The organism is Cellulomonas sp. GTC20042, assembly GCF_055389595.1.
Genome location: NZ_AP043678.1, coordinates 3,980,113 through 4,037,783 on the forward strand (window position 1 = coordinate 3,980,113; position 57,671 = coordinate 4,037,783).

At 74.3% G+C, this 57,671-nt stretch carries 48 protein-coding genes (1 of these 48 running past the window's edge); 15 read left to right on the forward strand and 33 right to left on the reverse strand.

Going from position 1 to position 57,671, the window contains the following annotated elements; genetic code table 11:
• Nucleotides 1–666 precede the first annotated feature (666 nt).
• The 4 genes from ACZ5HG_RS18410 to ACZ5HG_RS18425 form a co-directional block, all read right to left on the reverse strand.
• Complete coding sequence (locus tag ACZ5HG_RS18410) at nt 667–1,149, reverse strand: DinB family protein (protein WP_464182215.1); 483 nt, start codon at nt 1,147–1,149, stop codon at nt 667–669.
• Nucleotides 1,150–1,521: 372 nt separating this feature from the next.
• Nucleotides 1,522–2,031 carry a DUF779 domain-containing protein gene (locus ACZ5HG_RS18415; RefSeq protein WP_464179056.1) on the reverse strand — a complete coding sequence of 170 codons (510 nt, stop codon included), beginning with the start codon at nt 2,029–2,031 and terminating at the stop codon, nt 1,522–1,524.
• A gap of 538 nt (nt 2,032–2,569) precedes the next feature.
• Complete coding sequence (exaC, locus tag ACZ5HG_RS18420; RefSeq protein WP_464179058.1) at nt 2,570–4,093, reverse strand: acetaldehyde dehydrogenase ExaC; 1,524 nt, start codon at nt 4,091–4,093, stop codon at nt 2,570–2,572.
• Between the two features lie 201 nt (nt 4,094–4,294).
• Entirely contained in the window at nt 4,295–5,773 is a 1,479-nt protein-coding gene (locus tag ACZ5HG_RS18425; protein WP_464179060.1) for a GAF domain-containing protein, read from the reverse strand.
• 171 nt (nt 5,774–5,944) lie between these two features.
• Between ACZ5HG_RS18425 and ACZ5HG_RS18430 the strand changes: the two genes are divergently transcribed.
• From ACZ5HG_RS18430 to ACZ5HG_RS18440, 3 genes are all read left to right on the forward strand, one after another.
• Nucleotides 5,945–6,607, forward strand: coding sequence for a biliverdin-producing heme oxygenase (locus ACZ5HG_RS18430; RefSeq protein ID WP_464179062.1), 663 nt, complete (start codon nt 5,945–5,947; stop codon nt 6,605–6,607).
• 58 nt (nt 6,608–6,665) lie between these two features.
• Nucleotides 6,666–7,304, forward strand: a complete 639-nt coding sequence (locus ACZ5HG_RS18435; protein WP_464179065.1) for a TetR/AcrR family transcriptional regulator — start codon at nt 6,666–6,668, stop codon at nt 7,302–7,304.
• A 118-nt stretch (nt 7,305–7,422) separates the two neighbouring features.
• Entirely contained in the window at nt 7,423–8,784 is a 1,362-nt protein-coding gene (locus tag ACZ5HG_RS18440) for a sensor domain-containing diguanylate cyclase (protein WP_464179068.1), read from the forward strand.
• A gap of 37 nt (nt 8,785–8,821) precedes the next feature.
• Here ACZ5HG_RS18440 and ACZ5HG_RS18445 read toward each other — a convergent pair whose 3' ends face one another.
• Nucleotides 8,822–10,885 carry an NHL domain-containing thioredoxin family protein gene (locus ACZ5HG_RS18445; protein ID WP_464179070.1) on the reverse strand — a complete coding sequence of 688 codons (2,064 nt, stop codon included), beginning with the start codon at nt 10,883–10,885 and terminating at the stop codon, nt 8,822–8,824.
• Between the two features lie 215 nt (nt 10,886–11,100).
• Between ACZ5HG_RS18445 and ACZ5HG_RS18450 the strand changes: the two genes are divergently transcribed.
• A complete protein-coding gene (locus ACZ5HG_RS18450) occupies nt 11,101–13,899 on the forward strand; it encodes a hypothetical protein (protein WP_464179073.1) in 2,799 nt (932 codons plus the stop codon).
• 89 nt (nt 13,900–13,988) lie between these two features.
• Here the strand turns inward: ACZ5HG_RS18450 and ACZ5HG_RS18455 are convergent, their stop codons facing one another.
• The 3 genes from ACZ5HG_RS18455 to ACZ5HG_RS18465 all read right to left on the reverse strand — a co-directional run bounded on the left by ACZ5HG_RS18455 (nt 13,989) and on the right by ACZ5HG_RS18465 (nt 19,166).
• Nucleotides 13,989–16,109: a S9 family peptidase gene (locus tag ACZ5HG_RS18455; RefSeq protein ID WP_464179075.1), complete on the reverse strand. Its 2,121-nt coding sequence runs from the start codon at nt 16,107–16,109 to the stop codon at nt 13,989–13,991.
• A 238-nt stretch (nt 16,110–16,347) separates the two neighbouring features.
• Nucleotides 16,348–18,414: a bifunctional copper resistance protein CopD/cytochrome c oxidase assembly protein gene (locus ACZ5HG_RS18460; RefSeq protein WP_464179077.1), complete on the reverse strand. Its 2,067-nt coding sequence runs from the start codon at nt 18,412–18,414 to the stop codon at nt 16,348–16,350.
• Entirely contained in the window at nt 18,414–19,166 is a 753-nt protein-coding gene (locus ACZ5HG_RS18465; protein ID WP_464179079.1) for a copper resistance CopC family protein, read from the reverse strand. Before ACZ5HG_RS18465 ends, ACZ5HG_RS18460 begins: the two co-directional genes overlap by 1 nt.
• A 178-nt stretch (nt 19,167–19,344) precedes the next feature.
• On the opposite strand from ACZ5HG_RS18465, the gene ACZ5HG_RS18470 reads away from it, so the two are divergent.
• From ACZ5HG_RS18470 to ACZ5HG_RS18490, 5 genes are all read left to right on the forward strand, one after another.
• Nucleotides 19,345–20,127, forward strand: a complete 783-nt coding sequence (locus tag ACZ5HG_RS18470; RefSeq protein WP_464179081.1) for a JAB domain-containing protein — start codon at nt 19,345–19,347, stop codon at nt 20,125–20,127.
• On the forward strand, nt 20,124–20,537 hold the full coding sequence (locus ACZ5HG_RS18475) for an NUDIX hydrolase (RefSeq protein ID WP_464179083.1): 414 nt from the start codon (nt 20,124–20,126) through the stop codon (nt 20,535–20,537). Before ACZ5HG_RS18470 ends, ACZ5HG_RS18475 begins: the two co-directional genes overlap by 4 nt.
• 58 nt (nt 20,538–20,595) lie before the next feature.
• Nucleotides 20,596–21,501 carry a DUF2207 domain-containing protein gene (locus ACZ5HG_RS18480; RefSeq protein ID WP_464179085.1) on the forward strand — a complete coding sequence of 302 codons (906 nt, stop codon included), beginning with the start codon at nt 20,596–20,598 and terminating at the stop codon, nt 21,499–21,501.
• A gap of 126 nt (nt 21,502–21,627) precedes the next feature.
• Nucleotides 21,628–22,596, forward strand: coding sequence for a S41 family peptidase (locus ACZ5HG_RS18485; RefSeq protein ID WP_464179087.1), 969 nt, complete (start codon nt 21,628–21,630; stop codon nt 22,594–22,596).
• A 37-nt stretch (nt 22,597–22,633) separates the two neighbouring features.
• The gene (locus tag ACZ5HG_RS18490) at nt 22,634–23,110 is read left to right on the forward strand and encodes a PPOX class F420-dependent oxidoreductase (RefSeq protein WP_464179089.1); all 477 of its coding nucleotides are present in this window, start codon (nt 22,634–22,636) and stop codon (nt 23,108–23,110) included.
• 15 nt (nt 23,111–23,125) lie between these two features.
• Here the strand turns inward: ACZ5HG_RS18490 and ACZ5HG_RS18495 are convergent, their stop codons facing one another.
• The 11 genes from ACZ5HG_RS18495 to pdhA all read right to left on the reverse strand — a co-directional run bounded on the left by ACZ5HG_RS18495 (nt 23,126) and on the right by pdhA (nt 31,219).
• Nucleotides 23,126–23,560 (reverse strand): hypothetical protein, encoded by a 435-nt coding sequence (locus ACZ5HG_RS18495; protein WP_464179091.1) that lies wholly within the window; start codon nt 23,558–23,560, stop codon nt 23,126–23,128.
• A gap of 84 nt (nt 23,561–23,644) precedes the next feature.
• Entirely contained in the window at nt 23,645–24,151 is a 507-nt protein-coding gene (locus tag ACZ5HG_RS18500; RefSeq protein WP_464179093.1) for a hypothetical protein, read from the reverse strand.
• Nucleotides 24,148–24,441, reverse strand: a complete 294-nt coding sequence (locus tag ACZ5HG_RS18505) for a hypothetical protein (protein ID WP_464179095.1) — start codon at nt 24,439–24,441, stop codon at nt 24,148–24,150. Before ACZ5HG_RS18505 ends, ACZ5HG_RS18500 begins: the two co-directional genes overlap by 4 nt.
• Nucleotides 24,442–24,622: 181 nt before the next feature.
• Nucleotides 24,623–24,994, reverse strand: coding sequence for an SseB family protein (locus ACZ5HG_RS18510; protein ID WP_464179098.1), 372 nt, complete (start codon nt 24,992–24,994; stop codon nt 24,623–24,625).
• Nucleotides 24,991–25,563 (reverse strand): hypothetical protein, encoded by a 573-nt coding sequence (locus ACZ5HG_RS18515; protein ID WP_464179100.1) that lies wholly within the window; start codon nt 25,561–25,563, stop codon nt 24,991–24,993. Before ACZ5HG_RS18515 ends, ACZ5HG_RS18510 begins: the two co-directional genes overlap by 4 nt.
• Entirely contained in the window at nt 25,560–26,867 is a 1,308-nt protein-coding gene (locus tag ACZ5HG_RS18520; RefSeq protein WP_464179102.1) for a WXG100 family type VII secretion target, read from the reverse strand. Before ACZ5HG_RS18520 ends, ACZ5HG_RS18515 begins: the two co-directional genes overlap by 4 nt.
• Nucleotides 26,864–27,190: a type VII secretion target gene (locus ACZ5HG_RS18525; protein ID WP_464179104.1), complete on the reverse strand. Its 327-nt coding sequence runs from the start codon at nt 27,188–27,190 to the stop codon at nt 26,864–26,866. Before ACZ5HG_RS18525 ends, ACZ5HG_RS18520 begins: the two co-directional genes overlap by 4 nt.
• Nucleotides 27,190–27,561, reverse strand: coding sequence for a YbaB/EbfC family nucleoid-associated protein (locus ACZ5HG_RS18530; RefSeq protein WP_464179106.1), 372 nt, complete (start codon nt 27,559–27,561; stop codon nt 27,190–27,192). Before ACZ5HG_RS18530 ends, ACZ5HG_RS18525 begins: the two co-directional genes overlap by 1 nt.
• Before the next feature lie 61 nt (nt 27,562–27,622).
• Nucleotides 27,623–29,065 (reverse strand): dihydrolipoamide acetyltransferase family protein, encoded by a 1,443-nt coding sequence (locus ACZ5HG_RS18535; protein WP_464179108.1) that lies wholly within the window; start codon nt 29,063–29,065, stop codon nt 27,623–27,625.
• 40 nt (nt 29,066–29,105) lie between these two features.
• Entirely contained in the window at nt 29,106–30,095 is a 990-nt protein-coding gene (locus ACZ5HG_RS18540; RefSeq protein ID WP_464179110.1) for an alpha-ketoacid dehydrogenase subunit beta, read from the reverse strand.
• Entirely contained in the window at nt 30,095–31,219 is a 1,125-nt protein-coding gene (gene pdhA, locus ACZ5HG_RS18545) for a pyruvate dehydrogenase (acetyl-transferring) E1 component subunit alpha (RefSeq protein WP_464179112.1), read from the reverse strand. Before pdhA ends, ACZ5HG_RS18540 begins: the two co-directional genes overlap by 1 nt.
• 272 nt (nt 31,220–31,491) lie before the next feature.
• On the opposite strand from pdhA, the gene ACZ5HG_RS18550 reads away from it, so the two are divergent.
• Together ACZ5HG_RS18550 and ACZ5HG_RS18555 are read left to right on the forward strand one after the other, a co-directional pair.
• The gene (locus ACZ5HG_RS18550; RefSeq protein WP_464179114.1) at nt 31,492–33,540 is read left to right on the forward strand and encodes a beta-galactosidase; all 2,049 of its coding nucleotides are present in this window, start codon (nt 31,492–31,494) and stop codon (nt 33,538–33,540) included.
• Between the two features lie 157 nt (nt 33,541–33,697).
• Complete coding sequence (locus ACZ5HG_RS18555) at nt 33,698–34,345, forward strand: TetR/AcrR family transcriptional regulator (RefSeq protein ID WP_464179116.1); 648 nt, start codon at nt 33,698–33,700, stop codon at nt 34,343–34,345.
• Between the two features lie 10 nt (nt 34,346–34,355).
• Here ACZ5HG_RS18555 and ACZ5HG_RS18560 read toward each other — a convergent pair whose 3' ends face one another.
• From ACZ5HG_RS18560 to hisC, 5 genes are all read right to left on the reverse strand, one after another.
• Nucleotides 34,356–35,483 carry an AAA family ATPase gene (locus tag ACZ5HG_RS18560; RefSeq protein WP_464179119.1) on the reverse strand — a complete coding sequence of 376 codons (1,128 nt, stop codon included), beginning with the start codon at nt 35,481–35,483 and terminating at the stop codon, nt 34,356–34,358.
• Between the two features lie 106 nt (nt 35,484–35,589).
• Nucleotides 35,590–36,030, reverse strand: coding sequence for a response regulator (locus ACZ5HG_RS18565; RefSeq protein WP_464179121.1), 441 nt, complete (start codon nt 36,028–36,030; stop codon nt 35,590–35,592).
• Nucleotides 36,031–36,032: 2 nt separating this feature from the next.
• Nucleotides 36,033–37,640 carry a sensor histidine kinase gene (locus tag ACZ5HG_RS18570; protein ID WP_464179123.1) on the reverse strand — a complete coding sequence of 536 codons (1,608 nt, stop codon included), beginning with the start codon at nt 37,638–37,640 and terminating at the stop codon, nt 36,033–36,035.
• Entirely contained in the window at nt 37,637–38,887 is a 1,251-nt protein-coding gene (locus tag ACZ5HG_RS18575; RefSeq protein ID WP_464179125.1) for a PP2C family protein-serine/threonine phosphatase, read from the reverse strand. The genes ACZ5HG_RS18570 and ACZ5HG_RS18575 overlap by 4 nt, the downstream gene beginning before the upstream one ends.
• 46 nt (nt 38,888–38,933) lie before the next feature.
• Nucleotides 38,934–39,992 carry a histidinol-phosphate transaminase gene (gene hisC / locus ACZ5HG_RS18580; RefSeq protein WP_464179127.1) on the reverse strand — a complete coding sequence of 353 codons (1,059 nt, stop codon included), beginning with the start codon at nt 39,990–39,992 and terminating at the stop codon, nt 38,934–38,936.
• A 125-nt stretch (nt 39,993–40,117) separates the two neighbouring features.
• On the opposite strand from hisC, the gene ACZ5HG_RS18585 reads away from it, so the two are divergent.
• The 3 genes from ACZ5HG_RS18585 (at nt 40,118) to ACZ5HG_RS18595 (ending at nt 43,929) form a co-directional block, all read left to right on the forward strand.
• Complete coding sequence (locus ACZ5HG_RS18585) at nt 40,118–40,498, forward strand: phage holin family protein (protein WP_464179129.1); 381 nt, start codon at nt 40,118–40,120, stop codon at nt 40,496–40,498.
• Between the two features lie 195 nt (nt 40,499–40,693).
• A complete protein-coding gene (locus ACZ5HG_RS18590; protein ID WP_464179131.1) occupies nt 40,694–41,992 on the forward strand; it encodes a hypothetical protein in 1,299 nt (432 codons plus the stop codon).
• A gap of 95 nt (nt 41,993–42,087) precedes the next feature.
• Nucleotides 42,088–43,929: a chaplin family protein gene (locus tag ACZ5HG_RS18595; RefSeq protein WP_464179133.1), complete on the forward strand. Its 1,842-nt coding sequence runs from the start codon at nt 42,088–42,090 to the stop codon at nt 43,927–43,929.
• A gap of 100 nt (nt 43,930–44,029) precedes the next feature.
• On the opposite strand, the gene ACZ5HG_RS18600 is transcribed toward ACZ5HG_RS18595, so the two are convergent.
• The 8 genes from ACZ5HG_RS18600 to ACZ5HG_RS18635 form a co-directional block, all read right to left on the reverse strand.
• A complete protein-coding gene (locus tag ACZ5HG_RS18600; protein ID WP_464179135.1) occupies nt 44,030–45,589 on the reverse strand; it encodes a GAF domain-containing protein in 1,560 nt (519 codons plus the stop codon).
• Between the two features lie 144 nt (nt 45,590–45,733).
• On the reverse strand, nt 45,734–46,177 hold the full coding sequence (locus ACZ5HG_RS18605) for a hypothetical protein (RefSeq protein WP_464179137.1): 444 nt from the start codon (nt 46,175–46,177) through the stop codon (nt 45,734–45,736).
• Nucleotides 46,174–46,401, reverse strand: coding sequence for a hypothetical protein (locus ACZ5HG_RS18610; RefSeq protein WP_464179139.1), 228 nt, complete (start codon nt 46,399–46,401; stop codon nt 46,174–46,176). Before ACZ5HG_RS18610 ends, ACZ5HG_RS18605 begins: the two co-directional genes overlap by 4 nt.
• Nucleotides 46,398–46,853, reverse strand: coding sequence for a hypothetical protein (locus ACZ5HG_RS18615; protein ID WP_464179141.1), 456 nt, complete (start codon nt 46,851–46,853; stop codon nt 46,398–46,400). Before ACZ5HG_RS18615 ends, ACZ5HG_RS18610 begins: the two co-directional genes overlap by 4 nt.
• Nucleotides 46,850–47,377, reverse strand: a complete 528-nt coding sequence (locus ACZ5HG_RS18620) for a hypothetical protein (RefSeq protein ID WP_464179143.1) — start codon at nt 47,375–47,377, stop codon at nt 46,850–46,852. Before ACZ5HG_RS18620 ends, ACZ5HG_RS18615 begins: the two co-directional genes overlap by 4 nt.
• A complete protein-coding gene (locus tag ACZ5HG_RS18625) occupies nt 47,368–47,835 on the reverse strand; it encodes a hypothetical protein (RefSeq protein WP_464179145.1) in 468 nt (155 codons plus the stop codon). The genes ACZ5HG_RS18620 and ACZ5HG_RS18625 overlap by 10 nt, the downstream gene beginning before the upstream one ends.
• An 83-nt stretch (nt 47,836–47,918) precedes the next feature.
• Nucleotides 47,919–54,419, reverse strand: coding sequence for an RHS repeat-associated core domain-containing protein (locus ACZ5HG_RS18630; protein ID WP_464179147.1), 6,501 nt, complete (start codon nt 54,417–54,419; stop codon nt 47,919–47,921).
• Nucleotides 54,416–55,066, reverse strand: a complete 651-nt coding sequence (locus ACZ5HG_RS18635) for a hypothetical protein (protein WP_464179149.1) — start codon at nt 55,064–55,066, stop codon at nt 54,416–54,418. The genes ACZ5HG_RS18630 and ACZ5HG_RS18635 overlap by 4 nt, the downstream gene beginning before the upstream one ends.
• Before the next feature lie 249 nt (nt 55,067–55,315).
• On the opposite strand from ACZ5HG_RS18635, the gene purB reads away from it, so the two are divergent.
• On the forward strand, nt 55,316–56,767 hold the full coding sequence (gene purB / locus ACZ5HG_RS18640; RefSeq protein ID WP_464179151.1) for an adenylosuccinate lyase: 1,452 nt from the start codon (nt 55,316–55,318) through the stop codon (nt 56,765–56,767).
• 111 nt (nt 56,768–56,878) lie between these two features.
• Here the strand turns inward: purB and ACZ5HG_RS18645 are convergent, their stop codons facing one another.
• On the reverse strand, nt 56,879–57,671 hold the 3' portion of the coding sequence (locus ACZ5HG_RS18645) for a glutamyl-tRNA reductase (protein ID WP_464179153.1). The gene runs 434 nt beyond the window's last position; 793 of the gene's 1,227 nt are visible here — the last part of the coding sequence; its start codon lies beyond the right edge, outside the window; the stop codon is at nt 56,879–56,881.

The following is a 57,671-nucleotide window of genomic DNA, read 5'->3' on the forward strand; positions in this document are numbered from 1 at the left end:
GGCACCGTCCGACACCCGGCTCTCCCCGAGGGGCGCGCCGTGGGCGGGCGGTCACGATCTGGTCGTCCGGTCCGGTGCGGACCGCCGCGTCGTCATCCGCGGCCCGTCGGGTCGCCCCGCCGAGATGGTCCGTCCTGCTCCGTCCGACCACGTCCCCGTCCCGCCGTCCTGGCCCTCCGTGGACGCCCGACGAGCGGGTTTTCCTGCGGTGGACCGGGTGACCGGTCGAGGTCGTAGGGAAGTTCTAGTCCCCTGGTCAGACCCACCACAAGGGGGTTCGCCGACGGATTTTCGTCCACCGCGGCATGCACAAGTTGTCCACAAGTTCACCTGCGCGGGAGGGCGCCCTCCACAGGCCTGTGGACAAAATCTGTGGAGGACGAGCCGACATGCGGACCGTTGTGACCGCGCCGTGTCGGCGCGCCTGCGCGGCGCGGTCATCGGACCGGCCTAGGGTCGTCCACGGATCGAGGCCCCTCGGAGTAAGCGTCCGAGGGGCCTCGCCGTGTCTTCGCCGGGGCGCCCGTGGCACCGGTCGACGCGACCGGGTCCGGACAGGTCGCCGGGTCCACGCAGACCGGCCTGGTCCACGCAGACCGGCCTGGTCCACGCACAGCGCCCGGTCCACGCACAGCGCCCGGGTCGGTGCAGGCCGACCGGGTCCGGTCAGGCGTGCACGTCGTGCAGGTGGTGCACCACGTCGTGCAGGAAGTACTGCGCCAGCGTGGTCACGGTGAACTCGGAGCCGTTGGATCGGCGGCCGGTCCGCCCCCACTGCTCGGGGCCGACAGCGGCGAACTTCTCCGCGAGCGCCGCGGCGGCGTCGGCCAGCTCGTCGGCCACCCGCCCCGGGTCCTGGAGGTCGTAGCGCTCCGCGAGCGCCGTCGCGTCCTGGTCCCAGTTGGCGAACTGCGGGTCGTCCTGCGTGAGCATCAGGTCGAGCCGCTGCACGAAGACGCGGTGCACGTCGCGCACGTGGGCGCCGTACTCCAGCGCGGACCACACCGTCGAGGCCGGGCGCTCCCGGGCGTCGAGGCGGTTGAGCGCGGCACGCCACCGCGGGACGAGGTCGTGGATCGTGCCGGCCACGTCCCGGGCGTCGACGTCGGTGCCGGCGAACCCGCACTCGGGGCAGCGCTCGCGCAGCACCCAGGTCCAGTCCTTGTCGTCCGGCTGACCGGGGACGTAGGCGTCGGCGTGGGTCGGGTCGGGTTCCGCGGGGTCGGCGTCGGCGGAGCCCGTGGGCTCGGCGGTGCCGCTGTCGTCAGGGTTCACCCGAGCACGCTAACCCGCGCGCCCGGCGTCCGGGGCGTGCCCGGCCTGTGCGTCCGCCGAGAGCGCAGATCTGCTCGCCGCCCACGCCTCGCACGCAGCACGGCGTGCACGCCGTTCGACGCGCCGCACATCCAGGGCCGCGCCGACCTCGCGACCAGGGCACGGCCTGCGCGACGCCCGGTCGCGGCACGCGCCATCGGATGCACCGCCCGCACGGGAGTCGGCCGGGCGCAGAGTCCGCGCGCTTCAGGCGACCGGGGTCAGCGCCGCCCACTCCGCGTCGGTGAACAGACGCGAGCGGATGAGGAACCGCACACCCTCGGGGGCCTCCAACGAGAAGCCCGCGCCTCGTCCCGGCACGACGTCGATCGTCAGGTGCGTGTGCTGCCAGTACGCGAACTGGCTCCGGCTCATCCACACCGGCACGGTGAACCGCGCGTCGTCCCCACCGTCACCCTGAGGACGACCCTCGTCCTGAGAGTCGGCGGGGCCTTCGCCCCCAGGGTGATGAGTGATCGGGTCCCTCGGGGGATCGGCACTCGCGTCCCCAGGGCGAGCAGCGCTCGCGTCCACGGGCGCGCCGGGAACGTGCAGGTCGCCGAGGTGGACGTCGGCGTCACCGGTGAGGAAGTCCCCCAGCGGGTAGCACATGGGCGAGGAGCCGTCGCAGCACCCTCCGGACTGGTGGAACATCAGGTCGCCGTGCTGGTCGCGCAGCCGCCGCAGCAGATCGGCGGCCGCCGGGGTGACGTCCACCCGTGCCGGCGACGCGGCTCCGGACGTCCCGCCGTCCCCAGGAGCAACAACCGCGCCGCCGTCCCCAGGTGCGGCAGACGCTCCGCCGTCCCCAGGAGCGGCAGACGCTCCGCCGTCCCCAGGTGGGGCGGGTGCGGGGATGGGGACGACGCGCGTCCCCACGGTCGAGGCCGCCCACGCAGCGACCTCCGAGTCGTCACGCTGCGTGCGATCGTCCATCGGTCAGCCCTCCTGTCGCTTCTCCACGTGCCCACCGTCGGCCGCGGGCCTGCGCCCGTCGCCCCGCTCGATCACCCTGCTCGATCACCACGCACGCGGCCCACGTTCCCCCGGGTCGCACGGCACCCGTCCGCTCGCCGACGTCCGCAGGTCACTCGCCGCCGGTCGCCGACGCCCGCAGGTCACTCGCCGCCGCTCGCCGACGCCCGCACGCCACGTTCCGCCCGACGGTTCTCCCGCCGACCCCGCCCCGGCCGACCGGCCCGCCCGCGAGGGCGACCACGGCCGGCCGGGGTCGAGCACCGGCGTGCGACACCGATCAGAAGAACCCGAGCTTCTGCCCGGAGTACGACACCAGCAGGTTCTTCGTCTGCTGGTAGTGGTCGAGCATCATCTTGTGGTTCTCGCGCCCGACGCCGGAGCCCTTGTACCCGCCGAACGCCGCCGCCGCGGGGTAGGCGTGGTAGCAGTTCGTCCACACCCGGCCGGCCTCGATGTCGCGCCCGGCCCGGTAGGCGGTGGCCGCCTCACGGGACCAGACGCCGGCGCCGAGCCCGTACAGAGTGTCGTTGGCGGTGTGGATGGCGTCGGAGTAGTCGGAGAACGAGGTCACCGCGACGACCGGCCCGAAGATCTCCTCCTGGAAGATCCGCATGGAGTTCTTGCCCTCGAAGATCGTCGGCGTGACGTAGTACCCGCCCGCGAGGTCGCCGTCGAGGTGCGCGCGCTCGCCACCGGTGAGCACCTTGGCGCCCTCGGCCTTGCCGATCTCGATGTAGGACAGGATCTTCTCGAGCTGGTCGTTGGAGGCCTGCGCGCCGATCATCGTGTCGGTGTCGAGCGGGTTGCCCTGCTTGACCGCCTCAGTGCGGGCGATGGCGTCGGCGAGGAAGCCGTCGTAGATCGACTCCTGGATCAGCGCCCGGGAGGGACAGGTGCAGACCTCCCCCTGGTTGAGCGCGAACATGGTGAAGCCCTCGAGGGCCTTGTCGTAGTAGTCGTCCTTGGCCCGGGCGACGTCCTCGAAGAAGATGTTGGGGCTCTTGCCGCCGAGCTCCAGGGTGACCGGGATGATGTTCTGGCTGGCGTACTGCATGATCAGCCGGCCGGTGGTGGTCTCGCCGGTGAACGCGATCTTGCGGATCCGTGGGCTGGACGCGAGCGGCTTCCCGGCCTCGACGCCGAAGCCGTTGACCACGTTGACGACGCCCGGCGGGAGCAGGTCCGCGATCAGCTCCATGAGCACGAGGATCGACGTGGGGGTCTGCTCGGCGGGCTTGATCACGACGGTGTTGCCGGCGGCGAGCGCCGGGGCGAGCTTCCAGACGGCCATGAGGATCGGGAAGTTCCACGGGATGATCTGGCCGACCACCCCCAGCGGCTCGTGGAAGTGGTACGCGATGGTGTCCTGGTCGATCTCGGAGATGGACCCCTCCTGCGCGCGGACGGCACCGGCGAAGTAGCGGAAGTGGTCGACGGCGAGCGGCATGTCGGCGGCCAGGCACTCGCGGATCGGCTTGCCGTTCTCCCAGGTCTCCGCGACCGCGAGCATCTCGAGGTTCTGCTCCATGCGGTCGGCGATCTTGTTGAGGATCACCGCGCGCTCGGTGGCGGTGGTCTTGCCCCAGGTGCGGGCGGCGCCGTGGGCGGCGTCCAGGGCGCGGTCGATGTCGGCGGCGTCACCGCGCGCGACCTCGGTGAAGGTCCGGCCGGTCACCGGGGACGGGTTCTCGAAGTAGCGTCCGGCCGCGGGGGCCACGTACTCCCCGCCGATCCAGTGGTCGTAGCGCTCCCGGTAGGTGGCCGGGCTGCCGGGCGTCCCCGGGGCTGCGTAGACGGTCATGTCGTCACCCTCCGTGCAGGTGTGCCGGCCGCGCCGGTTCCGGCGGCGACGACCGGGGGCTCCGCGTCGTTGCGGGGCACCGTGCTGGCGACGGTAGGTCGCGGACGGTTGCATCGGGGTTGCACCGCAGGTCGCCGGGCCGGGCGCCGAGGCACGGGGCGAGCCGGATCCACGATCCATGCCCGCAGCCGCGCCCCGCGATCACGCCCAGGGGTGCGTCGCCGGCCCCGCGCCGAGCCGGCGCACGAGCAGGTCGAGCCGGGACCGCGCCCGCGCGGCGGTGGCCGACCCGGGCACGCTGAGCTGCACGAGCCGGTCCCACGCCTGCCAGTCGTCGGCGCCGTCGGGGCGGTCCACCCAGGTCTCGATCACCAGCAGGTCGCGGCTGGCGAGCACCCCGGCGCGCAGGTCGGCGACCAGCGCGTCCCGCACCTGCTCGACACCGGGCGCCCGGGAGCGCGGCAGCACCGGACCCGGGTAGGCGAGCAGCGCGCCGAGCACGTCGCCGACGGCGAGGCGGTCGCGGACCCGTTCGGCGTCGGTGCCCAGCGGCGCGGTGAGCCGGTACGGCCGGGACGCGTCGAGCAGCGGTCCGGCGACCCGGCGCAGGCGGGACATCTCGGCACGGACGGTGACGTCGCTCAGGCCGGCGGGGTGCAGCAGCGCTCCGAGCTCGTCGGCGTGCAGCCCGGCGGGGTGGGCGTGCAGGAGCAGCAGCAGCTCGGCGTGCCGCAGCGGGAGCGTGCGCGGGGGTGCGCCGTCGGCGGGGTGCAGCTCGGGGTCGCCGGGGCCGAGCACCCGCAGCCGGGATCGGGCTCCCGGATCAGCGGCGCGCGATCCGGGCGCCGCCGGGTCCACGGGGGGCGGCGGATCGATCGGCGCAGCGGCACCTGCCAGGCCGCGTCGCTCCGCGATCCCCGCGCCCGGGTGCAGTCCGCGCGACGCCACGGCACTCCGCCCCGCAGGCCGTCCGTGCCCGGGCAGGTCGAGCCCGGCGGTCCGTCCGTACCCGTCGGCGGCGCGGGCGCGCAGGTCGAGCTCGACGGCGGTGGCGGTGGCGCGCACCAGGGAGAGCATCAACGGGGAGGCCGCCGCGTCGTCGCCGGTCACGTCGAGCGCACCGAGCACCCGGCCGACGGGATCGCGCAGCAGCACGGCCGAGCACGACCACGGCTGGACGGTCCGGGTGAAGTGCTCGGCGGCGTAGACCTGCACGTCGTGACCGGTGGCGAGGGCGGTGCCGGGGGCGTTGGTGCCGGCGGCCGCCTCGCCCCAGCCGGCGCCCTCGACGAAGCCGACCCGGTCCACCGCGCGCCGCACCCGGGCGTCGCCGCCGATCCACAGCAGCAGGCCGTCGGCATCGGTGATCGCCACCAGGAAGCCCTCGGCCACCGCGTCGTCCAGCAGCAGCGTGCGGACCACCGGCAGCGCGGTCCACAGCGGGTGCTCGCGCCGGTAGGAGCGCAGGTCGGCGTCGGTGACGTGCACCTGAGGGCGCGGGCGCTCCGGGTCGACGCCCAGGCCGACGCTGCGCCGCCACGACTCGGCGACCACCCCGCGCACGGCCGCGGTCATGACGCCGGTGGTGAGGAAGCGTTCGTGCGCGGCGCGCGTGCGGGCCAGCAGGGTCCCGGGATCGCTCCCCCGGGGCCATGCCACAGCGGTCTCGTCCGTCGGCATCGCGCACCTCGACCTCGTCGTCGTGCGGTCAGTGTAGGAACGACGGCGCGGATCGCGCAGGGTGAAGATCCCGGGCGGCGAGATCTTCGATCCAAAGGATAGGCAATCCTAAGTTCGTCGGGTACTTTCTGACACGACGTCACCTCATCACGACGACCGCCAGGAGCCCCGATGACCGCGCACACCGCCCCGAGCACCGTCGCTCCCGCCCCGCTCTCCGTCCTGCTGCGCACCGGCACCCGCGACGAGCACGAGGCCGCCGAGGGATCGACCTTCGTGGAGGACCTGCTCGCCGGGCGCCTCACCGTGCAGGCCTACGCCGATCTCGCCGCGCAGCTCCGCACCGTCTACGCCGCGCTGGAGGAGGTCGGCGAGCAGGTGCGCCGGACCCCGGACGGCGCCAGCGTCGTCTTCGACGAGCTGCTGCGCGGACCCGCCCTCGACGCTGACCTGACGCACCTGCTCGGTCCGTCGGCCGCGATCAGCCCGCTGCCCGCCACGCTCGCCTACGCCGAGCGCATCCGCTCCGGTGGCACCGACACCGGCCGCTACGTCGCCCACGCGTACACCCGCTACCTCGGCGACCTGTCCGGCGGGCAGGTGATCGGGCGGATGGTGCAGCGCCACTACGGCGTGCCGGACGAGGGCGTCGGCTTCTACGCGTTCCCGGCGATCCCCAAGCCCAAGCCGTTCAAGGACCTGTACCGCGAGCGGATCGACGCGCTCCCGCTGGACGACGCCGCCCGCGAGCGCGTGGTCGAGGAGGCCCGCGCCGCGTTCCGCCACAACAGGGCGCTGTTCGCCGCGCTCGCGGAGCGCCACCCCGCCGCCTGATCCGGCCACCTCGGGCAGGGACTGCCGGGGTGATGACACAACGTGCGAGAATGTCAGCATGCCGAAGATCATCGGCGGATCCCTGCACGAGCACCGCGAGCAGACCCGCCTCAAGCTGTTCACCGCGCTGTCCACGCTGATGGCCGAGCGCGGGTTCGACGCGATCACGCTGGCGGACATCGCCTCGCAGGCCGGTGTCGGCCGCACGGCGGTCTACAACCACTTCGCCGACAAGGAGTCGATGCTCCTCGGCTTCATGATGCACGAGACCGCGCAGTACGTGGCCGCCTTGCAGACCGAGCTCGCCGACGTGCAGGACCCGACCGAGCAGCTCAGCGCGTACATCCGCGCGCAGTGCCGGCTCAAGCGGGACTACCACCTGGCCTCCGGCCCCGACCTGCGCTCGGTGCTCTCGCGCGGGACGCAGCAGCGGGTGCGCGAGCACGCGGTCATGGTGGAGAACCTGCTGCGGCAGATCCTCGCGGCGGGCATCGAGTCCGGGGCGTTCCCGGAGCAGGACATCGCGACCACGGTGTCGCTGGTCAACGCGTGCCTGAGCAACCGCAACCTGCCGGAGGCGGGCCCGGACCGGGACCGTGCGATCGAGTCGACGGTGGTGTTCGTGCTGCGCGCGGTCGGCACCGGCGACCGGATCACCACCGAGCGCGCCGAGGAGGCCGAGCCCGCGCTCGCCTGATCCGTCGACGACCCGCGCGAGGATTCACCCGCACCGGGTTCACCCGCGTGGGCGAGCCGCCCGCCCGTCCGGACCCATACCGCGTGTGACGGGGCCTGCCGTGACCGATGATGAGCGGATGACCGACGTCCCACGGCCGCCGGCCCGCTCGAGCGAGACCCGCTCCGGCGGCGACGACGCCCGCCACCTCGCGCTGCTGGCCCACCGGCTCGGCGCCTGCACCACCCTCCCCGAGGTGTACGAGACCGGGGTGGTCGCCGCGCGCGACGTGCTGGGCTCCGCCGTCGGGGGCCTGGTCCAGGTGGAGCAGGACGAGTGGCACCCGGTGGCCGCGGACCCCGCCGAGGAGGAGGCTGCCGCCGGGGCCGTGCTGGCCGACGGCGACGTGCTGCGCGGGCTGCTCCGGCACCGCGAGACGTGGCGGTCCGGCCCGGTCACCCCGGACGACCCGCACCCGCGGCTGGCCGCCCCGGTGCTCGTCAACGGTGCGCTGTGGGGCGTGCTGGTCGCGGTGCGCGACGAGGGGACCGAGCCGTTCCGTGCCGACGACGCCGCCCGCGCCGAGGTGCTGGGTGCGCTGGTCGGCGCGCACATCGCCCGGCTGGACCTGGCCGAGCAGGTGCGGCACCTCGTCTCCGACGACCCGCTGACCGGGCTGAGCACCCGCCGGGTGGCCGACGAGGCCGCGCAGGCCGCGATCGACTCCGGCGACGAGACCTGCATCGTCATGTGCGACGTCGACGGCCTCAAGCGGGTGAACGACGACCTGGGCCACGACGCCGGCGACGACCTGCTGCGCGCGGTGGCCGGGGTGCTGCGCCGCGCGTCCTCCGGGCTCCCGGGATCGACGGCGGCCCGGATCGGCGGCGACGAGTTCTGCATCGTCACCAGCGGCATCCCGCGATCGACGGTGGTGCAGGTGATGGAGTCGACCGTCGGTGACCAGCCGCTGCCGCACGGCGCCTCGCTGTCCTACGGCATCGCGTCCTCCGCGCGCGGGTCGCTGGGCGCCGTGACGACGCCCCGCTCGCTGTTCCGCCGGGCGGACGCCGCGCAGTACCACGCCAAGCGCAGCCACGCGGCGGCCCGTGCCCGGCAGTACCGTGCCGACGACCCCGGGGCCGTGCTCGGCCGCACCGTCGGCGCCGCGGTGACCGCGTTGTCCGGCACCGGCCCGGGCGTGCTGAGCCGGCTGTGCGCGGTGGCCTCGGCCACCACGGAGGCCATGGGCGGGTCGGGCTGGACGGTCGCCCGCGACGTGCCGGCCGGCGATCCGGGGGCAGGCGGCGACGTCGGGACCTCGACCGCGGTGGTCGCCCGGGGCGGCACCCCCTCGCTGCACGTCAGCGGCATCCGGCCGGTGCTGCTGCACCGCGCGCCCTGGTTCGTCACGCTGGAGACGACGCTGCCGGCGGACGACCGCACGGTGGAGACCACGCTGGACACGCTGCTCGCGCTCGCGGTCACCGGCGCGGACTGACCGCGGCGCCGGCCGCGCGGCCCGCGCGCCGCTGGGCTCAGCCGTGCAGCGGCAGGGTGAGCGTCGTCGGCGCCTCGGCGACCACCCGCACCGGCACGCCCCAGTCCTGCGAGTTCAGGTGGCAGGCTGGGTACTCGATCGCCGGGTCCGCGTCGCAGCTGGCCGCGCGGGCGGTCACGTGCAGCACGCCCTCGGCGACCTCCGGGTTGATCCGCAGCACGCGGGTCAGCGGCACGTCGTCGCCCGCGCCGTCGAGCAGCAGCTCGGCCGGGGTCGCGGACACCCGCAGCATCGTGGACGGGCCGAAGCGGTCGTCGTACTTCTGCCCCGCGGCGGGGGTGAAGACGACGTCGAGGGTGAGGTCGCCGGATGCGATCTCGGTGACCGGCCGCTGGGTGCGGTGCGCGCCGGAGTCCAGGAGCTCCCCTGCGAGGGTCGCCGGCAGCGCGATCCGGGTCAGCCGGTGCGCGGCCGACTCCACGACCAGCAGCGTCACGCCCTCGCCCTCGGTCAGCACGACGATCCCGCTCGGCTCCGCGAGCCCGGTGGCTAGCGTGCTCACCTCGCCCGGACCGTCGGTGCCGGGCACGCCGGGCGACCAGCGGCGGACCGCACCGTTGTAGGTGTCGGCGACGACCACCGATCCGTCCGGCAGCACCGCCACGCCGAGCGGGTGCTGGAGCAGCGCCTGGTCGGCGGCGCCGTCGCGGTGGCCGAAGTCGAACAGCCCCGCCCCGACGGCGGTGCCGACGCCCGTGCCGCGCCCGAAGGCGTCGGCCGGTCCGGAGGGGCGCGCGGCGACGGCCTCGGCCACGGCCTCGACGGGGGCGGCGACCATCAGCCCGGGCAGCGCGGTCAGCCCCGGCAGCGCGACCGTCGGGGTCGCCGCGCCCGCCTCCGGCACGTCGAGATACCGCAGCGCCGAGACCTCGGAGTCGGCCAGCCAGATCCGTCCGTCGGCGGCGACCGCCAGCCCGGAGGTCTGCGCGAACCACGCCTCCGCCGGGTCGCCGTCCACCAGGCCCTCGTTCATCGTGCCGGCCACGGGCTCGATCGCGCCGCGCACCGGGTCGAACGCCCAGATCTGGTGGTCGCCGGCCATCGCGACCACGGCGGTGCCGGTGCGCTCCGACCAGACGACGTCCCACGGGGAGGACAGCGGCACCTCGCGCGCCGGGCGCGGCGCCCCGTCGACCCGCCACAGGTCCGGGCGGCCGGGCAGCGGCGCCGGGACGGTCGGGTCGCCCACCAGGTACTGCTCGCCGGTGCCTGCCACCGTGGTCACCGTGCCGTCGGCGAGACGGACCCCGCGCAGCGCGTGGTTCACGGTGTCCGCCACGAGCACGTCGTAGCCGACCCGCTCGGCGATCTCGGCCGGCAGCAGGGTCAGCCCGTTGGGCTCGCTGAACCGGGCCTGCTCCGGACCGCCGTCGACCAGCCCGCGCTCGCCGCTGCCGATCCGCCGGACCAGCGTCTCGCCGTCCGCCGCCAGCACCGCGAGCCCGTGGTGCCCGGCGTCCGCGACCAGCACGGTGCCGTCGGGCAGGGCGACCGCCTTGGCCGGGAAGCGCAGCGTGCCCGCCACCGGCTCCGGCGGCACGTAGGGACCGTCGCCGCGGTGCAGCGTACCCTTCGCCTCGTGCTCGGCGACCAGCTCGCGCACCAGCGTCTCGACGTTGCTCCGGTGCCCCTCGCCCGCCATCTGCGCGACCACGTAGCCCTCGGGGTCGATCACCACCAGCGTCGGCCAGGCGCGTGCGGCGTACGCCGACCAGGTGACGAGCTCCGGGTCGTCCAGCACCGGGTGGTGCACCTCGTACCGTTCCACGGCGGCGGCCAGCGCGACCGGGTCCGCCTCGTGCACGAACTTCGGCGAGTGCACGCCGACCACGACCAGCACGTCGCGGTGCTGCGCCTCGATCTCGCGCAGCTCGTCCAGCACGTGCAGGCAGTTGATGCAGCAGAACGTCCAGAAGTCGAGCAGGACGACCTTGCCGCGCAGGTCGGCCAGGGTCACCTCGCGGCCACCGGTGTTGAGCCAGCCGCGGCCGATCAGCTCGGAGGCGCGGACCTTGGGGAGTCGGGTGCTGCTCGCGGTCACGGGGACAGTCAACACGACGCCGGGCGCGACGCCCTCCGCGCGCCGTGGGACGTCACCCGTCAGGGGTGGATCATCCTGAACGTCCGCTGGGAACTGCGATACGGTCCGCCCGGGGCAGGGCTGACGACGCCGGTCCCGACGCCGTGATCCTGGAGGAGCAGACCATGCCCGCGCCCGACCCCTCTCCGCAGCCGGGGGACCCGACGCCCCCGCCCGTGACGCCACCGCAGGGCGGGGCCGCCGTCCCCGCCGCCGCGGACGACAGCACGCCGGTGCGCGGGGTGCCTGCGGTGCCCGCGCCGGAGGGCGCGCAGCCGCCGGTCGCACCCGTCCCGCCGGCCACGTCGCCGGTCGCTCCGTCCGCCCCGCCGGTCGCCGCACCGCCGGTCGCCGCCCCGCCGGTGACGTACCCGGCACCGGGTCAGCCCGCGGGCTACCCGCAGCCGATCCCGCCCGGTCAGCCGGTCCCGCCGATCGCTCCCGGCCAGGCGGCCCAGCCGACTCAGCCCGTGCAGCCGGGTCAGCCCGTGCAGCCGGCAGGGGGCTACCCCGCCCCGGTCCAGGTGTCCGCGCAGCCCCCCGCCGCGCCCGCCTACCCCGCACCGACCTACCCCGCGCCCGGCCAGACCGCTCCGGGCCAGCCCGTCGGCCCCGCGCCCGTCCAGTACGGCCCCGCGCCCGGTCAGCCCGGGCAGCCCGCGTGGGCCGGCGCCGCCCCCGTCCCCGCCGCGCCCAAGATGCCCGTCCCGTTCCCGGCGCTGCTCGCCTCCGCCGCCCGCCGCGCCGGCGCCGGCTACCTGGCCGCGCTGGTGCTCGCGTTCGTGCAGACCGTGCTGCTGATCGGCTTCACCGACGAGATGCCGCTCGGCGCCGTGGTGTCCCTGCCGGTGCTGCTGGTCTCGATGAGCCTGCTCGGTTCCGCCTCGGTCAGCTACACCGAGTCGTCGATGTTCGTCGACTCGTCCTTCGACGCGTCACTGCACGTGGTCCCGCTGACGCTGCTGCTCGCGCTGCTGGCCGGCGTGGTCGTGGTGGCCACCCTGGAGCGGAAGGCCAATCGCCTGCCGGCCGCCGAGGGCACGCTGCCGCGTGACCGGTGGATCACCGCCGCGCTCACCGGTGGTGTGCTGACGGTCGGCGGGTCGATCCTCGCGGCGGTGCTGCGCGTGTCGGTGCCCGATCAGGAGATCCGACTCGGCGCCTTCGGCTTCGCCCTGGTGCTCGGGGCGTTCCTGGTCGGCGGCGTCGCGTCGGTGCTCGGCGACCTGCTCGGCCGTCGCGGGTCGGTGCACCCGCACCGGTTCGGCCTGCGGGTCCGTCCCACCGGCGAGATCCGTGCCGCGCTGGCCTCGGTGTCGACGCTGCTCGGCCTGCCGGCTGTGGTGCTGCTGGTGGTCGGCCTGGTGTGGATCGCCGTCGAGTCCGCCGACGTGCTGCTCGGCGTCCCCGCGCTGGTGCTCAACGTGCTGGTGTGGGCGGTCGCGATCGTGATGGGTGGCGGGATCTCCGCCGCCGGCGGCAGCTCCTTCGGCGACTCGAGCTCCGAGGTGCAGACGCTGTTCGGCTCCGGGGTGCCGGGGTGGGCGATCGCCCTGCTGCTCTTGCTGGCGCTGGTCGCCACGCTGGCGTCCGGCCTGGTGCTCGCGATCCGTCGCCCCGGCGCGGGGTGGGGACGCGCGTGGATCACGCCGCTGGTGTTCGCGGTGGTCGCCGGTCTGCTGACGCTGTTCAGCGGTGTGGTCGTCTCCGGCGGGATCAGCCTGGGCGGCGTCGGCGGCTCGACGAGCGGCTGGATCGGCATCGCGCCGTGGTGGTTCCTCAGCCTGGCCGTGTGGGCGGTCGGCGTCGAGGCCGTCGCGCGCTACGTCGTGCCCTTCCTGATCCGGCTGCTCCCGGAGGCGCGCCAGCAGGCGCTGTACCGGAGCGCTGCTGCTCCCGCCGCTGCGGGGGTGCCCGGCGCGCCCACGACCGACGGGTCGGCCCCGGCGCAGCCCGGGATCCCGGTGGCCGCGCCGCTCAGCCCGACGGCGCGCCGCTGGGTGCTGGTCGGCGGGATCGGGGTCGCCGCGCTGGTGGTGCTCGGTGTCGGCGGCGCCATCGCCGTGTCGCAGATCAACCAGCGCGTGTTCGGTCCCGAGCAGGTCGCGCAGGACTACCTGGACGCCCTGGAGGCGGGTGACGCCTCCACCGCGCTCGAGATCGGCTCGGTCGACACGCTCGAGATGGACGAGGCGCTGCTCACCGACGAGATCTACGCGGCGGCGACGGATCGCCCGACCGACGGCCGGGTGGTGGACGTCGAGCGCTCCGGCGACTCGGCGGTGCTGACCGTGGAGTACCAGCAGCGGGGCGCGACGGTCACCGAGACGCTGTTCGCGCGTCGCACCGGATCGACCGCCGTGCTGTTCGACGAGTGGCAGCTGCGGGGCAACTCGATCGGCACGATCACCCTGTCGGACAGCGCCGGTGGCGACACACTGACCGTGAACGGGGTCGACGTGGTGCTCGCGGACGGCTGGACGCTGGCCGCCCTGCCCGGCACCTACACGCTCACCGGTGCCGAGTCGCGCTGGCTGGACTCGAGCGAGACCTCGGTGACCGTGCGCGGCACGGGCTGGGCCGAGGCGGAGACCCCCGCGGCGACCCCGAGCGACGAGCTCGAGACCGAGGTCGACCGCCTGGTGTCCGAGTACCTCGCCACCTGCATCGCCTCGACCGAGACGGAGCCGGCGGACTGCCCGAACGAGTCCTGGGTCTACTACGACCTGGCGGGCGTGGCCTGGACCCTCGACTCCGCACCGGTGGTCGAGCTGAACCTGGACTACTCGTGGGAGGAGGGCGAGTACGTCCTCGACACGGTGACGCCGGGGTCGGCCACGCTCACCGGCACCTACGCCGAGGAGACGTGGTCGCACGCGGTCGGCGAGCCGTACTCGGAGACCGTGGACATCGAGATGTACGGGACGATCATCGTGGACGGCGACGACGTGCGGTACGAGTACTCGCGATACTGACCGCACCCGCAACGCGAGCGTTGCACAACCGAGGGGCTGATCAACCGTTGGGTTGATCAGCCCCTCCTGGCGTCAGCGGGCGGTCGGCGTCAGCCGAGCACCTCCGGCAGCGCGGGACGCTCGCCCTCCGGCAGCCCGAGCACGTGCTCGGCCAGGAACCCCTCGACCACCTGGTACCAGACCTTCGCGTGCTGCGGCGTCAGCACCCAGTGGTTCTCATCGGGGAAGTAGAGGAACCGGTGCGGGGTGCGGCCCTGCTCGTCCGCCGGCAGGCCGGAGCGGGACAGCAGCTCATACCAGAGCCGCAGGCCCTCGCCGATCGGCACCCGGTAGTCCTTGTCGCCGTGCACGACCAGCATCGGGGTCACGATCTTCTCCACCGACAGGTGCGGGGAGTTGGCCAGCGCCATCTCGGCCGTCATCTCCCGCTCCCAGTAGAAGGAGTCGTCGGTGGTCGGCCCGAACTGGTCCAGCGCCCACAGGCTCGCGTGCGTGACGATCGCCCGGAACCGGTCGGTGTGCCCGGCCACCCAGTTCGCCATGTAGCCGCCGAAGGATCCGCCCATCGCACCCGTGCGCGTCGCGTCGATGTCGTCCCGGGCGATCGTGGCATCGGTCGCCGCCATCAGGTCCGTGTACGGCGCCGCACCCCACGCACCCCAGCCCCGCTGGACGAAGTCCTGCCCGTAGCCGGTGGACAGGGCCGGGTCCGGCAGCAGCACCGCGTAGCCGCGCGCCGCGAGGATCCACGGGTTCCACCGCCACGACCAGGCGTTCCACGAGCCGAGCGGCCCGCCGTGGATCCACAGCAGCAGCGGTGCCGGCGCGTCGGCCGAGGCGCCCTCGGGCAGCACCAGCCAGGACCGCACCGCCGAGCCGTCCTCGCCGGTGGTGTGCACCTCGGTCAGCGTGCCGGGCAGCGTCGGCAGCGGCACCGGGGAGAGCAGCGCCTGCGCGGCGACCGGCTCGCCGGAGGCCAGCGCCGTCGCCAGGTCGAACCGCACCGGGTGCGCCGGGGCGGCGTAGGAGGTGGCGAGCGCGTAGAGCGTGGCCCCGTCCGGGCTGACGTTCAGGTCGCTGATCACGGCGTCGTCCGCGGTGACCCGGGTGACCGCGTCCGTGCCGAGGTCGACGTGGAAGACCGGACCCCGGCCGAGGTCGTCCGCCGCCACCAGCAGGCCGGTGCCGTCCCGCGTCCAGACCACCTCGTGCGGCCAACGGTCCCACGCCTCCGCCACCCGGCGGGCGGCCGATCCGTCGATCCCCACCACCCACAGCTCCTCGCGCGGAGCCTGCGTCGGGGTGCTCAGCGTCTCGCGCACGTAGGCGACCTGGCGGCCGTCCGGCGAGACCACCGGCGAGTAGACGTCGGCGCCCGGGTCGTCCACCAGCACCGTACGCGCACCCGAGGCGACGTCGATCGCGACCAGCGTGTTCCGCAGCGATCCGCGCGCACCCGGCAGCGTCCAGGCGACGACCACCGTGCTGCCGTCCGGCGTGACGGCCGGGTCCTGCTCGCGCAGGGCGCCGCCGGGGGCCGGGGTCAGGTCGCGCAGGTCCAGCGCCGGGGCCTTCTCCCCCGCGGCCGGGGTGGTCGCCACCGCGGCCAGATCAGCGGCGAACAGGTGCGGCACCGCCGGCCCGAGGTCGTGGTCCCAGAACCGCACCGGGTACGCGTCGTGCAGGATCGCCGCGACCTTCGCGTCCGCGCGCACCCCGATCAGCCGCTCGTCCTCCGCGTCGTCCGTGGCGCGCGGCAGCACGTCCGAGGTCAGCACCGCGACCGGCGCCTCGGCAGCCACCGCGGCACCGTCGATCCCAGCCTTGCGGCGGGCGACCACCCGGGCCTCCGCACCGTCGGCCGGCAGCAGCCACAGCGCCGCGGGGGTGTCGTCGTCGGAGCCGCTCGCGTCCGGGTCGAGGCGCGCCGAGACGAACAGCAGGTCGCCGGCCGAGGTGAAGCGCGCGCCGCGCTCCCCCTTCGTCGAGCGGGTCAGGCGCCGGGCGGGGGCGGCACCGGTCGGGTCCACCTCCCAGAGCGCCGAGACGTAACGGGTGCGCTTCTCGTCCAGGGTCGCGACGGAGGTCACCAGGCGGGTGCCGTCGGGCGAGAGGGTCAGCCCCGACAGCCGCGGCAGCGCGACGTAGGCGTCGAGGTCGTGGAACGGGGTCGCGGGGGCCGGCTCGGCCGGCGTCGGCTCAGAGGTCACCCTGCCGTCCTATCACGCGCGGCTCGTGCAGGTCCCGCGCGTTTCCGCACGCGCCCCGCGCCGTCCCACGCTCGACCCGCGTGATCCCTCGCCTGACCCGCGTGATCCCTCGCCTGACCCGCGTGATCCCTCGCCGAGTTGTCATCTTGTGTCGCTTCAGAGCCCCCCGAAGCGACAAGTTCTGACAACTCGGCGGACGGAGACGCGCGCCCGGGCGAGCGCAGGCCGCGCGTGGGTCTCAGTCGCGCGGGGCGGAGCCGTCGCGGGCGGCCAGGCGGGCGAGCATCTCGTTGTACTCGTCCATCTCCAGATCGCCCTCACGGGCCACGCGGCGGTCGCGCCGGCGTGCGGTCCGCTCGTCGTCGCGCGCCCAGGAGAACGCCACCGCGATCGCCAGCGCCAGCGTCGGCAGCTCGCCGATCCCCCAGGCGACGCCCCCGCCGCGCTGCTGGTCCACGATCGCCGACGGTCCCCACTCGCGACCGAGCAGCCCGAACCAGTCCGGCACCAGCAGCACCTCGCCGGTGACCAGCGCGATCCCGAAGAACGCGTGGAACGCCATGGTCGCGAACAGCAGCAGCAGCCGCTGCGGGTAGGGCAGCCGGGTCGGCCCGGGGTCGATCCCCACCAGCCCGTTGACGAACAGGTACCCGGCCAGCGAGAAGTGCACGACCATCACGACGTGGCCGAAGCCCGAGGTCAGCGCCCACGAGAACACGTCGGTCCAGTAGAAGACGATCATCGACCCGGCGAAGTTCACCGCCGCCACCACCGGGTGCGCGAAGAACCGCCCCCACCGGCTGTGCACCAGCGCGAGCAGCCACTCCCGGGGCCCGCGCGACAGGTCGGCGTCCGCCCCGCCCCGCGCCCCGGCCGACGAGCGGGCGGGCAGCGCGCGCAGGGCCAGGGTCACCGGCGCGGACAGCGCGAGGAAGATCGGCGCCACCATCGCCAGCAGCATGTGCTGCACCATGTGCGCGCTGAACAGCACGTGCCCGTACATCGCGGCGCCGCCGGAGGTCGTCCAGAAGAACAGCACCATCCCGGCGGTCCAGGACGCGGTGCGCGCCCAGGGCCAGGTGTCGCCGCGCCGACGCAGCCGCAGCACCCAGCGCAGGTACACGATCAGCCCCGCGACGGCGGCGCACGCCCACAGCACGTCCCACCGCCACTCGGTGATCCAACGCAGTGCGGTCGGCTCCGGCGGCAGCGCGTGACCGGTGACGATCTCGGCCGGCGTCGGATCGGTGATCGGGTCGTCCGGCACCGGCGGCGCGGAGGACCCCAGCGCCACCGCCACCCCGGACACCGCGCCCATCACCGCGAGCTCCACCGCGACCAGCCGCCAGAACAGCCCGGTCGCGCGCGCCCGCGTGGTCCCCGCGCCGAGCCGTCGAACCACGCCGCGCCGGTGCGCCAGACCCAGCAGGCCGAGCACCCCGAACAGGGCGATCTTCACCAGCAGCAGCACCCCGTAGCGGGTGCCGAGGTCGGACCAGGTGCCGATCCGGATGATCGAGTTGACCGCCCCGGACACCGCGACCAGCGCGAAGCACCAGCCCGCCACCACCGAGAACCGTGCCACCGCCGGTGCCAGGTCCGCACCGAGCCGGTGCGCCAGCGGCGACAGCGCGACCAGCGTGCCGATCCACACCGCCGCGCCCACGAGGTGCAGGAACATCGAGATCGACGCCAGATCATGGCTCGCGGCACCGGCGGCGTGGCCGGTCTGCGCGTTCTGCCACAGCGCGACGACCACCAGCAGCGAGGTCCACGCCGCGGCGAGCGGACCGTTCACCAGCAGCGCCACCGCCGTGACCACCGCCGCCGCGATCACCTGGACCAGCAGCACCCTGCCGAGCTCGAACCGGGTGACGAACTGCCCGAGCTCACCGCCGAACGCCGGGTCCGACAGCGACAGACCCGCCACGTTCGCGTAGGTCAGCACCAGCTCGGCGACCGCGGACAGCGTCCACACCGCCGACGCCAGCGCGGTCACGCCCGACGCCGCCCGGATCACGCCCGCACGGTCGGGGCTGCGCCGCACCAGGATCCCCGCGAGCAGCAGCAGACCGCCGAGGGTCGCGGAGGCGGCGATCTCGGAGGCGGTCGACGCGATCGGCAGACCCCAGCGGACCAGGGCCCCCGGATCGCGCAGCACCTCGGCGTCGGACGCACCGGTGAACGACACCCCGGCCAGCACCGCCGCGAGCGCGAGCAGCGCCAGCGCGCCGATCCGCACCACGCCGGCGGTCGCGCCGGTCGCGCCGACCGGCTCCGTCGCCGTCGGGGTGCCTGCCGCCATCAGTCCTCCGTCCGGTCCCCCGCACGTCGGCGCTCACGCACCACGAACACCGCGACGGCACCGGCGGCCAGCACCGCGACCACGATCGCGACGATCGCGCCCGCCGCCAGCCCGGAGTCCTCGTCCTGCGCGGTCTCCTCGGCGACGGTGCTCGGGCTCGCCTCCGGGCTCGCCGGCGACAGGGTGGTGACCTCGGGGGTCACGGTCGGCTCGGGCTCCTCGGTGGCCATGCCGGCGTCCGGGGTCGCCGGGGCGCCCGGGTTCGCCTGGCCGATCGTGATGTCGGCCGAGGCGGTGAAGGTGAAGGTGCCGGAGATCGGGTGGCCGTCCACGGAGGTGACGCGCCACTGCACCGTGTAGGTGCCGGCGGGCAGCGTGCCGGCGAGCGCCTGGCTCACGGTCACGTCGCCGAGCTCGGCGGCGCCGTCGCTGACCGTCGAGCCGTCCGGGGCCAGCACCACGATCTCGGTGCCGAGGGCCTGCGCCGCCTCGTCGAAGGTGAGCGTCACCCGCTCCGGCGCGGTCGCGACGGTGGAGCCGTCCGCCGGGTCGGTGCCCTGGAGGCTGTTGTGCGCGGAGGCGTGCGGCGCTGTGAGGACGATCGCCGCGAGCGCCAGCAGCGCCGCCGCCAGCACCGCGAGCAGTCGGGCGGCGGGGGCCGCGGACCGCGGGGCGACGGCGACGCGGGCACCGGCCCGGGCGCTCGGGCGGGTGGCGGACGGACGGCGGTCGGGCGTGGGCTGCGAGATCACCGGCCCATCATCACCCGCACCACCCCCGCCCCGCGCGCGAGGTGGCGAGGATCACCCGGATCCCGTCGGCCGGCGGTGCCGCTCCACGAGCGGGCGTCGAGCCGTCCACAGGCCCATCGTCGAGATCCGGCCTGTGGACGACGGTCGAGCGGGTGCTCGCCGTGCCTACCGTCGACCCGTGACCACCCTGCTCGCGGACCTCGACCCCGCCGACCGGCCGCGCGAACGGCTGCTCCGCCTGGGCCCCGACGCGCTCTCCGACGCCGAGCTCGTCGCCCTGCTGCTCGGCTCCGGACGCCGCGGCCGTGGGGCGGTCGACCTCGCGCGCGACCTGCTCGACGCGCACGGCGGGCTGCCCGGTCTGTCCCACGCGCTGCCGGACGACCTGCGCGACACCGTCGGGGTGGGCGACGCCAAGGCCACCCGGGTCGTCGCCGCGCTCGCCCTCGCCCGCCGGTTCGGCACCTCCACCGACCGGCGCGAGACCGTGCGCACCCCGGCCGACGTCGCCCGGATCGCGGGGCCGCTGCTCGGTCCGGACGACCACCGGGTCGCCGTGGTGATCGGTGATCGCGCCTGCCGACTGGTGGACGCCCTCGTGCTGCCGGTCGGTGCGCACGACCGGCCGCCGCCGGTGCGCCCGGTGCTCGCCGAGGTGCTGCGACGCGGCGGGGTGACCGTGGCGCTGGCGCACCGGCACGCGGTCGCGGCCGGACGCGAGGGCGAACCGGCGGGCGCCCCGGTGGTGATGCACGACCTGGACGCCGACGACGTCACCGTCCACCCGGCCGACCACGCCCTCGGGCGCGCGCTCGACGCCGCCGGAGCGCTGTGCGGCGTCCGCCTGCTCGAGCACCTGGTGCTCCACGGCGACGGGTGGGTCCGCGTCACCGATCCCCCGGCGCGCACGGCGAGCGGCCGCCGCGGGGTGTCGGAGCGAGGAGGCAGGATGATCGCGTGACCGACCCCGCCGCCCCGCCCGTCATCCGTGTCTCCGCCGCCCTCATCACCGACCCGGACGGACGGCACCTGCTGGTGCGCAAGCGCGGGACCACGGCGTTCATGCAGGCCGGCGGCAAGATCGAGCCCGGTGAGCACCCGCGCGACGCGGTCATCCGGGAGATCGGCGAGGAGCTCGGCGTCACCGTGCACGCCGAGCAGGTGCGCGACCTCGGCCACCACGAGACCGTCGCCGCCAACGAGCCCGGCCACCTGCTGCACGCCGAGGTGTTCGCCGTCGACGGGGTCACCGACGTGGCCGCCACCGCCGAGATCGCCGAGGCCGTGTGGGTCGACCTCGACCAGGCCGCGCTGCTCTCGCTGGCCCCGCTCACCGCGACGCTGCTCGGGGTGACGCCCACGGCGCGCTGACGCGGGGCGGCCGCCGCGCGTCACCCGGCGTTCACCCGCGCATGATCCGCTGGCGTCGATGAGCCCGACCGACCACCCGGACCTGCTCCCGCTCGCGCTGCTGCTCCTCGCGCTCGGCGTCGCCACCACGATCGGCCTGATGGTGCTCACCGCCCCGCCCGCCGACCCGCGCACCCCGGTGCGGCCGACCCGGAGGCTCGACCCGCCGACGGAGACCCTGCTGGTCGCCGCGGAGGTGGCCGGATGGCGGCAGCGCAGCGGCACCGCACAGCTCGCCGCGCTGGTGCACCGCGGGGTGCTGCGCCTGGATCCGTCGGCTCCGGGCACGATCGAGGTGGCGGACGCGACCCGGCTCGACGCGCTGGAGCGCGACTTCCTGTTCGCCCTGCTGAACGGCGAGCCGCGCACCGGGTCACGCACCCGGCTCGACCCGCAGGACCGGGGAACCGCCGCCCGGGTGCGCCGGGTGCACGCCGCCGTCGCCGAGGTCGCCACCGACCGGGGCTGGCGGTACCGGCCCTCCCCACGGCGGGGCGTCTGGGCGCTCCGCCTCGCGATCGTCGCCCTGCTCGCCGCGTCGATCCCGCTGGCCGTCCAGGACGAGCGCACCCGGTTCGTGGCGCTCGCGCTCGGCGTCGTCGCGCTCACCGTCGCGTTGCCCGCCGCCGGCCGGCGCCGCACCACCGCACGTCCGCTCACCGATCGGGGGGCTGCCCTGCGCGACCACGTGCTCGGCGTCCAGGACCACCTCCGGTTCGACGAACGGCGCGGCGACGGCACCGCCCTGCACCCCTACGCCGTCGCCCTCGGCCTGCTGCCCCGCTGGCGCCGCCGGTACGGCGAGGAGGACCCGACGCTGCGCGCGCTCATCGCGTCGCTCGGCGGGGACCAGGAGGAGAACGGCTACCAGGACCTGCAGCCCGACGACGCCTGGGCGCCGCCCAAGCCCCCGCCGTCCGACTGAGGTCCGCCGCCCCGTCGTGCCCCGGGACCACCAGCACCGGGCACCGCTCCGCCTGCGGCCTGATGTGCCGCAGGGAGCCATGGGACGAATCTGAGGGGAGCAACGAACCCCGAGGAGGAGTCGACAGTGAGCAGGAAGAAGCACCCGGTGCTGGCGGTGACCGGCGCGGTCGTCGGGTGCGCCGTCGTGGGCGTGATCGCCGGTCTGTGGGCGTTCGGGCCCCGCCTGGGCATCTGGATCGTGCCGCCGACCCCGGAGCGCTACGGGAACGAGACGCTGCGGCTGCTGGACCGTGGCCTGTACGCCGAGGGACCGGAGTGGGCGGACGCGCGGCGGGCGGCGCAGCAGGCGCTCGACTCGGCCGGCTCCTTCGCGGCGGCCGACGCCGCCCTGGCCGACGCGGTCGCCGTCGCCGGCGGCCACCACTCGGCGATCCTCACCGCTCCCGGCACCGGGGCCGGCACCGATCCGGAGCCCGCGCCGTCGGTGACCGTCGACCGGCAGATCGCGACCGCGCTGGTCCCCGAGTTCACCGGGGACGCGCAGGCCGCCCAGGCGTACGCGGACACCCTCGCCGACGGACTGGTGACCTCCGGGGCGTGCGGGGTCGTCGTCGACCTGCGGGGCAACGGCGGCGGGGACATGGGCCCGATGCTCGCCGGGCTGAGCCCGCTGCTGCCCGACGGCGACCTCACGACGTTCGTGGTCGACGGCCGCTCCACCCCCGTACGGCTGACCGACGGAGCGGTGTCCGGCGGTGGCACCCCGATCAGCACCTCGGCCGGATCGACCACGCTGGGCGTGCCGGTGGCGGTGCTGACCGACTCCGGGACCGGCAGCTCCGGCGAGCAGGTCGCGATCGCGTTCCGCGGTCTCGACGACGTGCGGTCGTTCGGCGAGCCCACCGCCGGGTACGCCAGCGTCAACCAGTCCTTCACGCTCTACAGCGGATCGACGCTCGTGCTGACCGTGGGTGAGACCCGGGGCCGCGACGGCACCCTGTACGGCGACCGCCCGATCGAGCCCGACGAGGTCACCGGTGCCGCCGAGGCGCCCGACCGCGCGCTCGCGTGGCTGCGGGAGCGGTGCGGCTGACCCGCGCGCGCCCGACCCCGCGCCTAGGGTCAGGGGCATGGCCCGAACCGTCGCGACCACCCGCACCGTCGACCTGCCCACGCTGCTCGACTTCGTCCGCCCGCGGCACCACCTGCTGCTCGTCACCACCCGCCGCGACGGCCGTCCCCAGGTCTCGCCGGTCAGCGGGGGCGTGGACGACCAGGGGCGGATCGTCGTCTCCACCTACCCCGGACGTGCCAAGACCGTGAACGCCGAGCGCGACCCGCACGTGTCCGTCGTCGTGCTCTCCGACGAGTGGAACGACGCCTGGGTGCAGGTCGACGGCGACGCCGAGGTGCTGCACATGCCCGAGGCCGAGGACGCCCTGGTCGACTACTACCGCTGCATCGCCGGCGAGCACCCCGACTGGGACGAGTACCGCGCCGCCATGCGCATCCAGGGCAAGTCGCTGATCCGCGTCACGCCGACCCGCTGGGGGCCGATCGCCACCGGTGGCTTCCCCGCCGACGTCGCCGCCCGCCTGGACGGCTGAGCGGAGCGGCGGCGGTCACCCGCGCAGATCGGGACGCCCGTCGGCGTGGTCGAGGTGCCACTGCTGCCAGAAGGTCATGACGCAGGTGTGCGGTCCGGCCGGGTCGACGACCGCCGCGGGAACGCGGTTCATCCACCCGGCGACCCGCACCGCGCGCAGGGTGTCGGGATCGAGCCCGTCCAGCGCCGCCGTCGCCGGGGTGCTGTACCCGACGCCGCGCGGTGTGCCCGGCCCGACGAGCACGTCGTGGTGCATCAGCGCCACCGCGACCAGGCCCGGGTCGACGGTGCCCGCCGCTGCCGCTTCCAGGACCCCGGGCAGCGGGGTGCACACGATCCACCGCTCCTGGTCACGCCACTGCGGGAGCAGCCGGTCGGCCTCCTGCGGACCGACCGGCACGACGGCGCGCTCGCTCTCGCACCACGGGCACCCGTCCGGCCGAGCGCTCACCTGGTCGCTCCTCTGCGCGGCCGCTCGATGATCGCGTCCAGCCCGTCGGTCATCTGCTCGGTCATCGCTCGGCCTCCACCGCCGTCACGGCTGCTGCGGCACCTGCGCCGGCCACGGCCCGGCGAACTTCCCCGGTACCGCCACCACGCGGGTCGGCGATCCGAGCGCCTGCTCGACCAGCCGCGTGACCCGGCTGGACAGCTCGGCGAGAGTGTCGCCCCACTCCGTCGGGCGCGGGGTGGTCTGCGACATGTCCAGCTCCTCCAGCACCATCACCGGCGTCGGCAGCGCGGGGATCGAGACGTCGATCAGGCGCTGCCAGAGCGTGCCCGGCCGCACGACGACCTCGTGCTCGTCCGGCTGCGCCGAGAACGCCGCGATGCTGCGTCCGGTGCGGTTGAGCAGCACGAGCAGCGGCGCTGAGAAGTTCTCGCTCGCCACCCGGGGATCGCGCGAGGACGCGAGGACACCGGTCACCACGCCCAGCGGGGGCGGCACCTCGTCACCCGGACCGAGCCCACGGAACGTGATGCCGTTGAACGCGGGCAACTTGGCCAGCGCGTCCAGGAAGTCGCTCACCGGGCTGCTCATCGTCGTCGCTCCTCGCGATCGTCGTAGCGGGGGACCTCGTCGTCGGGGACGCGCTCCCAGGAGCCGTCGGGCTTCTGCCGCATCAGGTAGGTGATCATCGGATCGCGGCACTTCGCGATGCCGATGTCGCCCGGCTGCAAGGGTCGACCACGACGCGCCGTCGCCTCGTCCTCGGCGCGCGCCATCATCGCGCGATGGAACGCGAGAAACTCCTCGTCCGTCATTCCTTCGGTCTCCGACGAGTGGTGCTTCTTGGGATCGGGCCTCGGATCGGGGTCCTCGTGGGTCATGGCTGCACCTCGTTCCCAACGAGCCGGTAGTGGCCGGCGGGAGGCTTCCCGCCGACGTCGCCGCCCACCGAGACGGCTGAGCGGGGCGGCGGTGACCCGCGCCGGCCTTCCGGGTCGTCGTGCCGGGGGCCTCGCCGCCGGGCACGCGGTCCCAGGAGCCGTCCCAGGCGTCACCCCCCACTCACCGCGCTCGCGCCTGCCGCACCCCGTCCGGCGACATCTCGAACCCCACCCGGTGCCCCGGGTTCACCACCACACCGGACCCCTCCGGCATCATCGCCAGCAACGCCGACCCACGCAGCGTGATCGCGTAGGGAGCCAGGTGCGTCACCTCACGTGCCCGGTCGAAGGTCGTGAACACCGCGAGCATCTGCACACCCTCGCGGTCGTACAGCACCGGCACGAACCCGGCGAAGCCCTCGCCGACCGGCGCACCGCTCGGCACCACCAGATCGGCACCCAGGAACGCGCCGATCACGTCCTCCTGGGCGCCGGCCATCGCACGCTCGATGATCGCGTCCAGCCCAGACCCGTCAGGCGCCTGCTCGGTCATGCGTCAGTCTCCTCATCTCTTCTGCGGTCAGCTTCCGTCACAGTGGCGCTGGCATCCGCGACCAGGTCGCGGGATGCCGCTGGAGGCAGGTCGAACCGCCAGGGCCCAGCCGGATCGAGCACCAGCGCGCTCCCCCTGTTCCGCGCCGCCCACCTGGCCACGGACTCCCGGTGCAGCGCCTCGTCGTCGTGGCAGTCGAGGTGCGCGGCGTCGGTGGTGGAGTACGCCACCCCCGGCGGCGCGTCCGCGGCGACGATCACCTCGTGGTGCAGCAGCGCGACAGCCACCTCACTCGGGTCCACCTCCCCGTTCGCGCCGAGCTCGACCAGCGAGGGCACCGGCGTCTCGACCGCCCACCGCGCGCGCTCGCGCCAGTTCGGGATCAGGTCGTCGGCGAGCGAAGGGTCGGTCACGAGCACCAGGCTCAACGTCTCGCGCCACAGCGTGCCGCAGCGGGAGCACAGCCAGAGCCGGAGCTGCTCGTCCAGGTCGACCACGAGGTACGGCTCGTGCCGGCCGGTATACGCGAGCGCCTCGCAGAACTCGCAACCGGCAGGGCTCTCGATCATGGGAACCTCCGCATGGGCCGCCACGAGCCGTCCTGCATCAGCTGGAACAGCACGCTGCCGTCCGGCACCGGCGGCGCACCGTCGAGCACGTACTCCCGTGTCTCGTTGACGAGGAATCCTCCGGTGCCGGGCCTCCCCGGTGCGTCCGCCGTCCGGACCGCGGTGTGACCCCCAGGCATGTAGTGCGGCCAGCCGCCGGCGTCGACAGCGTCGGGGGCTCTGGGCGCGAAGCCGTCACGAGGGAACGCGATCCCGTAGATCTCCGGTGCGCGGCCCTCCCGCGCGGCAGCCAAGTACTCGCTCTCGATGCTCGGAGCGTGCCCGGTCTGCCGGAGCACGTCGTCCGGAGTGCGCAGCCGTGCCGCGTCGTCGAGCGACATGTGGAAGAACGGACTCGACGGTGTACCCAACCGGGCGTTATCGCGCAGGTAGAACCGGAGGTTGGTGTCGCTGAAGAACGCGACGCCCCAGTCGCGAATGCTGGTCGGCACCGCCCGCGCCGCGTCCCCCGCCGCCTCCGCCGCGCCCGACCCCGCCGCGCCCGACCCCGGCAGCCGCCCGCGCACCCCGGACGCCAGCCGCGCGAGCGCGTCGCGCATGGCCTCCAGCAGGTTCTTCAGCGACCGCGCCGAGGTGAGCACGTCGATCACGGACCGGCCGATGCGGGTGGCGAGGGAGGAGACGCGCGTCGCGACCTGCGTGACGACGACCGGGGTCGCCAGCCCGAGGGTGAAGACGACCTCCGCCGCCCAGGAGATGATCGAGCCGACGAGCTGCGCGAGGGTGTCGCGGACCAGGTCGTGCACGACCTGCACGACGGTGGAGCAGGTGCGCAGGGCGGAGCCCATGGCGGAGGCGGAGTCGCCGGCGGCGCGCACCCGGTCGGCCAGGCCGTTCGCGTAGGCGGCGTAGGAGGTGATGGCCGCTCCGGACATCGCCTCCAGGTCGGCGCGGACGATCCGGTCGAGCTCGTCGCCGGCGCCGGTCATCGCCCCGGCGACGTTCTCCCAGGTGGCGGCGTGGCCGAGCACGGCCCCGGCGTCGCCGGTCAGGTCGTTCAGCCAGCCCTTGAGCGGTTCCAGGTGCTCCATCAGCCAGCCGAGGCCGGCGGCGATCAGCGATCCCAGCGGGTCGGTGACGGCGGCGGCGGTGTCGAGGGCGACGCCCACGCCGGACAGGCCGCTCGCGAGCCAGTTCCCGGACCGCAGCGAGGACGACAGGTCGGACACCGACTCGAGCAGGCCGGCGCCGCCGAAGGCGGTGGAGGTGTCGACGGCGTCGGCGACCAGCGGGTTGGCGCTCACCGGTCGAGCACCCGGGCGATCCGGCGCATGCGCTCCTCGACGCGCTGGTCGGTGTCGTCGTAGGCGGCGGCCATGGCGCGCAGGCCGGTGACGGTCTGCTCAGCGGCCTCGTGCACGGCGGCGATGGCGTCACGGGCGGCAGTGTCGGTGCCGGAGACGATCCCGGGCAGGAACCCGCAGAGGATGCCGAAGGCGCCGCCGTTCAGGTCGGTGGACGCGGCGGCCTGCTGCGCGGTGCCGATGTCGCCGGCCACCTGGTCGACGCGCGCGGAATGTCGCCGCAGCACCTCGCTGTCGATCTCGAAGCCGTCGTGCGAGGCCATCAGCGCAACCGCTCGACCAGCTCGCCGCGCAGGTGCTCGGTGACCGGGGACTCCTCACCGAAGGCCTCGGCGGTGATCGCCAACGCCTGCCGCCCGGCGTCCCGGCTCGCGGCCTGCGCGGTCTCCACGATCAGCCGCCCGAGGTCGCGGGCGCCGAGCCGCATCCCGTCCTCGGCGATGTCCACGTCGAGCAGCCGACCGGCGGGATCGGCGGCCACGGTGACCTCGCCGCGACGGGAGCGTGCCTGACCGCGCACCCGGTCGAGCCGTTCCTTGACCTGTCCGGCCCGCTCGGCGCGCTCCTGCGCGGCGCGGATCTCCGCCTCGACGCGCGCGATGGCGGCGTCCGGGTCGTCGAAGAAGCTGCTCACCCGCCCGAGGCTAGCGCCCGGTCCGGGCGGGCGGCGGACGAACCTGCGCCCGCCGGCGCGCTCACCCCCAGACGAGCGCCTGCGCGGGGTCGGCGAGGATCGCGGCGACGTCGGCGAGCACCCGGGAGCCGAGCTCGCCGTCCACGAGCCGGTGGTCGACGCTCAGGGCGAGCTGGGTGACGTGCCGGACCTTGATCTTGCCCTTGTGCACCCACGGCTGCTCCCGGATCGCCCCGAACGCGAGGATCGCGGCCTCGCCGGGGTTGAGGATCGGGGTGCCGGTGTCGATGCCGAAGACGCCGACGTTGGTGATCGTGATGGTGCCGTCGGCCATGTCGCGCGGGGTGACCTTGCCGGAGCGCGCGGTGGCGGTGAGGTCGGCCAGGCCGAGGGCGAGGTCGTGCAGGCCGAGGCGGTGCGCGTCCTTGATGTTGGGCACGACCAGACCGCGCGGGGTGGCGGCGGCGATGCCCAGGTTCACGTAGTGCTTGTAGACGATCTCCTGCGCGGCCTCGTCCCAGGACGCGTTGACGTCCGGGTGCCGGCGGACGGCGAGCAGCAGCGCCTTGGCGGCGATCAGCAGCGGGGTGACCCGCACGTCGGCGAACTCGCGGTCCTCGCGCAGCTTGGCGACCAGGCGCATGGTGCGGGTGACGTCGACGGTGTGGAACACGGTGACGTGCGGGGCGGTGAACGCGGAGGCGACCATGGCCTCGGCGGTGCGCTTGCGCACGGACTTCACCGGGACGCGGGTCTGGCGGCCGTCGGGCGAGACGGTGCCGGAGGCGAGCCACGGCTGGTCGTCGCCGGGGTAGGTGGCGAGGGTGCGTGCCTCGGCGCCGGCCTGGTGGGCGAGCACGTCCTCGCGGGTGACGATGCCGCCGGGGCCGGTGGGCTGCACGGAGTCGAGGTCGACGCCGAGGTCGCGGGCGAGCTTGCGCACCGGCGGCTTGGCGAGCGCCCGCGTGCCGGCCGACGGGGCAGCGGGCGCGGGCGCGGCGGCTGCGACCGGGGCGACGGGGCGAGCAGGTGCGGGCGCAACCGGCGCGCCCACAGCCGGGTCGCCCTCCGCGGACACGGTGCGCGCACGACGACGGCTCGGCGCGGCGGCGGTGCCGTAGCCGACCAGCACCGCACCCCCGCCCGGCTCCTCCGCCGACGCCCCGGACACGCCCGACGCGACCGGTGCCTCGGCGGGCGCCGCAGCAGCCGCAGCAGGCTCGGACCCCGTCCCGTCCACCGGCGCCGCCGGCCCGTCCGGATCCGTGTCGATCACGATGATCGGCGTGCCGACCTCGACGGTCTCGCCCTCGGGTACCAGCAGCTCGGTGACCACGCCGGCGTAGGGGCTGGGCAGGTCCACCAGCGACTTGGCGGTCTCGATCTCCACGATCGTCTGGTTGATCGTGACCGTGTCACCCACGGCGACGTGCCAGGCGGCGATCTCGGCCTCGGTCAGGCCCTCGCCCGCGTCGGGGAGGCGGAACTGCTGGTAGGACGGCACGCGGTGCTCCTCGGTGGTGCGGTCTGCGGGGCGGGAGGTGTCAGTGCGCGAGCACGCGGTCGACGGCGTCGAGGACGCGGTCCAGACCGGGCAGGTACTCGTGCTCGAGCTTGGCGACGGGGTACGGGGTGTGGAACCCGCCGACCCGCAGCACCGGTGCCTCCAGGTGGTAGAAGCACTCCTCGGTGATCCGGGCGGCCACCTCGGCGCCGGTGCCGTAGAGCACGGGGGCCTCGTGCACGACCACGCAGCGGCCGGTGCGGCGCACGGAGGCGGCGATCGTGGCGGTGTCCAGCGGGGAGATCGTGCGCAGGTCGACGACCTCGATGCTGCGGCCCTCGCCGGCGGCCGCCTCGGCGACCTTGAGCGCGGTGGCGACGGTCGGGCCGTGCGCGACGAGCGTGACGTCGGTGCCGGGGCGCAGCACGCGGGCGCCGTCCAGGGTGGACGGGGCGGCGAGGGCGTCGGCCTCCAGGTCGACCTCGCCCTTGTCCCAGTACCGGCCCTTGGGCTCGAAGAACATCACCGGGTCCGGCGAGGCGACGGCCTGCTGGATCATCGTGTACGCCTCGGCCGGGTCGGACGGGCTGACCACGCGCAGGCCGGCGGTGTGCGCGAACAGCACCTCGGGCGACTCGCTGTGGTGCTCGACCGCCCCGATCCCGCCGCCGAACGGCACCCGGATCACGACGGGCAGGTTGAGCCGCCCGCGCGAGCGGTAGTGCATCTTGGCGAGCTGGGTGGTGATCTGGTCGAACGCCGGGAAGATGAACCCGTCGAACTGGATCTCGCACACCGGGCGGTAGCCGCGCAGCGCGAGGCCGATCGCGGTGCCGACGATCCCGGACTCGGCGAGCGGGGTGTCGACGACGCGCTCGGTGCCGAAGTCCTTGGCGAGCCCGTCGGTCACCCGGAACACGCCGCCGAGGGCGCCGATGTCCTCGCCCATCAGCATGACCTTGGGGTCGTGCTCCAGGGCGGCGCGCAGGCCGAGGTTGATCGCCTTGCCGAACGTGAGGCGCTGGGCCATCAGTGCTCCCCTCCGACGAACGAGGACTCGTAGTCGGCGAACCAGGCGCGCTCGGCGTCCACCACGGAGTGCGGGGTCGCGTACACGTGCTCGAACATGGTGCTCGTCTCCGGGCGTCCCAGCGCGCGGGCGGCGGTGCGGACCCGCTCGCCCAGGGCGTCGGCCTCCGCGGCGACCTCGGCGGTGAAGGCCTCGGACAGCTCGCCGGTGGCGGTCAGGTGCGCGGCGAGCCGGTCGATCGGGTCGCGCTGGCGCCAGTAGTCCTCCTCGGCGGCCGACCGGTAGCGGGTCGGGTCGTCGGAGGTGGTGTGCGCTCCCATCCGGTACGTGAACGCCTCGATGAAGGTCGGGCCGCCGCCGGACCGCGCACGCTCGACGGCCTCGGCGGTGACCGCGTAGCAGGCCAGCACGTCGTTGCCGTCCACCCGCACGCTGGGCACGCCGAAGCCGGGGCCGCGATCGGCCAGCGGGACGCGGGCCTGCCGGGTGGTGGGCTCGGAGATCGCCCACTGGTTGTTCTGGCAGAACAGCACCAGCGGGGCGTTGTTCACGGCGGCGAAGACGAGGGCCTCGTTGACATCGCCCTGCGCGGTCGCGCCGTCGCCGAAGTAGGTGACCACGGCGGTGTCGCGGGCCGGGTCACCGGTGCCGACGGCGTGGTCGCGCTGGACGCCCATCGCGTAGCCGGTGGCGTGCAGGGTGTGCGAGCCGATCACCAGCGTGTACAGGTGGAAGTTGTGCGCGGTCGGGTCCCAGCCGCCGTGGTCGACGCCGCGGAACAGCCGCAGCACGTCGGTGAGGTCGACGCCGCGGGTGTGCGCGACGCCGTGCTCGCGGTAGGACGGGAAGACGTAGTCCTGCGGGGCCAGCGCGCGGCCGGAGCCGACCTGCGCGGCCTCCTGGCCCAGGCTCTGCGCCCAGAGGGCGAGCTCGCCCTGACGCTGGAGCGCGGTGGCCTCGGTGTCGAACCGGCGCACGAGCACCATGTCGCGGTACAGACCGCGCAGGGCGTCGGCGTCCAGGTGGGCCACCCGGGGTGCGTAGTCGGGGTGGTCGATGCGCTCACCGGTGGGGGTGAGCAGCTGGACCAGCCCGTCGTCGGTCAGCGGACCGCTGGAGCTCACGCGGTTCTCCTTCGCCTGCGGGGGCGGCCCCGGGGGCGGGACCGCTGTCGAACCTACGCCAGCGTAGGCTACGCAACCGTAGGTCCGTCCCCCGGGGCCCCGTCAAGACGGGCGCTCCCCCGTTGTCGCTTCCCGACAACCCCCGCACGGCGGCCGGGCTGGGCTACCTACTAACTAGTAGGTAGAGTGCGTGCTGGGCCCGAGGGCGGGTCCGGGCGCGGGACGTGCGAGGAGGCACCGGCCGCGACCTCGCGCGACGAAGGGTGACCACGGTGGACGAGCTGCTGTTCGGGGCCGCGTACTACGACGAGTACCTGCCGACCGACCGGATCGACCAGGACGTCGCGATGATGCAGGCGGCGCACATCAACGTCGTCCGGATCGCCGAGTCGACCTGGAGCACCCTCGAGCCGCAGCCCGGCGTCTTCGACTTCACGCACGTCGACCGCGCGCTGGACGCCTTCGAGGCCGCCGGGATCAAGGTCATCGTCGGCACGCCCACCTACGCGGTCCCGGCCTGGCTGGTCGCCCGCCACCCGGACGTGCTGGCCGAGACCTCCCGCGGCGAGGGGCGCTACGGGGCCCGGCAGATCATGGACATCGTCAACCCGGCCTACCGGTTCTACGGCGAGCGCGTGATCCGCCGCCTGATGGAGCGCACCGCGCACCGACCGGCCGTGATCGGCTTCCAGATCGACAACGAGACCAAGTACTACGACTCCGCCTCCCGCGACGTGCAGCGCGCCTTCGTGACCCACCTGCGCGAGCGCTTCGACGGCGACCTCGCCGCGATGAACCGCGCGTTCGGGCTGGACTACTGGTCGAACCGGGTGGACGCCTGGGAGGACTTCCCCGACGTGCGCGGCACGATCAACGGGTCGCTCGGATCGGCCTTCGACGCGTTCCGGCGCGCCCTGGTGACCGAGTTCCTCGGCTGGCAGGCCGGGATCGTGCGCGAGTACGCCCGCCCCGACCAGTTCGTCACGCAGAACTTCGACTTCGACTGGGGCCCGGGCTGGTCGTACGGACTGCAGCCGTCGGTCGACCACTTCGAGACCGCCGCCGTGGTGGACGTCGCGGGCGTGGACATCTACCACCCCACGCAGTCCCGGCTCACCGGCAAGGAGATCGCCTTCGGCGGCGACATGATGCGCTCGGTCAAGGGCGGGGCGAACTACCTCGTGCTGGAGACGCAGGCGCAGGGCCAGCTCGCCTGGCTGCCCTACCCCGGCCAGCTCCGCCTCCAGGCGTACAGCCACCTGGCCAGCGGCGCCGACGGCGTCATGTACTGGCACTGGCACTCGATCCACCACTCCTTCGAGACCTACTGGAAGGGCCTGCTCAGCCACGACCTCGAGAGCAACCCGACCTACGAGGAGGCCGGCGTCTTCGGCGGCGAGATCGCGCGGGTCGGCGGATCGCTGATCCACCTGCGCAAGCAGAACCGCGCCGCGATCATGGTGAGCAACGCGGCGCTGACCGCCCTGCAGTGGTTCACGCTGGAGACCGGGTTCATCGACGGCGCCTTCGGCAGCTCCCTCGGCTACAACGACGTGCTGCGCTGGGTCTACGACGCGCTGTTCGAGCTGAACGTCGAGGTCGACTTCGTCTCGCCGTCCACCGAGGACCTCGGCGGCTACGACCTGCTGGTCGTGCCGGCGATGTACTCCGCGCCGGGCAGCACCCTGGAGCGCCTGGCGGCCTACGTCGAGGCGGGCGGGCACCTGGTGACGACCTTCCGCACCGGTGTCGCCGACGAGAACGTCGAGGTGTGGCACGACCGCGCCCCGCACGCGCTGACCGGGACCCTGGGCCTGACCTACAACCAGTTCACCGTGCCGGACGGCGCCGGTCTGACCCTGCACGGCGACCTGGCCGCGGCCGCCACGCCCGCCGGGGACCGTGCCGCGCGGACCGTGATGGAGCTGCTGCGCACCGAGGGCGCCGAGGTGCTGGCCTCCTACGACCACACCGCGTGGGGCGAGTACGCCGCGATCACCCGGCACCGCTCGGCGGGCGGCGGCACCGCCACCCACCTCGGCACCATGACGTCGGCGGACCTGGTGCGCGACGTGCTGGCGCTGGCCGTCCGTGACGCCGGGCTGTGGGCGTGGCCGCAGGACCTCGCCGGCACGGTCACCGTCCGCCGGGGCACCAACGCCCGCGGCAACGCGCTGACCTACCTGCTCAACTACTCCGCCGAGCCGGTCACGCTGCCCAGCCCGGTCGCCGGCGCCTCCGTGCTCGCCGACGGCGCCCCGGTCGCCGAGGGCGACTCCCTCACGATCGCTCCCTGGGACCTCGTCGTCCTCGAGGGCTGACCCGGCGTACCCCGCCGAGGTTGCACGAAAGCAGGCTTCCCGCTCCGCGAAGGCCGCATCCGTGCAACCTCGGCGCACCCGGCCGCCCCACGCGCAGGATCGGCGCGGGAGCGCATCCACCGCGGGGTACCCTCGCACCCGTCGAGGGGAGACAGGTGTGACGACGCAGGACGGTCCGGGTCCGGGCCGCCGCCGGGTGCGGCTGAACCCGGAGCAGCGCATGGCGCAGATCCTCGACGCCGCGACGCGTCTGGTCGCCCAGCACGGGTTCTACGGGATCTCCTTGCAGGCGGTCGCCGACGAGGTCGGGATCACCCAGGCCGGGCTGCTGCACCACATCGGCAGCAAGGAGGGCCTGCTCGAGCTGCTGATCGCCCAGCGCTACGACCGGCGCGGCACCCCCGAGGACTTCCTCGCCAGCGGCGAGCCCGGCTCCCAGCACCCCGACGGCCCCTCGTTCCCGGCGTACTGCCGGTACCTGGTCGGCATCAACGCCTCCCGGCCCGAGCTGATCAAGCTCTACATGGTGCTCGGCACCGAGGCCGCCTCCGAGGGCCACCCCGCGCACGACTACTTCGCCGACCGGCCGGACCAGGTCTGGGAGTACTACCAGGACACCCCGTGGCGCATGCCGCCCGAGGTCGGGCCGTTCTCCGGCCAGCGCGACCTGGTCGAGATGGTCATCGAGGCGATGGACGGCATCCAGGTCCGCCTGTTCCGCCGGCCCGCCGTCGACCTGCGCGACGAGTGGGCGCGGTTCGAGCGGGTGCTGTTCCCGTCACCGGTGTGGGACGGGTACCGCTAGGCCCGGCTGATCAGCGCAGCCGCCGCGCGGTCTCGATCCCGGCGGCGTGCTCCCGCAGGTACTCGCGCAGGTAGGGGATCGCGAAGTCGACGTACCCGTGCCCGACACGCTCGATCACCCCGGCGTCGATCAGGCGCGCCCGGTAGGTCGAGGCGTAGGAGTCGGACACCTGCAGGCGCTGAGCGATCTCGCCCGTGCGGGACGCGCCCTCGTCGACGGCCATCGCGAGCAGGTAGCCGCGGTCCACGTCCGACAGGTCCGCGAGCGCGGTGGCGTGCACCGTCGATCCGAGCCGTCTGCGCGCCGCCGCGATCCCCGCCTCCACCGCGGCATCGTCGATCATCGTCCCGTCGGCCCTGCGCCACACGTGGTAGCCGACGAGCTGGATCATGAACGGGTAGCCGCCGGTCGCCTCCGCCGCCGCGACCAGCGCCGGTTCGGCGATCTCACGTCCGCTCTCCTCGATCGTGGTGCGGAGCGCCAGACGCACCTCGTCCAGCGGGACGTCTTCGAGCCGGACCGGCGTGGCGCGGCGCAGGAAGGTCAGGACGTCGTCGTTGAGCAGGTCGGAGATCGACGCCGGGAGCCCCGCGAAGGCGATCGCGACCTCACGGTCCTCCCGGACCAGGTGCTGGAACGTGGCCGCCAGCGCGCGCAGGTCGTCGCGCGCGGCGTGGTGGACCTCGTCGATCGTCACCAGCAGACCGGACCCCCGCTGCTCCAGCGCGTCGAGCAGGGAGCCCAGGTCGTCCCGCCACTCGACCGCCACGGCGGGCGCCTGCGCGAAGGTCAGCCCGCCGCCGACGACCGGGAGCGTGAACCCGGTGATCCGGCGGCCGACCGGGCCCCCGTCCCCGAGCGAGTCGATCAGTCGTGTCGTCGCGAGCCGGAGCCGGTCGATCAGGCCGACGGTCGCGGTCTCCGCGATCGAGACCCAGCCCTGCGCCAGCGCCACGTCGGCGACCTCGGTGAGCATCACCGTCTTGCCGACACCGCGCGCACCGGTGAAGACGGTCAGCCGCCCCGGAGATCCCGGGCCGTCGTCCAGGGACTCGCGGAACTCGTCGAGCACGTCGCCGCGTCCGACCAGTCGTGGGGGCGTCGCACCCGAGGACGGCTTGAACGGGTTGGGCGCCACGTCGTCCCCCTTTTTGATGGGTTTGGATCTTTTGGATTTTTAGATCTCTTCGATCCGTCCGATCCGCTGATCCACCCACCCTAGGTCGACGAGGGGCGCGTCCCGCTCAGCGCTGCGGCAGCCGCACGACCTCGACGAAGAACTCGTCGATCTGCCGGACCACCTCGATGAACCGGTCGAAGTCCACCGGCTTGGTCACGTAGGCGTTCGCGTGCAGCGAGTACGAGCGGACCACGTCCTCCTCGGCCTCCGAGGTGGTGAGCACGACCACCGGGATCGAGCGCAGCGCGTCGTCGCCCTTGAGCGCCTCCAGCACCTCGCGCCCGTCCATCCGCGGCAGGTTGAGGTCGAGCAGGATCAGGTCCGGCGTGGGGGCGTCGGCGTGCTCGCCCTCCTTGCGCAGGAACTCCAGCGCGCTCACGCCGTCCGACACCACGGACAGCCGGTTGGCGACCTTGTTGTCCTCGAACGCCTCCCGGGTCATCAGGACGTCACCGGGGTCGTCCTCGACCAGCAGGACGTCGATCACCTTGGACGTACGCGCCACGATCACTCCGAGTCGTCGGTGGGGTCGCCCGCGGCGGCCGGCAGGGTCCAGCAGATGCTGGTGCCGGGCCCCTCGTGCTCCCCGAGCCAGATGCGACCGCCGTGGTACTCGACGATCTTCTTGCACAGCGCCAGGCCGATGCCCGTGCCCTCGTAGACGTCCTTCGGGTGCAACCGCTGGAAGATCACGAACACACGCTCGGCATAGCGCGGGTCGATGCCGATCCCGTTGTCCCGGCACTCGAGCTGCCACGAGTCTCCCACCTGCCGGGCGCTCAGGTGGACGGTCGGCGCGCGGTCCGGGTCGCGGAACTTCACCGCGTTGCCGATCAGGTTCTGCAGCAGCTGGGTCAGCAGCGGGCGCTCGCCGCGCACCACCGGCAGCGGGTCGTGGGTGATCACGGCACCGGAGTCGGCGACCAGGTGCTCCAGGTTGTCCAGCGCCGCGGCGAGCACGTCGTCCAGCGGCACGTCCGCGAGCTCGCCGCCGACCCGGCCCACCCGGGAGAAGCCGAGCAGGTCCTGGATCAGCTGCTGCATGCGCTTGGCACCGTCCACCGCGAAGCCGATGTACTGGTCCGCACGGTCGTCGAGCTGGCCGCCGTAGCGCTTCTGCAGGAGCTGGGTGAACGAGGCGACCTTGCGCAGCGGCTCCTGGAGGTCGTGCGAGGCGACGTAGGCGAACTGCTCCAGGTCGCGGTTGGACCGGCGCAGCTCCTCGGCCTGCTCGGTCAGCCGGTCGTGGGCGTCGGCCACCTCGGCGGCGCCACGCTCGATCTCGCCGAGCTGCACCACCAGCGCGGTGCGCATCCGCTCGACGTCCTCGGCGACGTCGGCGATCTCCCCCGGGCCGGTCGCGTGCACGACGTGGTGCAGGTCGCCGTCGGAGACCGCGCGGGTGTCCTCGGCCAGCGCCTCCAGCGGCGCGGCGATCCAGCGGCGCAGCGACTGCCACAGCAGCGCGCCGCCGACGATCGCGGCGAGCACCAGCACCAGCACCGACGCGACGACCAGCCGGGTCCACGTGTCCAGCTCGCCCACGGCGGCGAGCCGGCGGTCGCGCAGCAGGTCGAGGTAGGTCTCGACGGCGCCGCGGGTCTGGTCGAACAGCGCCTGCCCCTGCTCGATCTGCTCGGGGGACACGGCGGCCGGGCCCTCGGCGGTCACGGCCGCGATCGTCGGGCGGGCGAACTCGGTGTCCCAGCGATCGGCGGCGGCCACCGCGTCGGCGGCGGCGGCCTGCACCTCGGTCGGGGTGCCCTGCGGGTCGGCGCGATCGGCGACCGCGGCCAGCGAGGACGTCACGTCCATCGCGCGGGTGTACGGCTCCAGCGAGGTCGGCGACCCGGTGAGCGCGAAGCCGCGCACGGCGGTCTCGGCGTCCACCAGCCGCGTGTACGCCGCCTCGGCCTCGGTGATCACGGTGAAGTACGTGCCGGTGACGGCCTGCTGCCGGTCGAGCATCCGCCACAGCGCGACACCCGAGCCGGCGACCACCAGCCCGAGCGCCACGCCACCGGCGGTCAGCGCGAGGCCGAGCCGGCGGCGCAGCGTGAAGTGCCGGCGCGGTCGCTGGGGGCCGGTCGGCGCCGGGGTGCCTTCGGTCGTCACGCGCGCCCGTCCCAGCCGAGCACCACGAGCGCGGTGTCGTCCACCAGCTCGCCGCCGTGCTGCCGTCGGACCTCGCGCAGCACGCTCGCGCCCACGTCCGCGGGTCCGTGGGCGAGCGCCCGGTCGGTCACCGCCAGCAGGCCCTCCTTGCCGACCCGGTCCGAGGTGCCGGCGATCGTCGCCTCCAGCACACCGTCCGTGTACATCATCAGCCGCCAGGCCGGACCCAGGTCGAGCCGTCGCGGCAACCAGGTGCCGCTCACCGGGATGCCCAGCGCACGGCCCCGCCCGTCGGTCGGCAGCAGCGTCGACGGGCGGTCCGCGCCGTCGCCGAGCAGCAGCGGCACCGGGTGCCCGGCGAGGTAGAGGTCCGCGACGACGCGCTCCGGGGCGACCTCCACCATCGACATGGTGGTGAACACCTCCTCGCGGCTCCGCTCCGAGATCAGCACCCGCTCCACCAGCGGCAGCAGGTCCGGCACCGGCGTGCCCGCCAGCACCAGGGTCCGCCACGCGGTGCGCAGCACGGCGCCCAGGGCCGCCTCGTCCGGGCCGTGGCCGCAGACGTCGCCGACGATCGCGAGCACCGATCCGTCCGGCCGCTCGACCACGTCGTAGAAGTCGCCACCGAGCACGCCGTCCCGGCCCGCGCGGTAGCCGACCCGCACCTCCATCCGCGCGTCCTGCACGGACGGGCGCGGCAGCAGGGCGCGCTCCAGCCGGGCGTTCTCCTCGGCGCGCACCCGGCTGCGCCACAGCGCCTGGTCGGCGTCCTGCAGCTGGCGCCGCTGCACGGCGTAGCGCACCGACCGGCCGAGCAGCGCGCCGTCGACCTCGCCCTTGACCAGGTAGTCCTGCGCCCCGGCCGCCACCGCCAGCAGGCCGGTGTCGCCGTCGGTGCGACCGGTCAGCACCACCACGGCGGGCGCCCCGGCGGCGAGCAGCCGTTGCAGCGCGTCCAGCCCCACCGCGTCCGGCAGGCCCAGGTCGAGCAGCACGCAGTCCACGTCGAGCCGGTCCACCGCCTCGTCCACCGTGCGGGCGCGCAGCAGCCGCACCGCCAGCCCGGCGTCCTCCAGGTGCTCGGACACCAGCAGCGCGTCGCCGTCGTCGTCCTCGACGAGCAGCAGGGTGATCAGGTCGCCGTCGGCGGGATCGCCGGGATCGATCGCCGGGCCGGACCGCGTGGTGGAGCTGCCCGAGGTGCTCGGGCGTGCGGGCGCAGAGCCGCTCGCAGGGTCGGTCACGGGCCCACCTCTCGTCGTCCGGTGACGAGCATAGGGTGACGGACCCTCAGCGGCGGGACGCGACCTCGAGCACCACGTCCGTGGCCTCGGCCTCGCCGACGCTGATCCGCACGCCGTCCCCGGCGAACGGCCGCACCAGCACGCCCGCCTCGGTGGCCCGCTGCGCGAACCGCGCGGTCTGGTCGCCGATCCCCAGCCAGACGAAGTTCGCCTGGCTGTCCGGCACCTCCCAGCCCAGCGCCCGCAGCCCGTCGAGCATCCGGGCGCGCTCGCGCACGATCCCCTCGACCCGCACCATCAGTTCGTCCTGCGCGCGCAGCGAGGCCACCCCGGCGAGCTGCGCGAGGTGCGACACCCCGAACGGCGTGGACGCGGCGCGGATCCCGGAGGCCAGCCGAGCGCTCGCCACCGCGAAGCCCACCCGCAGGCCCGCCAGGCCGTACGCCTTGGAGAACGTGCGCAGCAGCACCACGTTCGGGTGCGCGGCCAGCACCGTCAGCCCGTCCGGCGCCTGCGGGTCCCGCACGAACTCGACGTAGGCCTCGTCCAGCACCACCAGCACGTCGCGCGGCACCGCGGCCAGGAACGTCTCCAGCTCGTCGGCGTGCACGGCCGGACCGGTCGGGTTGTTCGGCGTGCAGACCAGCACGACGCGGGTGCGCGGGGTGATCGCCGCCGCCAGCGCCACCAGGTCCAGCCGGCCGTCCGCCGCCACCGGCACCGGCACGGGCACCGCGCCCGCGAGCGCCACCGAGATCGGGTACGCCTCGAAGGACCGCCAGGGGTGCACCACCTCGTCGCCCGCGTCGCAGAACGCCGACAGGATGTGCCCGAGCACCGCCACCGACCCGCAGCCGGCGACCACCTGCTCCGGCCGCACGCCCAGGTGCGCGGCCACCGCCTCGGTCAGCTCGGTCGCGTACATGTCCGGGTAGCGGTTGACGTCCACGGCCCCGTCCGCGATCGCCGCGACCACCGAGGGCAGCGGCGGGTTCGGGTTCTCGTTGGAGGACAGCTTGAACGCGGCGGCCCCGACCGGGACGCGGGCGCCCGGCACGTAGGCGGGCAGGGCGGCGACAGCGGGGCGCAGGGGCACGTGCTTCACGCGGTCAGGATGCCACCGCGCGGCGGTGCGGTCTGCGGGGTGGTCGCAGCGTGGACGCGGCGTGCATCCCGGACGGATCGCCGGGATCGCGGGACTGCGTGGGCAGGTGATGGCAGGATCGACGCATGAGGTTCGTGCTGCGCGTGCTGATCAGCGGTGTCGCCCTGTGGCTGGCCGAGATCCTGCTCTCCGGGATCTCGATCGTCGGCGCGGACTCCACCGGCGGTGAGATCGGCGTGATCCTGCTGGTCGCGCTGGTGTTCGGCATCGTGAACGCGATCGTCAAGCCGATCGTGCAGGTGCTGTCGATCCCGCTGTACATCCTCACGCTCGGCCTGTTCACGCTGGTCGTCAACGCGCTGATGCTGCTGCTCACCGCGTGGATCACCGAGCAGACCTCCTGGGGCCTGCGGATCGACGGGTTCGGCTCCGCGATCATCGGGGCGCTGATCGTGTCGGTGGTGTCCTTCGCGCTGTCGGTCGCGATCCCCCGCAGCCGCGACTGACCCCGCGCACACACCACGAGCCGCTGCGCGGCGGGTGAGAAGTGCGGCCGCGGGCGCGCAGGTGAGGGCGCACGGGGTCACCCGGTCGGCGCAACGGCCGGTCCGCGATCTGTTGCGACCCCCGAGACCCCGACCTAGCGTCGATGTGGTCCGGCTCACATCCGTGGCCGGTCCGGAGACTCAGGGGGAGTCGCCATGCGGGAGCACGCCGTGCGCGCACCCGGGGAGCGCAGCAGCGCGACCCGGTGGCTGCGGCGCGGTCTGCTCGCCGTCGGCGGACTGACCCTCGCCGGCGCCGCGATGGTGGCCTTGGCCCCCGCCGCGAGCGCGTCCGACACCCCGCCTCCCGGCGCGTCCGGGGGTCTGCTCGGTGGCGTCGGCGACCTGCTCGGCGCCGTGGTGAAGCCGGTCGCGGAGCACGTGGTCGAACCGGTGGTGACGCAGGTCGTCGCGCCCGTCGTCCAGGCCGCGGCCCCGCCGCCGCCCGCCACGCCCGCCCCGGCACCCGCCGCTCCGGCGGCACCCGCGACCCCGGCTCCGGCCACCCCCGCGGCACCGCCCGTGAGCACCCCGATCGCGCAGGTCACCACGCCCGTCGTGCAGCAGGTGGTGACCCCGGTGGCCCAGGCCGTCGCGCCGGTCACCCAGGCCGCCGCGCCGGTGGTCGGCGCCGTCGGGCACACGCTGGCACCGGTGACCACGCCGCTCGGCGAGCACGTGGTGCGCCCGCTGGCCCAGGCGCTGCGCCCGCTGGTCGACGGCCTCGCCGGTGGCGTGCTGGGACCGGTCGCGGGGCTCACCGAGCCGCTGCGCCCGGTGCTCGACCCGATCACCGGCGGCCTGGTCGACCCGGTCACCGGCGACGTGCTGGGCCCGGTGCTCGGCGCCCTCGACCCCGTGCTCGGCCCGCTGGTCGACGCGCTCGCCCCGGCCCTGACCCCGATCACCACGCCGCTCGTCGACGAGGTGCTGGACCCGGTGCTCGGATCCGTCGGCGGCACCCCCGTCGGCGACCTGATCGACCCGGTGGTGGACGCCGTGCTGCCGACCGTCGGCGGCGTGCTGCCGCTGACCCCGCTCGTCCCCGGCGCTCCCGGGACCCCTGGCGCACCCGGCGTGCTCGCGGTAGCTGCTGGGCCGGTCGGCAGCGGGGGCGTCGACCTGCCCGGCACCGCCGCGGCCGGGTCCGCTGCCGCCGGTGCCGCCCGCACGGCCCACGGCTCGGGCGTCCTCGCGAGCACCCCGTCCGACGACCGCGCGGCCCTCACCGCCGCCGGTGGCGACCAGCACCGCACCCCGCCCGCCGACCAGGCGCCCGCCTCCACCGGGACGACCGGTGCCGGCTCCGGGCACCGCGGCGCGAGCGGCCAGGACGTGCTCGCCGTCGTCGCGCTGACCGCCCTCACGGTCGGCTCCACCCGCCTTCTCGCCGCGGCCCGTGGTCGCGTCGAGCTGCCGCTCCGCTTCCGCGAGATCCCCGTCTCCCCTGCCTGAGTCCGGCCCCGGCGCCCACGGACGGTCCACCCGTCCGGCACCCACGGCCACCGCGCCGACCTCGGCGCACCCGACTCATCCGCAGGGGAACCACCATGAACACACACCTGAGGCGAGCGCTCCAGAGCGCGCTCGTCGCCGGCGGCCTCGTCGTCGCCGGTGCCGCAGCAGCCCACGCCGCCGACGACGACGGCCTGCTGTCCGGCCTGGGCATCCAGGCACCCGTGGACGTCTCCGTGAACCTGGGCGGTCTGACCGCCGGGCTGCTCGGCGACGCGACCACCACCCCCGCCGCACCCGCTGCGGCCCCCGTCACGACCTCCGCCCCGACCGCCACGGTCACCGGCGACGACTCCTCCGGCATCGCGTCCGGGGCCTCCGTCGCCGCACCCGTGTCGGTCCCGGTGACCGTCGGCGACGTGGCCGTCGGCCTGCTCGGCGACGCGTCCACCACCGGCGGCGCCCCGGCGTCGGCCCCGGCGGACGCGCCCGCCGCGACGGTCGACCGGGGCACCTCCGAGGGCACCGCCTCCGGCGCCTCCGTGGCCGCACCCGTGTCGGTCCCGGTGACCGTCGGCGACGTGGCCCTGGGCCTGCTCGGCGACGCGTCCACCACCGGCGGCACCGCCCCGGCGGGCTCCGGCTCGGGCACCGCTCCCACCGCCACGGTCGGCTCCGGCGACTCCGCGGGCCTCCTCGGCGGGCTCGGCGCGGCCGCACCGATCAGCGTCCCGATCACCGTCGGCGACGTCTCGCTCGGCCTGCTGGGCGACTCCTCGGTCGCCGGCTCCGGGGCTGCGACCCCGGCCGGCACGGGCACCGCCCCGACCGCCGAGGTGGGCTCCGGCGACGCGCAGGGTCCGCTCGCGGGCACCGGCGTCGCTGCGCCGATCAGCGTGCCGATCACGATCGGCGACGTCTCGCTCGGCCTGATCGGCGACTCGTCCGTCGCCGGCGGGTCCGGCACCGGCACTGCGCCGGCGGGCTCCGACGCCCCGACCGCGGTCGTCGACGGCGGCGACTCCGACGGCGTCCTCGGCGGCACCGGCGTGGCCGCCCCGATCAGCGTCCCGATCACCATCGGGGACGTCTCCCTCGGCCTCATCGGCGACTCGTCGGTCACCGGCGGCACCGGTACCGCGTCCGGCACGGGCGCCCCGACCGCCGAGGTCGGCTCCGGCGACTCCGAGGGCATCCTCGGCGGCACCGGCGTCGCTGCCCCGATCAGCGTCCCGATCACCATCGGCGACGTCTCCCTCGGCCTCATCGGCGACTCGTCGGTCACGAACGGCACCGGCAGCACGCCGGCGGCCGGCACCGACGGCCCGACCGCGGTGGTGGGTGGCGAGGGCTCCGAGGGCATCCTGGGCGGGCTCGGCGTGGCCGCCCCGATCGGCATCCCGGTGACCGTCGGCGACCTCGCGGTCGGCCTGCTCGGCGACGCGGCCGTGACCGGCGGCACCGGCACCTCCGGCTCCGACGGTCCGCTCGCCGTGATCGGCGGAGGTGACGGCGGCGGTCTGCTCGCGGACCTCGGCATCGCCCTGCCGATCGAGGTGCCGATCACGATCGGTGACCTGGCGCTCGGTGTGATCGGCGACGCCACCACCACCGGCACCACGGATCCGGGCACGGACCCTGGCACCGATCCGGGGACCGACCCCGGTACGGACCCGGGCACCGACCCCGGCACGGATCCCGGGACCGACCCGGGTACCGGCACCGACCCGGGCACGACGACCACCGTCGCGGCGACCGTCTACCTGTCCGACGTGCTGGCCGCGGCGGACCTCGACGGCTCCGCGAGCACGGTGCTCGGCCTGCCGGCCGCGCTGGCCCCGACCGGCGGCCCCGCCGCCCTGACCGCCCTGGCGGCCCTGGCCCTGATCGGCCTCGGCCTGCTGATGCGCCGCGTGCAGGCGGTGAGGCTGCACTGAGCATGCGTCGCTGACACCAGAACCCCACCGACCGGTGATGGATGCGGGTCCGTCACCGGTCGGTGGACCATGCCCGGACGCGCCGGGCGCGCGAGCGCGGTCAGGCGGTGCGGAACTGCCGGGCCATCTCGCGCTGCTCGTCCAGCACCTCGCCGATCTGCGCCTGCACCTCGTCCATCCGGCGGATCGTCGAGCTGACCGACTCGATCCCCCGGGACACCGCGGCGGTGTTCGACTGGATGTCGGCCACCTGCTGCTCCACCCGCGAGGTCGCCGCCGACGTGCCGCCCGCGAGGTCCTTCACCTCGGTCGCCACCACGGCGAACCCGCGACCGGCCTGCCCCGCGCGGGCAGCCTCGATCGTCGCGTTCAGCGCCAGCAGATTGGTCTGGTCCGCGATCGAGGAGATCACCCGGATCACGTCGCCGACAGCCGCGGAGGACTCCTCCAGCGTGCGCACCTCGCCGGCCATCGCCGCGGTCTGCGTCACGGCGGCCTCCGCCACCGCCATCGCCTCCGACGCGCTGCGCGACAACCGCTCGACGCTGCCCAGCAGCGCCTCCGACGCCGCCCGGTCCCGCGTGGTCGCACGCAGGATGTCCAGCCGCTGCGACACCAGCCGGGCCACGTTCCGCAGCGACCCTCGTCGGCTCTCGCTCAGCTCGATCGTCTCGGTGGTGAAGAAGTCCATCGTGCCGAGCACCTCGTCGCCCACGATCACCGGCAGGCACACCCCGGACCGGACCCCCGCGCGCTGCGCCGCCGGCGCCCGCACGCAGTCGGACAGCTCGCCGAGGTCGCGCACGAACACCAGGTCCCGCGCCCGCCACGCCCGGCCCGCCAGCCCGACACCCTCCGCGAACGACGCCGCCAGGGTCACCTGCCGGAACTCCGCACCCGCCGTGCCGGACTCCACCTGGAACCGCAGCGTCCGGGACTGCGGGTCGACGGCCCAGTACGAGCCGTACTCCCAGCCGAACTCCTGACGCACCGTCTCCAGCGCGGTCCGCAGCGCGGTCTCCTCGTCCGTGCACGCACCGACCTTCGCCACCGACGTCGTGACGGCCTTCTGGTCCCGGGCCACCTGCGCGACCTCCTCGGACGCGATCCGCGCCTCGATCGCCTGCGACACCGTGCGCGCCAGGATGTCCAGCACCGCCACCTGCTCCGGCCCCTCCGAGCGCGGCTGGTCCGACAGCAGGTCGAGCACCGCGACGACCTTGCCCTCCCGCCACAGCGGCAGCGTCATCGCCCCGCGCGCGCCCGCCCGCAGGAACACCTCGCCGCGCTCGCAGTTCGCCGCGTGCTGCTGGAGGTCCGCGACCGGGATCACCCCGTCCGACTGCCACGCCATCCCGCACAGCCCCACACCCGGCGGCATCCGGTGCGTCGGCGACATCCGCGTCAGCTCGTCCGAGAGGTGCCCCGCCTGCGACACGAACACCAGCTCGCGCCCGTCGGGACTCACCTCCCACGCCGACCCGTACTCGTAGTGCAGCCCGGTGCGGATCGACTCCAGCACCTCGCTCACCGCGTTCGTCGCCGTCAATCGCCCCAGCGTCCGGACCACCTCGTCCAGCGCGCGCAGCTCCCGGGCGACATCCGTGCCCGCGACGTCCTCCGCCAGCGCGGCAGACCGCCGCGATCGCAGCATGACCATGCCTGATCCCCCCTCGCCCCGCCCGCACCGGCACCGGCGCGCGACGGGCTCCCCCATGTCGAGTGGCCTCCCCATCGGCAGGCGTGGCGGGGGTGTGAGGGATCGCCGGCGGGCGGGCGGAAAGCGCTGTGCGCGACCCGCCGCTCAGGGGCGTGGACCCCGGCGTCGCCCCGGCTCCGTGGGTGCCTCGATCCGCCCGCGCGCCCGACCCAACGCGTACTGGGCGATCGGGATGCACGACACCGACAGCAGCGCCCAGATCACGTAGCCCGCGCTGAACGTCACCGGCTGACCGAGCACCGCACCCGCGACCGCCAGCGCGAGCAGCACGACGAGCACCAGCACCCCTGCCCAGCCGCGCCGGCGGCAGCCGCGCAGCACCCGGACCACCGGCCCGCCCAGCGCCTCGTGCTCGGCGACGCGCGACAGGTCGCGCATCCCTGCGGCGGCGAGCAGCGCCATCGGGACCAGGAACCACTCGCTGACGTTGCTCGTGAGGACGAACGACATGCCGACGACGACGGCGAAGCCCATGAACCGCGACGGCGGATAGACCTCCGCCCAACGGTAGGTGCGCGGCGTGATCATGCGCTCATCCCGCCGCCGACGCAGAGCACCCCAACGGCCGCGACGATGCCCGCCGACCAGTACACGAACATGGCTGGCCAGATCCCGAGCTCCTTCTCCGTCCAGCCGGTCGCCGCCTGCATCAGCCAGACGAAACCCCGCCGCACGGTGCTCCGGCACAGGACGAACGCGGCGGCCGCGCCCAGCAGGGCGATGCCGATCGCGATCTCGATCAGGGTGGTCATGCAGACTCCTTCGTCGACCAGGGCAGGAGCTCGTCCGAGTCCTGCGACGTTGCTCGCGGACGGCGCCCGAGAAGCGTCTCGACCGCGATCAGGGACCAGCCCCACGCGAACGCGATCAGGTTTGCCGTCGGGATGGCGATCGCCCCGACGATGTACGGCTCGCCCGCCAGGCCCACGGCCAGCACGAAGACCGCGAGCACCGCGCCGACGCAGTACCGGACGAGCGTGAGCACCGCGCGCAGGGAGGGATCCGGAGCGCGGACCAGGCGACCCCGCCATCGCGCGAAGAGGAACGGGACCTGCGCGTACACGATCGGGAGCACGGCCCACAGCACGAACAGCCATCGCGGCAGGGCGACGCTCGCGCAGGCGACCAGAGCCGGCAGCACGATCACTCCGACGAGCGCGGCGTCGGACACCAGGTCGCCTTCACGGGTGAACGGCTGAGTCATCCGGCCACCGCCCGCAGCACGATCACATTGATCATCGGCAGATAGCCGAAGTACAACGCCCGGAGGGTGAGCGGCGTCCAGCGGTGGCGCACCACGGCACTCGAGGTGGCACCGGTCGCAGGGACGAGACGTGCCCGGATCTCACCCTCGACCTGCGTCGCCAGTCTCGATGCGCCACGGGTCACGGTGACCGCGATCTCCCGGCCGTCATGCAGGCCGACGATGACGGCCCGGTCCCGACGCACCGAAGCGACCTCGGACCACGGGATCGTCCAGCCGTGCACAGCGCCATCGACGAACAACGCCTCGAACGCCAGCGTGACCTTCGGCAGGAAGACGCTCACCACGGGAACCGCCCAGAGGACCACGCAGCAGACGACCGTGACGACCGCCGTGCGCGAGCCATCGAAGGGCACGCGCGCGAGAGTCACGAACACGACCACCTCCAGCGCAAGCAGGAGCAGCAGGTCGCGTCGGGGCCGCAGGTGCACGACGGGCTCGCCGACCGACTGACTCACGTCCACGGCACGACCAGACGCAGGATCAGCGCGAGCACCAGCGGCAGGTAGACGATCAGCACGGCGTCCCGGGTGAGCAGGGTCGGCCATCGGTGCAGCAGCATCCGGTCGTCGGCGACCGGCTGCCACCGCGTGCGCGCCTCCTCCATCTGCGCGGCGACTCGGTCGACCACCGACTCCTGCTTGAAGATCAGTGACGCATTGGCCCGCTGAACCGCAGGCATCAGGATCATCCGGCCATCGACCAGCTCGACCAGGATCGACATCCGCCCGTGCACCCGAGCCACGTACCGCCAGGGGATCTGCCAGCGTCGAAGGAGCGAATCTCCGACGATGCCCTCCTCCGTCACGACGATCCTGGGCAGCAGAGCCGTGCCGGCAATCAAGACCCAGTAGAGAACGACCACGAATGCTAGAAGCCACGAGTACCCCGCGGGCGCAGGTGTCGCCGCGAGCCCGATCACGCCAATGGGGCCTATAACCCAGGCAGAGACTCGGGCCGCGCGCGAGAACCTGAAGGTGAGCGGGGGCAATTTCATCTCCATCCTCAGCAGGCCTGAGCCACTGTGCAGGTGAATCCCGGCAACCCGAGAGTTCCATTCAACATTCCACTCTCGACCAGATTCAAAGGTGCCGCCGGACTAAAGATCTCGATACCCTTTCCTATTCCTCCAGAAATCCCGACGATGATCAGGTTGACAACGAGGGCCTTGATGGACTCTTCGAAGTTCTTGCCTTGGAGGAGCATGTTGTTGCCGAACCCGAGGACCGCCACGCCCGCACCCAGAAACATGCACGTGCCGGCAGTCACGATGAGACAGGCACCGAATGCGCCGACGCCCGCGACGATGACGACGCCGTTCCCGATCGCTGCTTTGTGCTCGACCGTCCAGTCCCACGCTCCCCGCCATGCGTTCGACCACGTGAGACCGATGTCGTCCCACAGCGATGGGTCATGGCGCAGGGTCGGGCTTGCCTGCGGCCCACGCGCCTCCGGCCGGATCGGCACCGCCGCCTTGGTCCCCGTCCCCTTCCCGTACGGCCCGTTCGCCGAGTACTGGGAGTGCGGAAGCCCCGGGTCCGACCACGGCCGCAGCTGAGGGACGCGATCCCACACGCGAGCGTTGTAGTCAGCCACGCGCTGGCGCGCCGTGGCCGACGCCCGCGCCGCCCCCGGTGACCCCCACGCCCCGTCGATCAGCGGGTGCCCCGCGTACCCGAGCAGGTCCACCATCGACACCGGGTCGCCGAGCACGAACGCGAACCGGTTGAGCGTCAGCGGCGCGATGAGCAGCCCGCGCCAGGCGTCCGGTGAGGTCCACGTCCCCGACAGCGGGTCGTACATCCGCTGGTGGTAGCGGGCCCCGCCGGTGGCGAGGTCGGTCATCTGGCCGGAGTAGCCGGCGACGGACGCCCAGCCGGAGGTCTGCTGGTCGGCGGTGCCGTAGTCGTCGTAGGTCGCGAGCTGGGTGATCGACGCGGCGCCGGAGGCGGCGGACGCCTGGGCGACCACGGAGCCGAGGGCGTCGACGAGACCCCACCGCACGGCCCCGTCGGTCGTGCCGCGCAGGCGGTCGTCGGCCTGGAGGGCCACGGTGCCGAGGGTGTCGCGGACCAGGGCCACCTCGGCACCGTCCGACGTCCGCGCCGCGACGGGGTCGAGGCCGTCGAAGGTCCAGGTGGCGGTGACGGTGCCGGTGCTCTCGGTGGTGCTGGTCGAGACGGCGCGACCGAGACCGTCGTAGCGGTAGGTGGTGGTGGCGCCGCCGGCGGTGCGGGAGGCGAGCCTGCCGTCCGCGCCGTACTCGGCCCGCATGGTGAGCGTGCGGGTGAGCAGGGTGTCGCCGGTGGCGGTCGCGGTGATCCGGGAGCCGTTGCCGTCGAGCGTGTAGGCGATCTGCGCGCTCAGCGTCCCGTCGGTGACCTCGGCCGCGATCAGGTGGTTCGCGGCGTCGAGGGTGGACCGCCAGGTGACGTCGTGGTCGGCACCGGTCGACGTCCAGGACGTGAGGTTGCCGGTGGCGTCGTAGGTGTACTCCGCGGCGGTCCCGTCGGTCGCGGTGCTGCTGCGCAGGCGGGACAGGGCGTCGTAGGTCGACGCGGTCCGCTCGACTGCGCCGGGTCCTTCCGGCTCGGTGATGTCGAGGCCGGCGGGCGCGACGTGACCGACGGTGCGGGTGCGCGTGGTGACGTTCCCGGAGGCGTCGTAGGCGTAGTCGAGGCGCAGGCCGTCGCCCGCGGTGGCGACCGGGGTCGGCACGGGGATCGTGCGGGCGCTCAGGTAGTCGGCGGCGGCGGTGCAGCGGGGTGCGTCGCCGGCCGCGGGGGTGGTCCGTCCCGTGAGGTAGGTCGCGGCCGTCGAGCAGCCGACCCCGGAGGAGGCACCGGCGGCGGCGGTCGGTGCCTCCGGGGCGTTCTCGGGGAGCACGGCACGCCACGGCAGCAGGGTCGGTGACGACGCACCGGGTTCCCTGGCAGGTGACGCCACCCCGCTGACGTCCGGCGTGAGGTGCGCGATCGACACCGGCCGCCCCACCGCGTCGTAGGCCGCGGTCGTCGTGATGCCGGGCGATCCGTCGGCCTCGGTGCGCGCGGTGGCGGTCAGCCGGTTCTCGGCGTCCCAGGTGTGGACGAGGCTGCCCCAGGGGGTGTGCTGCGCGGTCGTCCGGCCCGCGGCGTCGAAGGTGGACGCGATGATCCGGTCGTCGGGCAGCGTCAGGGACACCACCTGACCGACCGCGTCGTAGCCGTAGTCGAGCGATCGTCCCTGGGTGTCGATCTGCCGGATCAGGCGTCCGGCCTCGTCGTAGGCCCAGGCGGTCGCACCGAGCCCGTCGGTCATGGCGATCGGCTGCTGCGCCGCGTCGTAGGTGAAGGTCGTCGGCGTGCCGCCGAGCGGCGAGGTCTCGACCAGGTCGCCGCGCTCGTCGTAGCGGTAGGTGGTGCGCTGCCCGCGCCCGTCGACCTGCGCGGTGAGCCTGCCGCCGAGGTCGTGCTCGGAGGTCCAGGTCCGGCCGGTGGCGTCGGTCTCGGTGAGCACGCGGCCGAGCGCGTCGTACGTGAACGACGTGGTGCCGCCCCGGCCGTCGGTGATCGCGGCGAGGTTGCCGTCGGGGTCATAGGCGTACCGCGTGGTGACCGGGTCGACGGCTTCGACGTCGGCGCCCGAGGACGCCGCCTCCACGACCTCCACGAGCTGGCCCGCGAGGTCGTGGGCGTAGGTGCTGCGGGTGCCCGAGGCGTCGACCGTCGCGATCTGCCGGCCGGCCGCGTCGTACTCGTAGCGGGTCACCGCACCCAGCGCGTCGGTGACGGCGAGCAGCCGCCCGGCGAGGTCGTACGACTGCTGCGTGGTCGCCCCGGTGGCGTCGGTGCGTGCGACCTCCCGACCGGCGTCGTCGTAGCCGGTCGTGCGGGTCCCGCCGAGCGGGTCGGTGGTCGAGACGAGCCGTCCCGCGGCGTCGTACGCGTACCCCGTCGTCGCGCCGAGGGCGTCGGTGACGGAGGTGAGCCGTCCGGCGAGGTCGTAGCCGTAGCGGGTGACGGCGCCGAGCGGATCCGTGGTGGCGCCCACCCGGCCCGCCAGATCGATCTCGGAACGCCAGACCTGACCCCGGCGATCGACGGTCTGCACCAGCCGCCCGGCGGCGTCGTAGCGGTAGTTCTCCGACTCGCCGACGGCGTCGACCGCACCCACCACCCGGTCCAGCAGGTCGTAGGTGTACCGGGTGGTGGCGCCGTACGGGTCGACCTCGGCGACGACCCGTCCGACGGCATCACGCACCACCGCTCGCGTCGCACCCGTGGCATCCGTCTGGGAGACCTGTCGTCCCACCGCGTCGTAGCCGTACGTGGTGAGCGCGCCGGAGGGCGTGCTGCTGGTCAGCAGGTTCCCGAGCAGGTCGTAGGTGCTCTCCCACCGCCCGCCGAGCGGGTCGATCACGGCGGTGACCTGGTCGGCGGCGTCACGCTCGTAGGTGGTGACCGCACCCAGCGGATCGGTCACCGTGAGCAGCGCGTCCTCGGTGGAGTACCCGTACCGGGTGACCGCACCGGTCGGGTCGGTGACCGCGGTGATGCGGAACAGGTCGTCCCAGGTGATCGTGGTGACGGCCCCGGCGGGATCGGTGATCCGCACCGGGTGGTCGAGGTCGTCGTGCTCGATCCGGGTCACGCCACCGAGCGGGTCGACCTGCTGCACCAGCCGGTCGCCGGCGTCCCAGACGGAGGCGGTGGTGGCGCCGGTCGCGTCCGTGGTGGAGGTGAGCCGGTTCGTCGCGTCGTAGGTCGCCGTGCTCCGGGCGCCGAGCGGGTCGGTCGTGGCGATGCGGTTGCCTCGGGCGTCGTGCTCGTACCGGGTGACGCCACCGGAGGGGTCGGTCTCGGCGCGGATGTTGCCGGCGTCGTCGTACTCGGTGCGACCCACGGTGCCGTCGGGGTGGGTCACCGCGATCAGGCGACCCAGCGCGTCGTACGCCCAGGTGGTCGTGCGATCCGCACCGTCCTCGCCGCCCTGATCGGTGAGCGAGGTGAGCGCACCGAGGGAGTCGTAGGTGCGGCGCACCGTCGTGCCGTCCGGCGCGGTCTCGGTGGTGAGGTTCCCGGCGCCGTCGTACCCGTAGGCGGTGACCCCGCCGGCGGCGTCGGTGAACTGCACCACCCGGTCCGCGGCGTCGTACGCGAACCGCTCGGTGCGGCCCAGGGTGTCGACGACCTCGACCACCCGTGAGCGCCCGTCGAAGCGGTATGTGGCCGGACGCCCCTCGTTGTCGGTGTAGACCACCGCGCGCAGCCCGTCCGCGTCCGGGGCGTCGGTGAAGGCCCAGGTCCGACGCGTGCCCTCAGCGTCCCACTGCTCGACCACCCGTCCCTCGGCGTCGTAGGCGTTGCGCAGGTAGGTGACGCCCGAGGCGTCGGTCGCCGCCGTCATCCGGTGCGCCGCGTCGTAGGCGAAGGAGCGCACGCGCCCGTCGGGCCCGGTGATCGCCACCAGGTCGCCGGCAGCGTCGTACCCCAGCGACCAGGTCCGGCCGTCCGGCAGCACGAAGGCGCCGATCCGGCCTGCACCGTCGGGCTGCACCTGGATCACCTGGCCGGCGGGATCGGTGATCGCGGTCAGCGGCAGGAACGCGTCGTCCCCGTCCGGCTCGCCGTAGGTCAGCGTGGTCGTCGCGCCCGCCCGGTCGACGATCTGCACCAGCTCGCCGATGCCCTCGAGGTCCGAGGCGTCGAACACGCGGCGCGTGCCGTCGGGGTCGGTCTGCTCCAGCCGGCCGTCGCCGAGATCGCGCAGGATCGCGGGGTTGCCGGCGTCGGCGACGAAGCCGCCCACCCCGTCCGGCTCGTAGAGGAACGACGCCCCGTCGCCCCGGACCACGAGCACCCCGCCGTCGGCGAACCGCTGCGCACGGGCACCGAGCCCGAACGTCCAGCCGGCGCCGACCCGGCTCGGCCGACCGTCCTGCGCGTTGTAGGTCAGGGCGACGTCCAGCGCAGAGCCGGCCGGGCCGGTCAGCGTGAGCAGCGGCTCGTCCTCGACCAGGTTGCCGGTGGAGAACGAGACGGGGTCGGCGCCGTAGGCCTGGTGGTTCTGGTGGCCGAGCTGCCGCCACCGCGCCAGGTCGTCGGCCGACGGGCGCGCCGGCCAGCCGCCGAGCGACGGATCGGTGCAGTCGAAGCCCTGGGTCTCCAGGTAGGTGCCGAGCCCGGTGAAGACGCCGTCGGCGACGTGCGGCATGCCGTCCTGGATCACCGGCCAGTCGAAGTTGTGGTCGAGATACAGCGTCTCCAGGTGCACCACCGCGCCCGGCAGCGCGCGGAGGTCGTCGTAGGGCAGCAGCGTGGAGCCGACGATCCGGGACGGGCGTCCGGTGTACCCCGGCAGCTCGGCCTCGAGGGAGGTCGCGGCAGCGAGCGCCGACGCCCCGTCGCCGGGGTAGACCTTGGATCCGCCGGAGGTCGCGGTGCCCCAGGGGTGGCCGGCCGCCGCGTCGAACGCCAGGGTCACGGTCAGGTCGGGTCCGAAGGCCGCCGCCATGCCGGCACGTACCCGCTGGGACAGCACGGTCTGCCCGGGGTCGACCCGGGTGACCAGCACGTCCGCGCGGCAGGCGGCCGCGAACCGCGCCGCGGTCTGCGTGGCCAACGCGATGCTGAACGGCAGCTCGGTCACCCGGCCGGAGGGCGAGACGGTGTGCGCGATGTCGTTGTCGGGGTCGAGCACGATGCGCGGGGTGGGGTCCGGGTCGGCGGGCGTCCCGATGACGACGAACTGCGAGAGGTGGTCCAGCTCGCCGTAGAGCACGCCGGTCGCCGCGTCGAGGTAGGAGGCGACGGCCGTCCACGCCTCGTCGGAGGTCTCCCGGGTGTAGAGCCGGACGGTGCCGGCGTCCACCGCCGCGCTCCGGTGCGGGTCCACCGGCACGTGCAGCACGACACCGGGATCCACGACCTCGTCCGTCTCCGGCTGGTCCTCGCCGTCACGGGGGATCGTGGTCGATCGGGTCGGGAAGCTCGTGCGCGCGGTGCCGTCGGGGGCTCGCGCGGTCACCTCGAAGGGCTCCACCAGCACCCGGGCACCGGCCGGCAGCCCCGTGCCGGCGCGAGCGGCGGTGACCGTGGCCGGGACGGCGCCGGGCAGGTCGTCGATCCGCACCGCCAGGTCCTCGGTCACCTCGTGGCCGGAGAACGTCACCTCGATCCCGAGGTCCGCGGCGGCGACGGTCGTGCTCCGGCCCGCGGCGACGGTGCCGTCGGGATCGGCGGCCTGCTGCGCGAGCGCGCGTGCCGGTGCCGTGAGCGCGGAGAGCGTGGTGGCGACCGGGTCGTCGGCGGGCACGGAGTCCGCCGCGACGGGAGGCGCCACGGCCGGCTCCGGGTCCGTGAGATCGTCCTGCTCGACCTCGGCCGCGAGCGCCTCGGCGATCTCCAGCACCTCGTCCGTGCTGAGCAGGACCGCGCGCTCGTCCGCCGTCGCGGTCCCGGCGAGCCCGGTCGTCAGCACCAGGGCGAGCAGCCCGGCGACGACGGAGCGGCAGCGGCCCCTCACGCCTCGGACCCGGGCTCGTCAGCGGCCGCCTGCGCCGCTACGGCTGCCCGGGCCGATCGCACCACCTGCACGCGGCGGACCAGCCAGCCGCCGGTGCCGAGCAGCGTGGCCGCGACGGTCGCCAGAGCCCAGGGCGCCCACCCCGTCGTCGCGAGGTCGCGCCACGAGCGCCGGTCGTAGACCACGCACGCCTGGAGCTGCTGGTGGTCGGGCACGCCGTCGGCGTCGAGGTCCTCGGTGCCGGTGGCGCAGGTGGTGTCCCCGCAGATCACCACCTCGGCCCAGTCACGGACCCCGTCGGCGTCGACGTCCTCCCGGCCGGTGGCGCAGGTGCTGCTGCCGCAGGTCAGGCGCTCCGCGACGTCCGGCATCCCGTCCCGGTCACGGTCGGCGTCCGGACGCACGGCGGTCGTGCTGCCGGAGGCGACCTGCTCGACCCAGTCGGGCAACCCGTCGGCGTCGGCGTCCTCGGCGCCGGTCGCGCACGTCGCCGATCCGCAGACGGCCTGCTCCACGGCGTCGGGGATGCGGTCGACGTCCAGGTCGCACGACCGGTCACCCGGGTCGCACCGGACGTCGGGCGGGCCCGCGAGCGCGACCGGCGCCCCGACCGCCATCCACACCACGGCGACGAGCAGCCCCGCCACCGACCTGACACCGTTCCTGCGCACCCGCGCCCCCTGTCGTCTCGCACCGGCGCGTCCGCGCAGCGGTGCAGGTCAGCGTCAGGCGATGGCCGCGCTACTCAGGCGACGCACAGCGAAAGATGAGTGCTCCGAGGGCCGGATCTGAGTAGTGGCAGCGCCCGGGGACGCGCTGGATGGGTAACGCCACCTGCTCACCACTCACCGGCCCGTGTGCGACCGCCCCGTGCCGCCCGTGGAAGGATGCGACCCATGCCCGAGCAGGACTCCTCGCCCGCCGTCCGTGCGTCGCTGGCCGACGTGACCCCGCCGATCGCCCTGGGCCCGCTGGACGGGCGCTACCGCCGGTCGGTGGCCCCGCTGGTGGACCACCTGTCGGAGGCGGCGCTGAACCGCGAGCGCGTGCACGTCGAGGTGGAGTGGCTGATCCACCTGACCGCGCAGCAGGTGGTGCCGGGTGCCCCGGTGCTGTCGGAGGCCGAGGTGGCGTACCTGCGGTCGGTGGTGAGCGGCTTCGGTGCCGAGGATGTCGCCGCGCTGGCCGAGATCGAGCGGACCACGGTGCACGACGTGAAGGCCGTGGAGTACTTCCTGAAGGACACGATCGCGGCGGCGCCGTCGGTGCTGGGCGCGGGCACGGTGCTGCCGGCGGTGAGCGAGCTGGTGCACTTCGCGTGCACGAGCGAGGACGTGAACAACCTGTCCTACGCGCTGATGGTGCGCGGGGCGGTGCAGCAGGTGTGGCTGCCGGCGGCCGAGGGCCTGGTGGCCGATCTGGTGGCGATGGCGCACGACCTGGCCGACGTGCCGATGCTGGCGCTGACCCACGGGCAGCCGGCGACACCGACGACGCTCGGCAAGGAGGTCGCCGTGCTGGCGCACCGGCTGCGGCGGCAGCTGCGGCGGATCGCCGGGGCGGAGTTCCTGGGCAAGCTGAACGGGGCGACCGGCACCTACGGTGCGCACACGGTGGCGGTGCCGGGGGTGGACTGGCCGGAGGTGAGCCGCACGTTCGTGGAGCACCTGGGCCTGACGTGGAACCCGCTGACCACGCAGATCGAGTCGCACGACTGGCAGGCCGAGCTGTACGCGGACGTGGCGCGGTTCAACCGGGTGCTGCACAACCTGGCGACCGACGTGTGGACGTACATCTCGCGCGGGGTGTTCATCCAGATCCCGGTGGCGGGGGCGACCGGCTCCTCGACGATGCCGCACAAGGTGAACCCGATCCGGTTCGAGAACGCCGAGGCGAACCTCGAGCTGTCGAGCGCGCTGCTGGACACCCTGGCCGCGACGCTGGTGACGAGCCGGTTGCAGCGCGACCTGACCGACTCGACCACGCAGCGGAACATCGGTCCGGCGTTCGGGCACTCCCTGCTGGCGATCGACAACGTGCGACGCGGGCTGGCGGCGCTGTCGGTGGACCGCGACCTGCTGGCGCGCGAGCTCGACCAGAACTGGGAGGTGCTGGGCGAGCCGGTGCAGTCGGCGATGCGCGCGGCCTCGGTGGCGGGCGTGACCGGCATGGAGAACCCGTACGAGCGGCTCAAGGAGCTGACCCGGGGGCGCCGGCTGACCGCCGACGACATGCGCGAGTTCATCGCCGGCCTGGGCCTGCCCGCCGACGTGGCCCAGCGCCTGCAGGCGCTCACCCCGGCCGGCTACACGGGCCTGGCTGCCGACCTGGTGCGCTTCCTGGACTGACCGTCACCGATCGAGTTCGGTGGTTCGTGCGAGAAATCGTGCCCGGAACCACCGAACTCGGCCCGAACCACCGAACTCACGAGCGGGGTGCGGGGGTGCAGGGCGAGGGAGCTAGTGGGTGGGCTGGGGGATGCGGACGGCTGCGAGGTCTGCGAGGGCGGACGCGTAGGCGGCGGCGTCGCCGTCGCGGGCCGCGGCGCGGGCGCGGACGGTGGGGGCGTGCAGGGCGGAGCGGACCGTCCGGCGCAGGGTGCGCGCGGCGGGCTCGTCCAGGTCGGCGGCGGCCAGCGCGAGGTCCTCCAGCACGCGGCGGCGCTCGGCGACCACCGGCGGGTCCCACTCACGGGTGCGACGGTCCTGCTCGTAGGTGCCGGCCTGGTCGGCGACGATCGTGCGCGCCTCGGCGACGGTGGCGGAGTGCCCGTCGGGGGCGCGGTCGGCGACGGTGGACAGGCTGACCAGCCGCACGCCGGGCAGGTCGGTGACGGCCGGGTCCACGTCGTGCTGGAGCGCGAGGTCGACGACCGCCAGCGGGCGGTGGTGCCCGTCGGCGCGGGCTCGGGCGAGCGCCCCGGCGTCGAGCACCGCACCGCTGGCCCCCGAGCAGGCGACCACCAGGTCGACCCCGGCGAGGCTGGCCTCCAGGTCGGCGGTGGCGGCGGTGACCCCGCGCTGGGCGGCGAACTGCCCGGCACGGCCGCTGGCGGAGTAGACGACGATCTCGCCGCAGCCCCGGGCCTTGAGGGCGGCGAGCGAGGCGCCCGCGTAGGAGCCGGTGCCGATCAGCAGGCAACGCACTGACGACCAGTCGGGCAGGCCCTCCTCGACCAGGTCCAGCGCGACGCCCACCACGGAGCGCCCGGCGGCGCCGAGCCCGGTGCGCGAGCCGACGGCGCGCGAGGTG

Bases quoted from the DNA above. Each gene is read 5' to 3' on its own strand.
- exaC (WP_464179058.1), bottom strand. From the start codon at position 4,093: ATGACCGTCTACGCAGCCCCGGGGACGCCCGGCAGCCCGGCCACCTAC.
- ACZ5HG_RS18425 (WP_464179060.1), bottom strand. From the start codon at position 5,773: ATGCCGACGGACGAGACCGCTGTGGCATGGCCCCGGGGGAGCGATCCC.
- ACZ5HG_RS18430 (WP_464179062.1), top strand. From the start codon at position 5,945: ATGACCGCGCACACCGCCCCGAGCACCGTCGCTCCCGCCCCGCTCTCC.
- ACZ5HG_RS18435 (WP_464179065.1), top strand. From the start codon at position 6,666: ATGCCGAAGATCATCGGCGGATCCCTGCACGAGCACCGCGAGCAGACC.
- ACZ5HG_RS18440 (WP_464179068.1), top strand. From the start codon at position 7,423: ATGACCGACGTCCCACGGCCGCCGGCCCGCTCGAGCGAGACCCGCTCC.
- ACZ5HG_RS18460 (WP_464179077.1), bottom strand. From the start codon at position 18,414: ATGGCGGCAGGCACCCCGACGGCGACGGAGCCGGTCGGCGCGACCGGC.
- ACZ5HG_RS18480 (WP_464179085.1), top strand. From the start codon at position 20,596: ATGAGCCCGACCGACCACCCGGACCTGCTCCCGCTCGCGCTGCTGCTC.
- ACZ5HG_RS18490 (WP_464179089.1), top strand. From the start codon at position 22,634: ATGGCCCGAACCGTCGCGACCACCCGCACCGTCGACCTGCCCACGCTG.
- ACZ5HG_RS18500 (WP_464179093.1), bottom strand. From the start codon at position 24,151: ATGAGCAGCCCGGTGAGCGACTTCCTGGACGCGCTGGCCAAGTTGCCC.
- ACZ5HG_RS18505 (WP_464179095.1), bottom strand. From the start codon at position 24,441: ATGACCCACGAGGACCCCGATCCGAGGCCCGATCCCAAGAAGCACCAC.
- ACZ5HG_RS18510 (WP_464179098.1), bottom strand. From the start codon at position 24,994: ATGACCGAGCAGGCGCCTGACGGGTCTGGGCTGGACGCGATCATCGAG.
- ACZ5HG_RS18515 (WP_464179100.1), bottom strand. From the start codon at position 25,563: ATGATCGAGAGCCCTGCCGGTTGCGAGTTCTGCGAGGCGCTCGCGTAT.
- ACZ5HG_RS18525 (WP_464179104.1), bottom strand. From the start codon at position 27,190: ATGGCCTCGCACGACGGCTTCGAGATCGACAGCGAGGTGCTGCGGCGA.
- ACZ5HG_RS18540 (WP_464179110.1), bottom strand. From the start codon at position 30,095: ATGGCCCAGCGCCTCACGTTCGGCAAGGCGATCAACCTCGGCCTGCGC.
- ACZ5HG_RS18585 (WP_464179129.1), top strand. From the start codon at position 40,118: ATGAGGTTCGTGCTGCGCGTGCTGATCAGCGGTGTCGCCCTGTGGCTG.
- ACZ5HG_RS18590 (WP_464179131.1), top strand. From the start codon at position 40,694: ATGCGGGAGCACGCCGTGCGCGCACCCGGGGAGCGCAGCAGCGCGACC.
- ACZ5HG_RS18595 (WP_464179133.1), top strand. From the start codon at position 42,088: ATGAACACACACCTGAGGCGAGCGCTCCAGAGCGCGCTCGTCGCCGGC.
- ACZ5HG_RS18600 (WP_464179135.1), bottom strand. From the start codon at position 45,589: ATGGTCATGCTGCGATCGCGGCGGTCTGCCGCGCTGGCGGAGGACGTC.
- ACZ5HG_RS18605 (WP_464179137.1), bottom strand. From the start codon at position 46,177: ATGATCACGCCGCGCACCTACCGTTGGGCGGAGGTCTATCCGCCGTCG.
- ACZ5HG_RS18610 (WP_464179139.1), bottom strand. From the start codon at position 46,401: ATGACCACCCTGATCGAGATCGCGATCGGCATCGCCCTGCTGGGCGCG.
- ACZ5HG_RS18615 (WP_464179141.1), bottom strand. From the start codon at position 46,853: ATGACTCAGCCGTTCACCCGTGAAGGCGACCTGGTGTCCGACGCCGCG.
- purB (WP_464179151.1), top strand. From the start codon at position 55,316: ATGCCCGAGCAGGACTCCTCGCCCGCCGTCCGTGCGTCGCTGGCCGAC.